Origin of the sequence: Celeribacter neptunius, assembly GCF_900113955.1 — a bacterium.
Lineage (GTDB): Bacteria > Pseudomonadota > Alphaproteobacteria > Rhodobacterales > Rhodobacteraceae > Celeribacter > Celeribacter neptunius.
Map to the genome: position 1 here is coordinate 113,585 of NZ_FORH01000001.1, position 54,826 is coordinate 168,410.

Annotated in this window: 60 protein-coding genes and 1 tRNA gene (2 of these 61 cut by a window edge); 31 read left to right on the forward strand and 30 right to left on the reverse strand. The window is 61.6% G+C overall.

Translation table 11 applies throughout. From position 1 onward, the window contains the following. From BM151_RS00580 to BM151_RS00595, 4 genes are all read left to right on the forward strand, one after another. Positions 1-249 carry the 3' portion of a helicase-related protein gene (locus BM151_RS00580; protein ID WP_090055607.1) on the forward strand. 2,643 nt of this gene lie to the left of the window's left edge, so the window shows 249 of its 2,892 coding nt (coding positions 2,644-2,892); its start codon lies beyond the left edge, outside the window; it ends in the stop codon at positions 247-249. Beyond that, positions 250-648, forward strand: a complete 399-nt coding sequence (locus BM151_RS00585) for an RNA-binding S4 domain-containing protein (RefSeq protein ID WP_245781057.1) — start codon at positions 250-252, stop codon at positions 646-648. Positions 649-701: 53 nt separating this feature from the next. Continuing rightward, positions 702-1,040 (forward strand): ferredoxin FdxA, encoded by a 339-nt coding sequence (fdxA, locus tag BM151_RS00590; RefSeq protein ID WP_090055610.1) that lies wholly within the window; start codon positions 702-704, stop codon positions 1,038-1,040. A 459-nt stretch (positions 1,041-1,499) separates the two neighbouring features. Next, positions 1,500-2,009, forward strand: a complete 510-nt coding sequence (locus BM151_RS00595; RefSeq protein ID WP_090055613.1) for a CarD family transcriptional regulator — start codon at positions 1,500-1,502, stop codon at positions 2,007-2,009. Positions 2,010-2,202: 193 nt separating this feature from the next. Here the strand turns inward: BM151_RS00595 and BM151_RS00600 are convergent, their stop codons facing one another. Further along, positions 2,203-5,331, reverse strand: a complete 3,129-nt coding sequence (locus tag BM151_RS00600; protein ID WP_090055616.1) for a valine--tRNA ligase — start codon at positions 5,329-5,331, stop codon at positions 2,203-2,205. Positions 5,332-5,560: 229 nt separating this feature from the next. Between BM151_RS00600 and BM151_RS00605 the strand changes: the two genes are divergently transcribed. Both BM151_RS00605 and BM151_RS00610 read left to right on the forward strand, forming a co-directional pair. Further along, the gene (locus BM151_RS00605) at positions 5,561-6,709 is read left to right on the forward strand and encodes a serine hydrolase domain-containing protein (RefSeq protein ID WP_090055619.1); all 1,149 of its coding nucleotides are present in this window, start codon (positions 5,561-5,563) and stop codon (positions 6,707-6,709) included. Between the two features lie 187 nt (positions 6,710-6,896). Further along, positions 6,897-8,105, forward strand: a complete 1,209-nt coding sequence (locus BM151_RS00610; RefSeq protein WP_090055638.1) for a serine hydrolase domain-containing protein — start codon at positions 6,897-6,899, stop codon at positions 8,103-8,105. Here BM151_RS00610 and BM151_RS00615 read toward each other — a convergent pair. Next, positions 8,079-8,510: an Lrp/AsnC family transcriptional regulator gene (locus BM151_RS00615; protein ID WP_090055642.1), complete on the reverse strand. Its 432-nt coding sequence runs from the start codon at positions 8,508-8,510 to the stop codon at positions 8,079-8,081. The genes BM151_RS00610 and BM151_RS00615 overlap by 27 nt on opposite strands. A gap of 288 nt (positions 8,511-8,798) precedes the next feature. On the opposite strand from BM151_RS00615, the gene BM151_RS00620 reads away from it, so the two are divergent. Together BM151_RS00620 and BM151_RS00625 are read left to right on the forward strand one after the other, a co-directional pair. Next, positions 8,799-9,977 (forward strand): type III PLP-dependent enzyme, encoded by a 1,179-nt coding sequence (locus BM151_RS00620; protein WP_090055645.1) that lies wholly within the window; start codon positions 8,799-8,801, stop codon positions 9,975-9,977. Positions 9,978-10,088: 111 nt separating this feature from the next. Beyond that, on the forward strand, positions 10,089-11,123 hold the full coding sequence (locus tag BM151_RS00625) for a DUF2235 domain-containing protein (protein WP_090055647.1): 1,035 nt from the start codon (positions 10,089-10,091) through the stop codon (positions 11,121-11,123). A gap of 64 nt (positions 11,124-11,187) precedes the next feature. Here the strand turns inward: BM151_RS00625 and metF are convergent, their stop codons facing one another. Further along, entirely contained in the window at positions 11,188-12,021 is an 834-nt protein-coding gene (gene metF / locus BM151_RS00630; protein ID WP_090055650.1) for a methylenetetrahydrofolate reductase [NAD(P)H], read from the reverse strand. Positions 12,022-12,114: 93 nt separating this feature from the next. Here metF and BM151_RS00635 point away from each other — a divergent pair, with 93 nt between their 5' ends. Next, positions 12,115-13,017 (forward strand): LysR family transcriptional regulator, encoded by a 903-nt coding sequence (locus BM151_RS00635; RefSeq protein WP_090055653.1) that lies wholly within the window; start codon positions 12,115-12,117, stop codon positions 13,015-13,017. A gap of 11 nt (positions 13,018-13,028) precedes the next feature. Here the strand turns inward: BM151_RS00635 and BM151_RS00640 are convergent, their stop codons facing one another. Continuing rightward, positions 13,029-13,379: a DUF1428 domain-containing protein gene (locus BM151_RS00640; protein WP_090055655.1), complete on the reverse strand. Its 351-nt coding sequence runs from the start codon at positions 13,377-13,379 to the stop codon at positions 13,029-13,031. 202 nt (positions 13,380-13,581) lie between these two features. Here BM151_RS00640 and BM151_RS00645 point away from each other — a divergent pair, with 202 nt between their 5' ends. Both BM151_RS00645 and BM151_RS00650 read left to right on the forward strand, forming a co-directional pair. Further along, on the forward strand, positions 13,582-14,370 hold the full coding sequence (locus tag BM151_RS00645; RefSeq protein ID WP_090055658.1) for an inositol monophosphatase family protein: 789 nt from the start codon (positions 13,582-13,584) through the stop codon (positions 14,368-14,370). 129 nt (positions 14,371-14,499) lie between these two features. After that, entirely contained in the window at positions 14,500-14,694 is a 195-nt protein-coding gene (locus tag BM151_RS00650; protein WP_090055661.1) for a hypothetical protein, read from the forward strand. 213 nt (positions 14,695-14,907) lie between these two features. Here BM151_RS00650 and BM151_RS00655 read toward each other — a convergent pair whose 3' ends face one another. Further along, positions 14,908-15,654, reverse strand: a complete 747-nt coding sequence (locus BM151_RS00655; protein WP_090055663.1) for a rhomboid family intramembrane serine protease — start codon at positions 15,652-15,654, stop codon at positions 14,908-14,910. Positions 15,655-15,746: 92 nt separating this feature from the next. On the opposite strand from BM151_RS00655, the gene BM151_RS00660 reads away from it, so the two are divergent. Then, positions 15,747-15,833, forward strand: a tRNA-Leu gene (locus BM151_RS00660). A gap of 222 nt (positions 15,834-16,055) precedes the next feature. Here BM151_RS00660 and metG read toward each other — a convergent pair. After that, positions 16,056-17,774, reverse strand: a complete 1,719-nt coding sequence (metG, locus tag BM151_RS00665; protein ID WP_090055665.1) for a methionine--tRNA ligase — start codon at positions 17,772-17,774, stop codon at positions 16,056-16,058. 377 nt (positions 17,775-18,151) lie between these two features. On the opposite strand from metG, the gene BM151_RS00670 reads away from it, so the two are divergent. The 4 genes from BM151_RS00670 (at position 18,152) to BM151_RS00680 (ending at position 21,538) form a co-directional block, all read left to right on the forward strand. Continuing rightward, positions 18,152-19,192, forward strand: a complete 1,041-nt coding sequence (locus tag BM151_RS00670) for an aldo/keto reductase (RefSeq protein WP_090055668.1) — start codon at positions 18,152-18,154, stop codon at positions 19,190-19,192. 37 nt (positions 19,193-19,229) lie between these two features. Further along, a complete protein-coding gene (locus BM151_RS21360) occupies positions 19,230-19,583 on the forward strand; it encodes a hypothetical protein (protein ID WP_143093008.1) in 354 nt (117 codons plus the stop codon). Between the two features lie 2 nt (positions 19,584-19,585). Continuing rightward, complete coding sequence (locus BM151_RS00675) at positions 19,586-20,086, forward strand: lipocalin family protein (protein ID WP_177212981.1); 501 nt, start codon at positions 19,586-19,588, stop codon at positions 20,084-20,086. Between the two features lie 87 nt (positions 20,087-20,173). Then, the gene (locus BM151_RS00680) at positions 20,174-21,538 is read left to right on the forward strand and encodes an MATE family efflux transporter (RefSeq protein ID WP_090055674.1); all 1,365 of its coding nucleotides are present in this window, start codon (positions 20,174-20,176) and stop codon (positions 21,536-21,538) included. Positions 21,539-21,593: 55 nt separating this feature from the next. On the opposite strand, the gene BM151_RS00685 is transcribed toward BM151_RS00680, so the two are convergent. Genes BM151_RS00685 through BM151_RS00695 form a run of 3 tightly spaced genes read right to left on the reverse strand, consistent with a single transcriptional unit; the run spans position 21,594 to position 23,571 of the window. Then, on the reverse strand, positions 21,594-22,001 hold the full coding sequence (locus tag BM151_RS00685) for a hypothetical protein (protein ID WP_090055678.1): 408 nt from the start codon (positions 21,999-22,001) through the stop codon (positions 21,594-21,596). Then, complete coding sequence (locus BM151_RS00690; protein ID WP_245781058.1) at positions 21,998-22,372, reverse strand: VOC family protein; 375 nt, start codon at positions 22,370-22,372, stop codon at positions 21,998-22,000. The genes BM151_RS00685 and BM151_RS00690 overlap by 4 nt, the downstream gene beginning before the upstream one ends. Continuing rightward, complete coding sequence (locus BM151_RS00695; RefSeq protein ID WP_090055682.1) at positions 22,369-23,571, reverse strand: pyridoxal phosphate-dependent aminotransferase; 1,203 nt, start codon at positions 23,569-23,571, stop codon at positions 22,369-22,371. Before BM151_RS00695 ends, BM151_RS00690 begins: the two co-directional genes overlap by 4 nt. A gap of 122 nt (positions 23,572-23,693) precedes the next feature. Here BM151_RS00695 and BM151_RS00700 point away from each other — a divergent pair, with 122 nt between their 5' ends. Further along, complete coding sequence (locus BM151_RS00700) at positions 23,694-23,984, forward strand: succinate dehydrogenase assembly factor 2 (protein ID WP_090055685.1); 291 nt, start codon at positions 23,694-23,696, stop codon at positions 23,982-23,984. Between the two features lie 147 nt (positions 23,985-24,131). Next, on the forward strand, positions 24,132-24,629 hold the full coding sequence (locus BM151_RS00705) for a MarR family winged helix-turn-helix transcriptional regulator (protein ID WP_177212982.1): 498 nt from the start codon (positions 24,132-24,134) through the stop codon (positions 24,627-24,629). Between the two features lie 71 nt (positions 24,630-24,700). Here BM151_RS00705 and BM151_RS00710 read toward each other — a convergent pair whose 3' ends face one another. Then, complete coding sequence (locus BM151_RS00710) at positions 24,701-25,453, reverse strand: DUF1194 domain-containing protein (RefSeq protein ID WP_245781059.1); 753 nt, start codon at positions 25,451-25,453, stop codon at positions 24,701-24,703. After that, entirely contained in the window at positions 25,447-25,869 is a 423-nt protein-coding gene (locus tag BM151_RS00715) for a VOC family protein (RefSeq protein ID WP_090055688.1), read from the reverse strand. Before BM151_RS00715 ends, BM151_RS00710 begins: the two co-directional genes overlap by 7 nt. A gap of 155 nt (positions 25,870-26,024) precedes the next feature. Between BM151_RS00715 and BM151_RS00720 the strand changes: the two genes are divergently transcribed. The 4 genes from BM151_RS00720 (at position 26,025) to BM151_RS00735 (ending at position 28,294) form a co-directional block, all read left to right on the forward strand. Then, positions 26,025-26,819 carry a thymidylate synthase gene (locus BM151_RS00720; RefSeq protein ID WP_090055691.1) on the forward strand — a complete coding sequence of 265 codons (795 nt, stop codon included), beginning with the start codon at positions 26,025-26,027 and terminating at the stop codon, positions 26,817-26,819. Positions 26,820-26,837: 18 nt separating this feature from the next. Further along, complete coding sequence (locus tag BM151_RS00725) at positions 26,838-27,317, forward strand: dihydrofolate reductase (RefSeq protein ID WP_090055694.1); 480 nt, start codon at positions 26,838-26,840, stop codon at positions 27,315-27,317. Between the two features lie 147 nt (positions 27,318-27,464). Then, positions 27,465-27,776, forward strand: coding sequence for a hypothetical protein (locus BM151_RS00730; protein WP_090055697.1), 312 nt, complete (start codon positions 27,465-27,467; stop codon positions 27,774-27,776). A gap of 194 nt (positions 27,777-27,970) precedes the next feature. Next, positions 27,971-28,294, forward strand: a complete 324-nt coding sequence (locus BM151_RS00735; protein ID WP_090055701.1) for a hypothetical protein — start codon at positions 27,971-27,973, stop codon at positions 28,292-28,294. Positions 28,295-28,316: 22 nt separating this feature from the next. Here the strand turns inward: BM151_RS00735 and BM151_RS00740 are convergent, their stop codons facing one another. After that, complete coding sequence (locus BM151_RS00740) at positions 28,317-28,955, reverse strand: GDSL-type esterase/lipase family protein (protein WP_090055704.1); 639 nt, start codon at positions 28,953-28,955, stop codon at positions 28,317-28,319. Positions 28,956-29,036: 81 nt separating this feature from the next. Then, positions 29,037-29,243: a cold-shock protein gene (locus tag BM151_RS00745; protein ID WP_090059032.1), complete on the reverse strand. Its 207-nt coding sequence runs from the start codon at positions 29,241-29,243 to the stop codon at positions 29,037-29,039. Positions 29,244-29,474: 231 nt separating this feature from the next. Here BM151_RS00745 and BM151_RS00750 point away from each other — a divergent pair, with 231 nt between their 5' ends. Then, on the forward strand, positions 29,475-29,786 hold the full coding sequence (locus tag BM151_RS00750; RefSeq protein ID WP_090055707.1) for an arsenate reductase family protein: 312 nt from the start codon (positions 29,475-29,477) through the stop codon (positions 29,784-29,786). A gap of 78 nt (positions 29,787-29,864) precedes the next feature. Further along, the gene (locus tag BM151_RS00755; protein ID WP_090055711.1) at positions 29,865-30,233 is read left to right on the forward strand and encodes a hypothetical protein; all 369 of its coding nucleotides are present in this window, start codon (positions 29,865-29,867) and stop codon (positions 30,231-30,233) included. Between the two features lie 12 nt (positions 30,234-30,245). On the opposite strand, the gene BM151_RS00760 is transcribed toward BM151_RS00755, so the two are convergent. From BM151_RS00760 to thrS, 5 genes are all read right to left on the reverse strand, one after another. Beyond that, positions 30,246-30,770, reverse strand: coding sequence for a DoxX family membrane protein (locus BM151_RS00760; RefSeq protein WP_090055714.1), 525 nt, complete (start codon positions 30,768-30,770; stop codon positions 30,246-30,248). A gap of 26 nt (positions 30,771-30,796) precedes the next feature. Further along, a complete protein-coding gene (locus BM151_RS00765) occupies positions 30,797-31,531 on the reverse strand; it encodes an HvfC/BufC N-terminal domain-containing protein (protein ID WP_177212984.1) in 735 nt (244 codons plus the stop codon). Positions 31,532-31,551: 20 nt separating this feature from the next. Further along, on the reverse strand, positions 31,552-32,427 hold the full coding sequence (gene bufB, locus BM151_RS00770; RefSeq protein ID WP_090059035.1) for an MNIO family bufferin maturase: 876 nt from the start codon (positions 32,425-32,427) through the stop codon (positions 31,552-31,554). 64 nt (positions 32,428-32,491) lie between these two features. Next, positions 32,492-32,797, reverse strand: coding sequence for a BufA1 family periplasmic bufferin-type metallophore (locus BM151_RS00775; protein WP_090055719.1), 306 nt, complete (start codon positions 32,795-32,797; stop codon positions 32,492-32,494). Between the two features lie 350 nt (positions 32,798-33,147). Continuing rightward, positions 33,148-35,097, reverse strand: a complete 1,950-nt coding sequence (thrS, locus tag BM151_RS00780) for a threonine--tRNA ligase (protein WP_090055722.1) — start codon at positions 35,095-35,097, stop codon at positions 33,148-33,150. Between the two features lie 181 nt (positions 35,098-35,278). Here thrS and BM151_RS00785 point away from each other — a divergent pair, with 181 nt between their 5' ends. From BM151_RS00785 to BM151_RS00795, 3 genes are all read left to right on the forward strand, one after another. Continuing rightward, entirely contained in the window at positions 35,279-35,950 is a 672-nt protein-coding gene (locus tag BM151_RS00785) for a DNA-3-methyladenine glycosylase I (protein ID WP_090055725.1), read from the forward strand. A gap of 174 nt (positions 35,951-36,124) precedes the next feature. Continuing rightward, positions 36,125-36,868, forward strand: coding sequence for an alpha/beta hydrolase (locus BM151_RS00790; RefSeq protein ID WP_090055727.1), 744 nt, complete (start codon positions 36,125-36,127; stop codon positions 36,866-36,868). Between the two features lie 160 nt (positions 36,869-37,028). Beyond that, entirely contained in the window at positions 37,029-37,742 is a 714-nt protein-coding gene (locus BM151_RS00795; RefSeq protein WP_090055730.1) for an alpha/beta fold hydrolase, read from the forward strand. A gap of 35 nt (positions 37,743-37,777) precedes the next feature. Here BM151_RS00795 and phaZ read toward each other — a convergent pair whose 3' ends face one another. Further along, entirely contained in the window at positions 37,778-39,067 is a 1,290-nt protein-coding gene (gene phaZ / locus BM151_RS00800) for a polyhydroxyalkanoate depolymerase (protein ID WP_090055732.1), read from the reverse strand. Positions 39,068-39,337: 270 nt separating this feature from the next. Between phaZ and BM151_RS00805 the strand changes: the two genes are divergently transcribed. The 4 genes from BM151_RS00805 (at position 39,338) to BM151_RS00820 (ending at position 43,742) form a co-directional block, all read left to right on the forward strand. Further along, entirely contained in the window at positions 39,338-41,143 is a 1,806-nt protein-coding gene (locus BM151_RS00805; RefSeq protein WP_090059038.1) for a PHA/PHB synthase family protein, read from the forward strand. 202 nt (positions 41,144-41,345) lie between these two features. Further along, positions 41,346-41,786, forward strand: coding sequence for a phasin family protein (locus BM151_RS00810; protein ID WP_090055735.1), 441 nt, complete (start codon positions 41,346-41,348; stop codon positions 41,784-41,786). A gap of 343 nt (positions 41,787-42,129) precedes the next feature. Continuing rightward, complete coding sequence (gene phaR / locus BM151_RS00815; protein ID WP_090055738.1) at positions 42,130-42,687, forward strand: polyhydroxyalkanoate synthesis repressor PhaR; 558 nt, start codon at positions 42,130-42,132, stop codon at positions 42,685-42,687. Between the two features lie 110 nt (positions 42,688-42,797). Then, complete coding sequence (locus BM151_RS00820; protein ID WP_090055741.1) at positions 42,798-43,742, forward strand: LysR family transcriptional regulator; 945 nt, start codon at positions 42,798-42,800, stop codon at positions 43,740-43,742. Positions 43,743-44,027: 285 nt separating this feature from the next. On the opposite strand, the gene BM151_RS00825 is transcribed toward BM151_RS00820, so the two are convergent. The 11 genes from BM151_RS00825 to ppk2 all read right to left on the reverse strand — a co-directional run. Then, a complete protein-coding gene (locus tag BM151_RS00825; protein WP_090055742.1) occupies positions 44,028-45,242 on the reverse strand; it encodes a DegT/DnrJ/EryC1/StrS family aminotransferase in 1,215 nt (404 codons plus the stop codon). A gap of 181 nt (positions 45,243-45,423) precedes the next feature. Next, entirely contained in the window at positions 45,424-46,779 is a 1,356-nt protein-coding gene (locus BM151_RS00830) for a glutamine synthetase family protein (protein ID WP_090055745.1), read from the reverse strand. Next, on the reverse strand, positions 46,776-47,483 hold the full coding sequence (locus tag BM151_RS00835; protein WP_090055747.1) for a type 1 glutamine amidotransferase: 708 nt from the start codon (positions 47,481-47,483) through the stop codon (positions 46,776-46,778). Before BM151_RS00835 ends, BM151_RS00830 begins: the two co-directional genes overlap by 4 nt. A 109-nt stretch (positions 47,484-47,592) precedes the next feature. Further along, a complete protein-coding gene (locus BM151_RS00840) occupies positions 47,593-48,939 on the reverse strand; it encodes a glutamine synthetase family protein (protein WP_090055750.1) in 1,347 nt (448 codons plus the stop codon). Between the two features lie 24 nt (positions 48,940-48,963). After that, on the reverse strand, positions 48,964-49,776 hold the full coding sequence (locus BM151_RS00845; RefSeq protein ID WP_090055753.1) for an ABC transporter permease: 813 nt from the start codon (positions 49,774-49,776) through the stop codon (positions 48,964-48,966). After that, on the reverse strand, positions 49,773-50,663 hold the full coding sequence (locus BM151_RS00850) for an ABC transporter permease (protein WP_090059040.1): 891 nt from the start codon (positions 50,661-50,663) through the stop codon (positions 49,773-49,775). The genes BM151_RS00845 and BM151_RS00850 overlap by 4 nt, the downstream gene beginning before the upstream one ends. A gap of 66 nt (positions 50,664-50,729) precedes the next feature. Continuing rightward, positions 50,730-51,443 carry a transporter substrate-binding domain-containing protein gene (locus BM151_RS00855; protein WP_090055755.1) on the reverse strand — a complete coding sequence of 238 codons (714 nt, stop codon included), beginning with the start codon at positions 51,441-51,443 and terminating at the stop codon, positions 50,730-50,732. Positions 51,444-51,475: 32 nt separating this feature from the next. Continuing rightward, complete coding sequence (locus BM151_RS00860) at positions 51,476-52,279, reverse strand: ABC transporter ATP-binding protein (RefSeq protein WP_090055758.1); 804 nt, start codon at positions 52,277-52,279, stop codon at positions 51,476-51,478. 154 nt (positions 52,280-52,433) lie between these two features. Next, positions 52,434-53,198: a phosphate/phosphite/phosphonate ABC transporter substrate-binding protein gene (locus tag BM151_RS00865; RefSeq protein ID WP_245781060.1), complete on the reverse strand. Its 765-nt coding sequence runs from the start codon at positions 53,196-53,198 to the stop codon at positions 52,434-52,436. Positions 53,199-53,226: 28 nt separating this feature from the next. Continuing rightward, entirely contained in the window at positions 53,227-53,670 is a 444-nt protein-coding gene (locus BM151_RS00870) for a tellurite resistance TerB family protein (protein WP_090055760.1), read from the reverse strand. Between the two features lie 360 nt (positions 53,671-54,030). Beyond that, positions 54,031-54,826, reverse strand: partial view of a polyphosphate kinase 2 gene (ppk2, locus tag BM151_RS00875; protein ID WP_090059045.1) — the 3' portion only. Its footprint extends 116 nt past the window's final position; 796 of the gene's 912 nt are visible here — the last part of the coding sequence; its start codon lies beyond the right edge, outside the window — the gene reads right to left on this strand; it ends in the stop codon at positions 54,031-54,033.

Genomic DNA, 54,826 nt, shown 5'->3' on the forward strand with positions numbered 1-54,826 from the left:
GGCAATCGGAATGCCGGTCGTGGCCCGCGTCGTGAGGGCGGGGATCGTCCGCAGGGCAAGAAAGGCGGCGGCAAACCGCAGGGCAAGAAAGGCGGCAAGCCGCGTCGTGACGGTGGCCGGGATGGCGGCAAGGGGCAGGGCGGCAACCAGCCCAAGACCTTCTCCGCCAAACCGCCGCGCAAGGAAAAGCCGATCGATCCGGACAACCCCTTCGCCGCCGCGCTCATGGGGCTGAAGGACAAGAAGTAAGTGGAAAAGCGGGAGACCATCCGTCTCGACAAGTGGCTGTGGTATGCCCGCTTTTTCAAAACCCGCGGGCTGGCGGCGAAAGTCGTCACCGGCGGCCATGTGCGGGTGAACTCGGCCAAGGTCGCGAAAGCCGCGACCTCGGTGGGGCCGGGTGATGTGCTCACCTTTCCGCAAGCGCGTGACATACGTGTGGTCAAAATTTCCGTCTGTGGCACGCGCCGCGGCCCGGCGCCCGAGGCGCAGGGGCTTTATGAGGATTTAAGCCCGCCCGTGTCACAAGCGGAGAAACAGGCCAGCGAGGACTATGTTCCTCCTGCGCCGAAGTATGAGGGAAAAGGTCGTCCGACCAAGAAAGATCGTCGCACCGGCCTCCTTTCCCGCCCAGACATGCTTGATTGATCTGTCACATGCCTTTAGCAAAGGCGCCAGAGTTTGGATTTGGATGAGCCGACATGACCTACGTCGTTATCGATAACTGCATCGCCTGCAAATACACCGACTGTGTGGAAGTCTGCCCCGTGGATTGTTTCTACGAGGGTGAGAACATGCTGGTGATCCACCCGGATGAATGTATCGACTGTGGCGTCTGCGAACCGGAATGCCCGGCCGATGCGATCCGCCCGGATACCGAGCCGGATATGGAGAAATGGGTCGAGCTCAACCGCAAATACGCGGAGCTTTGGCCGGTGATCCTCGAGAAAAAGGATCAGCTGCCCGAGGCCGAGGAGCGCGACGGCGAGAGCGACAAGCTGACGAAATACTTCTCCGAGACGCCGGGCGAAGGGTCCTGAGCCCACCGAGTCTCGCTGCAACTGCACAGGCCGGTGGCACTGATTCGCAGTTTGAAAAGGGCCCTTTCGGGGGCCTTTGTCATGTTTGCCGGCGGGCGGAGTGATGTTAAACCGTTGGAATCTCATTAAGCCCCTGAAAAACGGAGGCTTATCGCCTCCGGTAAGGCGCTGTGCTTTCTTTGGGGCGTTTTTTGTGCTATGATGGGGAAACCATGACAGGACATATCGACCTCAAGCCCCTTAAGCTGCGCTTTTCCGGGGATTGAGTTTTTCGCGCCAAATTTCCGGTCGTAAGCGCTTTTGAAAAGGTGTTTTGCGGCGTTTCTCGCAGGTTTTGTGTGTGCCTGAGAGAAGGTTGAGAAAGGCGGCGGAGGCTGAGAAAGAAGGCCGAGAAAGTCGGGATGCGACTGACTGTATCGCGTATAAACGGTTCGCCCCGTGTGAGGAAAAAAGCTGCAAATGAGCAAGACCAAGAAATCCGAATTCCGCCCCAATGATTTCGTTGTTTACCCGGCCCATGGGGTTGGCAAGATCATGTCGATCGAAGAACAGGAAATCGCGGGCATGTCCCTCGAACTTTTCGTCATCGCGTTCGAAAAGGACAAGATGACCCTGCGTGTGCCGACCAACAAGGCGGTGGAGTCCGGGCTGCGCTCGCTGTCGTCGCCCGATGTGGTGCAGGACGCGATGAAGACGCTCAAGGGCAAGGCCAAGGTGAAGCGCGCCATGTGGTCCCGCCGGGCTCAGGAATATGAGCAGAAGATCAACTCCGGCGATCTCATCGCCATTGCCGAAGTGGTGCGTGACCTGCATCGCAGCGACGATCAGCGCGAGCAGAGCTATTCCGAGCGTCAGCTCTACGAAGCCGCGCTCGACCGGCTGACCCGCGAAGTCGCCGCCGTTTCCGGCTCCGACGAGGCGGATGCCCAGAAGAAAGTCAGCGATGTTCTGGTGAGCCGCGCCGCCTGATTGCGCCGCAAACGCGTTTGATGAAACCGTCGTGGGGGAGACCTCGCGGCGGTTTTGCTTTGCCGCTCCGCGCGTCTTGCCGCGCGTTCTGCGGTTCGTCTTGCCGATCCGGCCGATCACAGGGAAACGCGGCTGTTTGCCATAAAAAAAGCCCGCCGATCTGGCGGGCCTTTTCATGTCTCTGGGAGCGATTTCAGCCGATCTCGGAGAGCCGCGCTACGGCGGCCTTGAGCTTGGCCTCTTCCTCTTCGCGGGCGCTCAGGTTTTCCTGCGCCTCGGCGACCACCTCTTCGGGGGCGCTTTCCACGAATTTCGGGTTGTTCAACCGGCCGCGCAGGCCCCCCAACTCCTTGGCCAGCTTGCCAAGCGCTTTTTCCAGACGGGCCTTTTCCTCGGCAATGTCGATCACCCCTTCGAGCGGCAGGGCGAAAGTGCCGCCCGCGACCGAAATGGTGATCGCGCCTTTCGGCATCGGGCCTTCGGAGAGGCTGTCGAGACGCGCGAGTTTCATGATCAGCGCCTCGTTATTGGCCCAGGCGGTCTTGCCGGCCGCGTCCAGCTCGACCTGTACCATCGGGATTTTCAACCCGGCGGGCACATGCACCTCGGCACGCGAGGAGCGGATGGTTTCGATCAGATCGATGACCCAGTTCATCTCGGTATCGGCCTCGGCATCGACGAGATCCATCGACAGCTCCGGCCAATCGGTCAGCGCCAGCATGCCACGGCCCGGTTTGATCGTGCCCCAAAGCTCTTCGGTGATGAAGGGCATGATCGGGTGCAGCATGATCAGCGCCTGGTCCAGCACCCAGCCCATGGTCTGACGGGTCTCGGCTTTGGTCGCCTCGTCGCCATCGTAGAACAGCGGTTTCGACAGCTCGACATACCAGTCGCAGAACTTGCCCCAGACAAAGGCGTAGAGCGCGTTTGCGGCGTCATTGAACCGGTAGTCTTCAAAGGCCTGATCGACCTCGGCCAGAACCTTGGCGGTCTCACCGACGATCCATTTGTTCACCGTGGCGGTGGGCGTCGGCAGGGTGCCCGGCTCATAGGCCTCGAACACCTCGTTCATCTCGGCAAAGCGCGCGGCGTTCCAGATCTTCGTGGTGAAGTTGCGATAGCCCTTGATCCGGTCGACCGAGAGTTTCAGCACGCCGCCGATCGAGGCCATGGAGGCATTGGTGAAGCGCAGCGCGTCGGCGCCGTATTCGTCGATGATTTCCAGCGGGTCGATGACATTGCCGGTGGTCTTCGACATTTTCTTGCCCTTCTCGTCGCGGACGAGCTGGTGCAGATAGACGGTGTGGAACGGCACTTCGCCGGTCACCGCGAGCTGCATCATCATCATCCGGGCGACCCAGAAGAACAGGATGTCGAAACCGGTCACAAGGACATCGGTCGGGAAATACTTCGACGTGCTCTCGTCCCAGTTGGGCCAGCCCAGTGTGCCGATCGGCCAGAGCCCCGAGGAGAACCAGGTGTCCAAGACATCGGCATCGCGCCAGACCGGGTAGACGAGCTTGGTCGGGTCCTGCGTGACATTGTACTCGGCCAGTGCGCTCGCGAAGGTCTCGTTGGCCTCCTGACGGTCCGCCACCTCGACGACGCGGCAATGGTTCAGCGGCGTCGGCAGGTCGGCCATGTCGCCGAAGAACTTGCCATGCACATCGTCGAAATTGGCGGCGCAGTGATGCACCGTGCCACGATGCAACATACCGCCCTCGGTCAGAAGCTTGATCAGTTCCACTTCATCGAGGGCGCCGTCGCCCTCGTCATCGGTGAAATCCGGGGCGGAGAGGTCGAGCCCGTACCAGACCGGGATCTGGTGGCCCCACCAGAGCTGACGCGAGATGCACCAGGGTTCGATATTCTCGAGCCAGTGGTAATAGGTCTTCTCACCGCTTTCCGGCATGATCCTGGTCTTACCAGAGCGCACGGCGTCCAAGGCCGGGCCGACGACCTTTTCGGCATCGACATACCATTGGTCGGTCAGCATCGGTTCGATCACCACCTTGGAGCGGTCGCCGAAAGGCTGCATGATCGGCTTGTCTTCGACATAGGGGACGGTCTCGGAGACTTCCGTCTCATTGCCGTCTTCGTCGGTCACTTTGCGGGTCACCGTGGTGGTGACGGCGAGGCCCTCGGCGTTGATCTCTTCGATCACCTTCTTGCGGGCCTCGAACCGGTCGAGGCCGCGCAGATGATCGGGCACGAGGTTGATCGTGTCGACTTCCTGCTCGGTGAAAGGACGGCCCGCGAGGATCTCGGCGGCGAGAATGGCGCTGTCCTCGTAGGACAGGCCGTTTTCACGCATCGCGCCCTTGGTGTCCATCAATCGGTACATCGGCAGGTTGCCGCGCTTGGCGACCTGGTAGTCGTTGAAATCATGCGCGCCGGTGATCTTCACGGCACCCGAGCCGAAAGTCATATCCGGGTATTCGTCGGTGATGATCGGGATCAGACGGCGGTGCTCTTTCGGGCCGACCGGGATTTCGCAGAGCTTGCCGACGATGGGCGCGTAGCGTTCGTCATCCGGGTGCACCGCGACCGCGCCGTCGCCGAGCATGGTCTCGGGCCGGGTCGTGGCGATGGAGATATAGTCGCGCTCTTCCGAGAAGGTGACATTGCCGTCCTCGTCCTTCTCGACATAGGTGTAGGTCTCGCCGCCGGCGAGCGGGTATTTGAAATGCCACATATGGCCGGCGACTTCGATATTCTCAACCTCGAGATCCGAGATCGCGGTTTCGAAATGCGGGTCCCAGTTCACAAGGCGTTTGCCGCGATAGATGAGACCTTTCTCATACATATCGACGAAGACCTTGATCACCGCATCGTGGAAATTGCCATCTTCGCCCGCGGGCGCATTCGGTGCGCCGGACATGGTGAAGGCGTTGCGCGACCAGTCACACGACGAACCGAGGCGTTTCAACTGGTTGATGATGGTGGAGCCGTATTGCTGTTTCCACTCCCAGACCTTCTCGAGGAAAGCCTCGCGGCCCAGTTCGGCGCGGGACGGTTGCTGGGTCTTGGCAAGCTCTTTCTCGACCATCAGCTGCGTGGCGATGCCGGCGTGGTCCTGACCCGGCTGCCACAGCGTGTCGAACCCGCGCATCCGGTGCCAGCGCACGAGGATGTCCTGGATGGTGTTGTTGAAGGCATGGCCGACATGCAGCGCGCCCGTGACGTTGGGCGGCGGGATCATGATGGTAAAGGTCTCATCGCGGCGCTTGTTGGCACCCGCCTTGAAGGCACCGGCCTCTTCCCAGGCCTTGTAGATGCGGGCTTCCGCTTCCTGCGCGTCGAACGTCTTTTCCAATGCCATCGTGTCTTTTCCCGTCTCGTCAGATCTCTGGTCCCGTGCTCTGCGCCATGCGGTGGCACAAGGGTCCCCGGCTATGTAGCCGTTGCGCGGGGCTAGGAAAAGGGCGAATGGCGGCTCACCGGGCTGCAAATTCCTGACAGTCCGCCATCAGTGCTGGGCGGGCGCTCACATATTGACCCTGTCTTAAACCTTCTCGTGCATCAAAAATCAGGAGCGCGAGGAGAGCGACATGCGCAAGGCAACGGCCCGGCTGCAAAGACTGGCGGACAAACTGACGGCGACGGATTGGCACAATGGTGTCGCCATATCGATTTTCGATCAGGCCACCGGTGCGGAGCTTCACATCGGCTCGGGCGAGCTCGATACTCGCACGCCGTTCTTCGCCACCCATATCACCAAGCTCTTCGTCTCCGCGATCATCCTGCAATTCGTCACCGAGAATCGGCTCTCGCTCGAGGACAAGATGATCGATCACATCGGCTATTGTTCGCATTGCAAGGAGCTGCATGTGATCGACGGGGTCGATTACACCGACCAGATCACCATTCGTCACCTGATGTCTCACACTTCCGGGCTGGGCGACTTCTTCCTGTTCAAGATGCAGGCGCGTTCGTTGCGCCACAGCATGATCGACGGCATCGACAGTTCCTGGAGTTTCGAAGAGGTGATGCAGCGCGCCCGCAGCCATGGCGGCATCGCGATCCCGGGCGAGAGCAAGAAGGCCACCTACACCGAATCCAATTATCAGCTGTTGGGCCGGATCATCGAAAATATTGAGGGCAAGAGCCTCGCCGAGGTGATCCGGGACCGGATCGCCGGGCCGCTGGGGCTCAGCTCGACCTATCTCTATTGCGACCCGTCGGATCATCGCCCGCTCAACCTGATGTCGCGCAATCGCGAGGTCTATATCCCGCGGGCCATGGCCTCGTTCCAGGCCGACGGCGGGGTGGTCACCACGGCGCGCGAAGGGCTGATTTTCATCCGGGCGTTTTTCGAAGGCTATCTCTTCGACAAGGCGGCGCTGCCGTTGCTCTATGACTGGCGCCCGCTGTTTTTCCCGGCGCGCTTCGGGGTTGGGCTGCTGGAGCTGCAAGTGCCCCGGTGGATGGCGCTGCGCCACCGGCTGCGGATGCATACCCGCCATATTTTCAAACGCCCGCCGCTGTGCCTCGGCACCGTCGGTCTGGGCAATGCCGTGTTCCTCTATGCGCCCGACGAAGGCGTCTATATTTCGGGGACGGCCAACCAGCTGGTCGATCCGGAACGCAGCGTTTCGCTGGCGCTCCGCGCCATCGAAGAGGTCGCGCGCTACGGGCGTCACGAAGTCTACGGTGAAAAAGGCATTTCCGCGCAGCCAGCGATTGGCCTGGCAGAATAGGCGCGACAAGTCGAAGAGGCGTGACTGAGAGGCGACCGTGATGCGAGAAAGAGGCGGCTGAGAAGTGGCCGGGATGTGATCATGACGCGTGCCCGACGGCGCGATGCATGGTCCGTGGCGTGCGGTTGTTGACCTCGTATTAAGTCTTTCCATGTCATGACGATTTCGAATTTCAGAGGAGCGTTTCATGAGCAGCGCCACGGCGTCGATACAGAAGCTGGCTGACAGGTTGCTCGCCAGCAAGTGGCACAATGGTGTCACGCTGTGCCTGTATGACTGTGAAACCGGCAAGGAAACCCATGTCGGGGCCGGGGCGCTCAGCACCCGCAGCCCCTATTTCGCGCCGGCCCTGTCGATCCTCGTCACCAGTGCCATCCTGCTGCAGTTGCGCGAAGAAGGAAAAATCGATCTCGATCACCCGTTTCAGCGCTATATGAGCTTTCCCGGCCAGGTTGCTGAGCTGCACGTCAAGGACGGCATCGATCGCACCGACCGGATCACGCTGCGTCATCTGATGTCGCACCGGTCGGGCTTCGGCGATTTCTTTCTGTTCAAGAACCTGGCCCGGACCGTGCATCACGATTTTGCCAATGGGGTGGACAGTGCCTGGGGTTTCGACGAGGTGCTTCAGCGCACCCGCTCGCATGGCGCCGTGGCCGCGCCGGGCGTCGGTCGCCGCGCGCGCTATGCGGATTCGAATTTCCATCTGCTCGGCCGAGTGATTGAGACCGTCGAAGGCAAAAGCTATGCCGATGTCGTGCGCGACAGGGTGATCGACCGGCTCGGGCTGTATTCCACCTATGTCTATTGCGACCCCTCCGATCATCGTCCGCTCGACCTGATGTCGCGCAGTCGCCAGATCCATGTGCCGCGCACCATGGCGTCGCTGCAGGCCGATGGCGGCATCGTCACCACCGCACGCGAGGCGGTGACCTTCTTGCGCGGGTTCTTCGAGGGTTATCTGTTTGACAAGCGGATCCTGCCGCATCTCTACACCTGGCGCCCGATCTTCTATCCGGTGGTCTTCGGAACCGGTCTCACACAGGTCCAGCCCCCTTGGTGGATGACCATCCCGCATCGGCTGGGCTACAAGCCGAAATTCTTGCTCAAACCGGTGCCACGGATGATCGGCAATGTCGGGATTGGCGGCAGCTTTGCCTATTATGCGCCGGATGTCCGGGCTTATGTCTCGGGCACGGTGAATCAGCTCAGCGATCCGGCGCGTGCCGTGGCGCTTGCCGTTCATGCCTTTGATACGCTGCGCTACGAGATCCGCCCGGAACAGTTCGGCGTGCTGGCACAAAGCCTGCCCGGGCAAAGCTTTGACATGCCGCCATCGAAACCGGCCTGTCCCGACCGGATGGCCGCCTCAGATCGAACGGTCGAATTTCGTTGACAGGTGGATCAGGCTCTCGATGTCCTGAACCCCGGTAATGGCGTTGATCTGATCCAGCGTGCCGTCGATTTCCTCGGTGCTGTCACAGGCGATCTGTGCGATCAGATCGACGCGTCCCGTCGATGTGGCGACCATTTCCACCTCCGGCAGGGATTTGAGCCGGGTCACCACCGAGGCCGATGTGCGCGGTTCCACCTGAATGAGCACGGTCGCCTTGATCCGCCGTGCCAGCGCGACATCGCCGAGTTTGATCGTGTAACCGGCGATCGTGCCATTGGTCTCCATCCGTTCGAGCCGGGCCTGCACCGTCGAGCGCGCCACCTTGAAGCGCCGCGCCAGACGCGACACCGAGGTCGATGAATCGGCGGCCAGTGCCGTCAGGATTTTTTGATCAAGTTCGTCCATTTCGGGGCCTCTGGGAGTGTCTCGGATTTGCAGCTTGGCTTGCGATGTCAGATTGACCGATATTTTCGTCAATTTGACCGGCTTGCCGCACGATTTTACCCTTTTCATCGGCAAATTCAACACGCATATAGCGCTTACGAAATGACAGGAACACAGGACGGCGAGAGGGCCGGATCAACCCCTCAAATCGCACCTGGCCTGGTTAGGATTAACCGCGTAAGCGCAATCCCAACCGGACAAAATCCCGGGCAAGATGTGGCTGCGCTCTGTTGGTAAAGGACGACACCAATGGGGCTCTCTAAAACCATCTGGGCAACGCCCAGCGAATACCTGCGCAATCATGCACCCGAGCATCCGGTGCTGTTCTTCTCTCCCGCCATCCTGCAGGCCACCGCACGCCGGTTCCTCAAAGGTTTTCCGGGGCTGGTGACCTATGCGGTCAAATCCAACCCGGATGAGGAAGTCCTGGCCAATCTGGTCGCTGCCGGGATCAAAGGCTTCGACGTGGCCTCGCCCGTCGAGATGGACACGATCGCCCGTATCGCGCCCGGCGCCGCCATGCATTACAACAACCCGGTGCGTTCGCGCACCGAGATCGCGCATGCCGTCGAGATGGGGGTGAAATCCTATTCGGTGGACAGCCATTCCGAGCTCGTCAAACTGGGCGAGTTGGTGCCGGCCGACGGGGTCGAGATCTCCGTGCGTTTCAAACTGCCGGTCGAAGGCGCGGCCTATAATTTTGGCGCGAAATTCGGCGCCAGGGTCGAGGACGCGGTCGAGCTTCTGACGCTCGCTTCGCAGCTCGGGTTCACCCCGTCGCTGACCTTCCACCCGGGCACGCAATGCACCGATCCGCACGCCTGGGACAAATACATCCGTGCCGCGGCCGAGATCGCGCAGCGCGCCGATGTGAAAATCGCCCGCCTCAATGTCGGCGGCGGTTTCCCGTCGCATCGCCTGAACGAGGTGAACCCGCAGCTCGAGACCACGTTCGAGCTGATCGGTCGCGTGGCGAAAGAGGCGTTCGGGGACGATCTGCCGGCGCTGGTGTGTGAGCCGGGCCGCGGGCTCGTGGCCGAGAGCTACTCGCTGGTGACCCGGGTGAAAGCGATCCGGGACGACGCGCATGTCTTCCTCAACGACGGCGTTTACGGCGCCCTCTCCGAGCTGCACCTCGTCGGTGTGATCGATCGCATCGCCGTGTTCGGCCCGGAAGGGGTGAAGCGCGAGGGCGAGACCGTCAACCGTACCGTCTTCGGCCCGACCTGCGACAGTCTCGACAAGCTGCCCTCCGAACTGGCCTTTCCGGAGACGATGGAAGAGGAGGATCACGTGATCTTCTACGGTCTCGGCGCCTATTCGGTGGCCACGGCGACGAAGTTCAACGGGTTCGGCCAGATCACGGTGGAAACCGTGGCGCGTCACCTTGAGGTGCAGGCGGAAGCCCGTCAATTGCAAGTCGCCTGAGCGCGCGCGCCGAACAGGCCCCGGAATACGCCTGAGAGTCGTTCCTCATGCGAAACCCCTCCTCGAAAACCGAGGAGGGGATTTTTCATGATTCTGTGCTAAATCTCTGGAATGGAACAGAGAAAGAGTATTCTGAGCCATCTTGGCCCCTTGTTCAAATTCCGCCGGCGCATCAAGACCTCGGGCGGGCATCACAGGCGTGGCCCGCTCACCCATGTGATCCTGATGGACGGCACTCTGTCCTCGTTGACGCCCGGGCTCGAGACCAACACCGGGCTGAGCTACAAGCTGCTCTCCGAAGTGGCGCAAGAGGCCAATATGCTGGTGCGGTACGAGGCGGGGATTCAATGGGATAGCTGGCGCGACACCATGGATGTGATCGAGGGGCGCGGCATCAACCGGCAGATCCAGCGCGTCTACGGTGCGCTCGCCTCGCGCTATCGGCCCGGCGACAGGATCTATCTCTTCGGTTATTCCCGCGGCGCCTATGCGGTGCGTTCGCTCTCGGGGCTGATCGACATGATCGGGCTGTTGCGTGACGAGGAGGCGACCGAGCGCAATATCCGCGATGCCTATCGCCACTATCAGACCGCGCCGCATTCCGAAGCGGCGAGGGCGTTTTCCAAGGCGCATTGCTATGACAAGACCGAGATCGAATTCCTCGGCGTCTGGGACACGGTCTCTGCCGTGGGGCTGCATATGCCGATCGTCTGGCGCTATTCCTCGGTGTTTCACATCTTTCACGACTATATGCCGGCGACCAATGTCAAACGGGTCTATCACGCGCTGGCCTATCACGAGGCGCGCAGCGCCTACGCCCCGGTGCTGTTCAGGACCAACCCCGATCTGCCGGGGCAGAAGCTGCAACAAATGTGGTTCCCGGGTAGCCATGGCGATATCGGTGGGCAGCTCTCTGGCTATAATCCGGAGCGGCGGATTTCCAACGCGACGCTGGTCTGGATGCTCGACAAGGCCGAGGGCGCCGGGCTGCAATTGCCCGAGGGCTGGCGCATGCGCTTTCTCGCCGATCCGCATGGGCCGTCGATCGGCATGAACAGGGGCTGGGGCAAGTTCTTCTGGCTGCGCAACAAGCGCAAGGTGGGGGCAGATCCGTCCGAGGTGCTGCACCCGTCGCTGAAATACTGAGAGGCCGCGCGGCGTTCGGCCCGAACTCCGCTCCAAGCTTTGGCCAGAGCGTCAGGCCAGCGTATCAGGCGGCGCCGAGATTGCTGCAGACCGCCTTGGTCAGGGTTGGCCGGTTCAGCGTGTAGAAATGCAGATCCTCGACACCGTTCTCGATCAGGGATTCGCACAGCCCGGTGCAGAGATCCACGGCCAGCGCGGCGTGATCGTCGCTGGCATCGAATTCCTCGCCATAGCGCGCCGGCACCGGCGTGCCACAGGCCGAGGCGAATTTCTGCACGCCTTTCCAGCTGGTGATCGGCAGGATGCCGGGAATAATCGTTCCGGTGATGCCCTCTTTCTCGCAGCGGTCGCGGAAACGGAAAAAGCTCTCCGGATCAAAAAAGAACTGGGTGATCGCCGAGTCGGCCCCGGCTTCGAATTTGCGCTTGAGCCAGGTGATGTCGGAATGCCCGTCTTGTGCCTCCGGATGCGGGTCCGGATAGGCGCCGACGCGGATCTTGAAATCCCCGGTGGCCTTCAGCGCTTCGATCAGCTCGACGGAATTGGCAAAGCCGCCCTCGGCCGGGGTGAACGTGCCCGCGCCCTTTGGCGGATCGCCCCGCAGCGCGACGATCTCGTTGACGCCAACCTCCTTGTAACTCTGGGCAATCGCGAGGGTTTCTTCGCGGGTCGCGTTGACACAGGTGAGATGCGCCGCGACGTTCCAGCCGTATTTGCGATGCAGGAGCGCCACCGCGTCATGGGTCAGCTCGCGGGTGGTGCCGCCGGCGCCATAGGTGACCGAGGCAAATTCCGGTGCCATGTCGCCCAGCACCTGCAGCGTCTCGAAGAGGCTGAAACAGGCTTCGATATTCTTCGGCGGGAAGAACTCGAAAGAGATTTTCGGTGCTGTGGTCATGGTCGTCTCCAGTCTGTCTGGCGGGCCTTGTCTCACGGGTGGCTCTGTGAGACAAATTCATAATTCTCAAGATCAACATGAGTATCGTTCAAGATGCATCTCGAATTCCGCCACCTGCGCACGATCAAGGCCATCCATGAGGAGGGCGGGCTGGCGCGCGCGGCCGACCGGCTCAACATCACCCAATCGGCGCTCAGCCATCAGGTCAAGGGGCTCGAGGATCAGGCCGGGGTGGAGTTGTTCGTGCGCCGTTCAAAACCGTTGAAGCTTTCGGCCGCCGGGATGCGGCTCCTGGCGCTGGCGGAGGATGTGCTGCCGAAGGTCGAGGCCTTGGAAGCCGAGTTTCGCGGAATCGAGGAGGGCACGACAGGGCGGCTCCACATCGCCATGGAATGTCATGCCTGTTTCGACTGGCTTTTCCCGGTGCTCAATCAGTTCCGCAAGGCCTGGCCCGAGGTGGATGTCGACATTCGTCAGCGCCTCGCCTTTGGTGCGCTTCCCGCGCTCGAGCGCGAAGAGGTGGATTTCGTCATTTCGTCGGACCCCGAAGAGATCCCGGGCATCACCTTCGTGCCGCTGTTCGACTATGCGCCGATGTGTGTCATGTCGTCGAAATCGCCGCTTTCGGAGAAATCATACGTCGTGGCCGAGGATTTCCGCGACCAGACCCTGATCACCTATCCGATGGACCGCACAAGGCTCGATGTGTTCAAAGATCTCTTGACGCCTGCGGGTGTCGAGCCCGCCGTGCAGCGCCAGGTCGAGCTCACCGATGTGATCCTGATGCTGGTCGCGGCGGGGCGGGGGATCGCGGTGCTGCCCGATTGGGTGATGCGCGACATTCGCAACCACCCCGACTATGCCGTGCGGCCGCTGACCGAGACGGGCGTCACGCGGCGCATGTATGCCGCGGTGCGCGACGATGACGTGACCAAACCCTATATGGCGCATGTGCTCAGGATTGCGAAAACCGAGGCGGTGAAACTGCAGCGCTGATCCCGGCGCGGCTACAGCTTCAACAAGGTTTCAAACCCGCCGAAGATCATTCGCTTGCCGTCAAAGGGCATATCGCCGGCTTCGGCGAAACGCGCATCCGACGCCATTGCCGCCATACAGGCCTCTGCGGTCGCCGCGTCGGGCCATTCTATGAAGGAGGTGCAGACCGTTTCGCCCTCTTCGAGCTTCACGGCCAGCGGCAGCGAGGTCAGGTCGCCCTCCGGCACCATGCTGCCCCAGCCTTCAAAGATTTGAAGGGCGCCATACTCCTTGAATAGCGGTGACATTTTCGTGGTGAAGCTTTGGTACGCGTCCCGATTGCCCGACGGCACCGGGAAAACGGCGATCTGAAAATAGGACATATGCGCTTCCTTCCTCGTGAAGGTCCTTTCGGACATGGGTGCCGAGAGGGGCCCGGCGCATGCAGTCTCGCACGGATTGCCGTGAAAATCATGGTGAACCGGGCATTTCTTTGCCTCGAAACCCTTGGCAGGGCGGGTTTGGCGGCGTATACGCCCGGTCTGAACATCTTACTCGACATTTTACCGCCCCGGAGTCCGGACCATGCAAGGCAGTGCCAATCTCAACGTTATGATCAAAGCTGCCCGCGCCGCTGGCCGCTCCCTCGTCAAGGATTTCCGCGAGGTCGAGAACCTTCAGGTCTCCTCGAAAGGCGCCGGTGATTTCGTCTCGAAAGCCGATATCCGGGCCGAAGAGATCATTCGCGAGACGCTGATGGAAGCCCGCCCGAACTACGGCTGGCTGGGCGAGGAAAGCAAACCGGTCGAGGGCAAGGACCCGACCCGGCGCTGGATCGTCGATCCCCTGGATGGCACCACCAATTTCCTGCACGGTCTGCCGCATTGGGCGGTTTCGATCGCGCTCGAGCACAAGGGCGAGATCGTCTCCGCCGTGGTGTTCGACCCGGCCAAGGGCGAGCTCTTTTGGGCCGAAAAAGGCAATGGCGCCTGGATGAACGACATGCGTATCCGGGTTTCGGGCCGCACCAAGATGATCGAGTCGATCTTTGCCACCGGGCTGCCCTTTGGCGGTCGGGGCGATCTGCCGGAGACGCTGCGCGATCTGGCGCGGCTTCTGCCCGCCACCGCCGGGGTGCGCCGCTGGGGCGCCGCCGCGCTCGACCTCGCCTATGTCGCAGCGGGCCGCTACGACGGTTTCTGGGAGCGCCGGCTCAACGCCTGGGACATGGCGGCGGGTGTGCTTCTGGTGAAAGAGGCCGGCGGCTTTGTCGAGGGGCTGCACCCCGAGGACAACCCGGTCGAAAGCGGTGAAGTCGTCTGTGGCAACGAGGCGCTGTTCGAACGCTTCGCCGGGATCATCCGCTCGGCCTGATCTGGCTGCCCTCTTTTGGGATCAGCCTTAATGCATCATTTACGTCTTGCATGAGATTTCCCTCTATCCGCCGCAAATATGTCTTTTTCCTCATGGAAATTGCGGAGGATCATCGGAGGGATAGGTGTGATGATGAATTTGAAGAAAACCGCACGTCGCTTTTGGACCCGGGACGAGGGCGCCGTGACCGTGGATTGGGTTGTGCTGGTGTCGGCGGTTGTCGGGCTTTCGATCCCGATTGTCGCGATGATCTACGATGGTATGGATGTGGCCGCAGGCAATATCAACGATACCATTGCGACGATGAGTGTCACCCGCTACTGAGTCCAGTTCGGCGCAGCGATGCAGTTTGGTGCTGCAGGGTGGAGACACCGTGCGGAAACATAGTGCGGTGACACAGTGCGATGTCACGATGCTCCGAGCGGGCCCGTCAGGCCAATCCGTCGAAAACATAAGACCCGCAGGAAGGCGACTTCCGGCGGGTTTTGTCTTGTCGCCTCAAGGTCCTGTGCCTTTCAGGAGGTCTTTTGGCGCGGTTTATCTGCGCCGCCGCACGGTGGGAACGGAGCTTTGGGCGAACCGATAGCGCGCTGCGGCATGGGCCGGGTGCCCCTGGGTGCGGGACCAGAACGCCGGGCCACCGCGCCGGCGCCACAGCGGATAGGTCAGCAGAACCCCGGCCACGAAGCCGCCGAGATGCGCCAGATGCGCCACGCCCCCCGTGCCGGCGGTGGAGCCCAGCTCGGCGACGAGCTGCAGCGCGAACCAGAGCCCGAGCATGACCCAGGCCGGCATCGGGAAGACCTTGAAGATGATGATGAAGATGAACAGCACATCGACCCGGGCCTTGGGGAACATCAGCAGATAGCCGCCCATGACACCGGCGATCGCGCCGGAGGCCCCGACCATCGGTACGCGGGATGTGGGGGCGGCAAGATATTGCGACATGCCGGCGGCGATCCCGCACAACAGGTAGAAGAGGAGATAGCGGACATGCCCCATCTCATCTTCGAGATTGTCGCCGAAAATCCACAGAAACAGCATGTTGCCAGCGATATGCATGAACCCGCCGTGCATGAACATCGAGGTGAAAAACGTGTCATAGCCGCTGCCGGCGCTGATCCGGGCCGGCAAGAGCGCCCAGTCCGAGTAGATCGACAGAAGCGCGCGTTCATCACCGTAGGCGGGCAGCATGGCGAGAAACACCGCCAGGTTGAGCGCGATCAGCGCATAGGTGACGAGCGCAGGGCGGCGGGACGGGTTATGATCGCGAATTGGGAACATGGGATCAATGTGGGGAGCGGGCGGCTAAGGTCAAGTGAAACCTGCCTTTACACCGCCCGCGCGATGGCTATGGTCGGCGCAGCAAATCGCGTGCCCGCGTGGTGGAATGGTAGACACAGAGGACTTAAAATCCTTAGGCCGTATAGGCCGTGCCGGTTCGAGTCCGGCCGCGGGTACCACCCTTCGTTTTCGGTGTGAAGCGAAGAAGGCGATGCCATCCCTTTGAGACGGTTCCCCCTCAGTTTTCGGAATTAGAACTGAGAAGGCATCTCCACCCCCTTGAGACGGTCGCGGAGTTTTGCATCTCCATCCTGGGGTGTTTTGGCACATTTCAAATGTGAAAACGCCCCGCGTGTGGGCGGGGCATTCCAGATCATTTCGAACATTCGGGCGGGTGTGCCTCAGCTCCGCGTGCCGGCGAATTTTTCCTGCCATTCCTCGCGCTGCTCGTCACTGATCTTGGCGAAGAGATTGTCCGGCACCGCAAAGCCATGGCCCGGGGCCAGAGCATTGAGCGCGGCTTCGACATCTTCCGGCCAGTCGAGATCCGGCAGCGCCAGTGCGGTCTGCAGCTTGCCACAGGTGTCGGGGATGAAGGGGCTGGAAAGACGCGCGTAAAGCCCGATCAGGTTGAGGCCGAGGCGTACCTGGGCTGCGGCCTTGTCCGGATCTTCCTTGAATGTGGCCCAAGGCGCTGCAGATTGCAGGTATTCATTGCCGGCGACCCAGATGGCGCGCAGCGCGTTGGCGCCTTTGCGGACATCGATTGCATCCATATGCGACTGATATTCAGCGACTTTCTCGGTCAGATCCTTGATCAGCGCCGCTTCCTGTTCGCCGTAACTGCCGCCTTCCGGCACGGCCTCGGAGAACTTGGAACGGCAGAATTTGGTGATGCGGGACACGAAGTTGCCGAGAACATCGGCGAGATCCTTGTTCACCGAGGCTTGGAAATTTTCCCAGGTGAACTCGCTGTCCGAGCTTTCCGGAGCGTGCGAGAGCAGCCACCAGCGCCAGTAATCCGCCGGCAGGATGGAGAGCGCCTGATCCATGAACACGCCGCGCCCGCGCGAGGTGGAGAATTGCCCGCCATCATAGTTCAGATAGTTGAACGATTTGATGTAATCGACCATCTTCCACGGTTCATTGGAGCCGAGCATGGTGACCGGGAAGGACAGGGTGTGGAAGGGCACGTTGTCCTTGCCCATGAATTGCACATACCGCACATCATCGGCGCCCTTGTCGGTGCGCCACCAGCGTTCCCAGGCGGCGTCATCCAGACCGTGTTTCTCGGCCCATTCGCCACCGCAGGCGATATATTCAATCGGTGCGTCGAACCAGACGTAGAAGACCTTGCCCTCCATGCCTTCCCAAGGCGCGTCGCCCTTTTGCACCGGCACACCCCAGGACAGGTCGCGGGTGATGCCGCGGTCCTGCAGCCCGTCACCATCGTTGAGCCATTTCTTGGCGATCGAGGTGGTGAGGATCGGCCAGTCAGCTTTGCTGTCGATCCAGTCATTCAATGCATCGCGCATCTTCGACTGTTTCAGATAGAGATGCTTGGTCTTGCGCTCTTCGAGATCGGTGGCACCCGAGATGGTCGAATGCGGATTGATCAGGTCGGTCGGGTCGAGCTGTTTGGTGCAATTGTCGCATTGATCGCCGCGCGCGCTGTCATAACCGCAGTTCGGGCAGGTGCCCTCGATATAGCGGTCCGGCAGGAAGCGCCCGTCGGTTTCAGAGTACACCTGGGTCTCTTCCACCTCTTCGATCAGCCCCTCTTCGAACAGGCGTTTGGCGAGATGCTGGGTCAGCTTGCGGTTCTGCTCCGACGAGGACCGCCCGAAATGATCGAACGACAGGCGGAAGCCTTTGGCGATTTCGGCCTGAACGTCATGCAGCTCGGCGCAATATTCCGCCACCGGCTTGCCGGCTTTCTGCGCCGCGATCTCGGCGGGTGTGCCATGTTCGTCGGTGGCGCAGAGGAACAGAACCTCGTCGCCCCGGGCGCGGCGGTAGCGGGCATAGAGATCGGCGGGCAATTGCGAGCCGACGAGATTGCCGAGATGCTTGATGCCGTTGATATAGGGCAGGGCGGAGGTGATGAGCGTGCGTGCCATAGGGTCGTCCGGTCGTCGGTTTCGAGAAATCTTTTGCCTCTCTATCGCGCCTCTTGCCAAAGAACCAGTGGGCAAAGCACCGGTAAGCCGTGGCCGCCGCGAAAAAAGGCGCGCAATCGGGGAGAATGCGCGCCAAGTCCAACAGGGAGAGGGTCAGCAAGCGATCAGGATCGTTTGTGACCACATCTGTCAGGTAGGGGCCCAGGCGGAGAATTTCGAGGGGCATTTGTGCACCTTTGCCTTGCAGGAATGAAAGCGGCACGTTTTTGTGAACACCTTGCCACGCCGCGATGCGGCGTTACTGTATGCGCCGACATGAAAATGCCCGGTCGGGCAGGCCACGCGCCCCAGGTGGGACAGACGAAGGATAATTCAGGATGAAAATGCGCAAAATCGGTCGTAGCGAGCTTTTGGTTTCCGAGATCTGCCTCGGCACAATGACCTGGGGGTCGCAAAACACCGAGAGCGAGGGCCACGCCCAGATCGACCGGGCCAAAGAGGTCGGGATCAATTTTATCGACACGGCGGAGGTCTACCCGGTCAACCCGATGCGCAAAGAAACTGCGGGCAAGACCGAGGACATCATTGGCAGCTACCTTGCCGCGCGCGGTGGGCGCGAGGATTGGGTGATTGCCTCAAAGATCGCCGGTCAGGGCGAAATCAACGAAGAGGGTATCCTGGCCTCGAATTTCGAGGCCCGTCTCGATGCCTCGCTGAAGCGGTTGAACACCGATTATCTCGATCTCTACCAGCTGCACTGGCCCAATCGCGGCTCCTACTGTTTCCGGCAGAACTGGAATTACGACCCGATGAAACAGCCGTCGAAAGCCGAGATCGAGGACAATATGCGCGGTGTGCTCGAGGTCATGAGCGCGTTGCAGAAAAAGGGCAAGGTGCGTGAATTCGGCACCTCGAACGAGAGCGCATGGGGCATGGCGCAATGGCTGCGCCTGGCCGACGAGATGGGCGCGCCGCGGATGCAGTCGATCCAGAACGAATATTCTCTGATGTACCGGCTCTATGACACCGATTTGGCGGAGCTCGCCGTGCATGAGGATATCACGCTTCTGGCCTATTCGCCTCTGGCCGCCGGTCTGCTGACCGACAAGTACAAGGGCGGGTCCGTGGTGCCGAAAGGCTCGCGCATGGATATCAACGGCAATCTGGGCGGTCGCGTGACGGAGCGTGCCTGGCCTGCGGTGGCGGCCTATGTCGAGTTGGCAAAGAAGCACGGGATCGATCCCACGACGATGTCGGTGGCCTGGACCCTGACGCGACCCTTCGACACCATGCCGATCATCGGGGCGACCTCGCTCGAGCAGCTTGAAAAATCGCTCGACGCGCGCGATGTTGCGCTCAGCGAGGAGCTCATCAAGGACCTCGATACAGTGAACAAGGCCCACCCGCTGCCGTTCTGAGGACGGCGGGTGCGGGAGCACCCCAAAGGAGAGCCCGATGCGTATCCCCCTGTTGATCCTTCTCTCTGCGCTGGGCTTGTCGGCCTGCCAGCAGGAACAGCCCCGGGACGTGTCGGGCTATGGCGTCTCGACCATAGATCCCAACACCACGCAGACCGAGAAAACCGCCTGCGAGGCGCGCGGCGGCACCTTCCGTCCCGCCGGTCTGGCCGGGTTGATGACCTGTTTCGAAACGCCCAAGGATGCGGGCAAGAGCTGTGGTAAATCAGGCGATTGCAGCACCGGGCAATGTCTGGCCCGCTCGCGCAGTTGTTCGCCGATCACGCCGCTCTTTGGCTGCAACGAGGTGTTGGACGCCGAAGGGCGGGTGGTGAGCCTGTGCGTGGATTGAGTTTGCGGCACATCCTCGCCGGGCTGTCTCTGGCGCTTCTGGCGGGCTGCATGGCCCCAACTCAGAGCGCCAGGGGGCTGCGCGATCCGGAGGTGCCGATGTCCTCGATCGCCGCACTCGATGCGGCGCAATTTGCCGGGCGCTGGTACGAGGTCGCCGCATTCGTGCCCGAAGGGGCCAGCTGTGTCATCGGGGCGATGACCGTCGCCCTGCAGAAAAGCGGCGATCTGATGATCACCGAAGGGCCCTGTGCCGACGGCGCCCCGCGTCGCGGTCTGGCGCGGCGCATCGGGCCCGGGCGTTATGCCTTTGCCGGCGATGAGTTTTGGGTCCTCTGGGTCGATGCCACCTATCATACGGCGGTGATCGGCTCTCCCTCGGGGCAGGCGCATGTGCTGTCGCGCGATCTGAGCCTGCCGCCGGATCGCAGACAGGCGGTCGAGGGCATTCTTGACTGGAATGGCTATGACATCAGCCGGTTGCGTCCGGCGCGCCGGAAATAAGCGAAATTTCTCCGCTTCACATCCTGTGATGGGCCTGCAAAAATTTTTTGACTAGGCGGTCCGGATATTGCCGCGTATAGGCCGGGGATGATCATGGAACGGACATATCTTGAGCACGCGAAAAAGATCCTCGTGCTGGGCCTGCCTCTGGCGGGCAGTCAGATTGCGCAATTTTCCGTGCATATGACCGATGTCATCATGATGGGCTGGTACGGGCTCGACGAGCTCGCCGCCCTCGTGCTGGCCTCCGGTTTCTGGTTCGTGCTGTTCATTCTGATGGCCGGGTTTGCCTTTGCCGTGGTGCCGCTGGTGGCGACCGCCGCGGGCAAGGGCGACAGCACCACCATTCGCCGTGCCACCCGCATGGCGATCTGGCTGTCGCTTCTGGCCGCGGTGCTGATCTATCCGATCTTCGGCTATTCAGATGACATCCTGATGGCGCTCGGACAACAGCCGCATATCGCCGCCCAGGCCCGGCCCTATCTGGCGGTCGCGGGGTTCGAAATGGCGCCGGCGCTGATCGTCGCGGTGTTCCGCAGCTATTTCTCGGCCTTGGAGCGCACCCGGGTGGTGCTCTTCGTGGTGATCGGTGCGGTGATGCTCAATGCCGGGCTGAATTACATGTTCATCTTCGGCAATCTCGGCGCCCCGGAGCTTGGCGTGCTGGGCTCGGCCATTGCCTCGCTCATCGTGCATACGGTGATGATGATCGTGCTGGCGCTCTATGCCGCCAAGGCAACGCCGGAGAACGACCTGTTCCGCAACCCTCTGAAACCCGATTGGGCGATGTTCGCCACGGTGTTTCGCATGGGCGTGCCGATCGGCATCACCTCTCTGGCGGAAGTCGGCCTGTTCAACGCCGCAGCCCTGATGATGGGTTGGATCGGCACCGCCACGCTCGCCGCCCACGGCATCGTCCTGCAGCTCACCGCCATCGCTTTCATGACCCAGATCGGCCTGTCGCAGGCCGGCACCATCCGGGTGGGCAACGCCATGGGGCGCGAGGATGAGGCGGATCTGCGCAAGGGTGCGCTGGTCGTCGTCGTCCTCTCGGCGGTGATGGCGGCGATTTCCTCGGCGCTGTTCCTGTTGTTCCCGGATTTCCTCATCGGCCTGTTCATCGCCCCGGATGAGCCGGCGCGCGACCAGGTGCTGGCCATCGGCGGCATGCTGATCGTGATCGCGGCGGCGCTGCAATTCTCCGATGGCGGTCAGGTGGTGGCGCTCTCACTGCTCCGCGGCCTGCATGACACGGCGGTGCCGATGTGGCTCGCGGCCCTGAGCTATTGGGGGCTCGGCATGCCGGCGGCCTATATCTTCGGCTTTGTGCTGGACTGGGGCGCGACGGGGGTCTGGATGGGATTTGTCTTCGGACTGACCACCGCCTGGTGGACGATGAGCTATCGCTTCTGGCGCAATAAATCGCACATCTCGGGCGGGCGGCGGGGCTGAGCGGGCCGTCAGCGCGGCCCTGACAGATCAGTCCCGACAGGTCAGTTTCGACAGGTCAGTCCTGGCCTTTGAGCAGCCGATCGGCTTTCTTGCGCACCAGCACCGTGCGCAGGTCATGCATGGCCAGCAAAAGCGCATCGGTGACATTTTCGAGCTGATCGTCGGTCGCCCGGGTCTGCGCCCAATGCGCGGTGAGATTGAGATAATCCACCGCCCGGTGAATGTCGTCGATATCGCGCTGGGCCAGAAGCGCCAGACGGTCTGCCATCCAGTCTTCGATGACCTTCATATCCCCGGACGAGAGCTCGCGCCCGCCATGGGGTTTGATCTCACCGTTCTTGATGTTGATCACCGCGATCTGATCCATCTCGATCCGGCGCTGGCGGTTTTCCGTGTCCACGCGGAACACGAAAGCGCCATTCTCGCGCACGCGGAAATAATATTCGGGCAGATCGACGCTCATATCATCAGGTCCGTTTCATCGAGCACCCGCCACAGCGATCCGTCCTCATCCACCAGGGCGAACATGCGCGGCGCATTCTCCAGTTTGAAAATCCCGGTCAGGCGCGGGATGGCATCATTCTCGGTTGATAGCCCTGCCTGCGCAAACCGCGCATGCAGGGTCTCGATGTCATCGCTGCGCAGGCAGGCGGAAAACCAGCTTTCCTTGGCCTCGATCTCCGGGTGTGGAAAGAACTTCACCTGTGTCCCGCCAAAGCCCTGGATCATCCAATGCGCGGATTTGAACCGGGTCTCAAACCCAAGCGCATGATAAAACGCTTCGGTTCGGTCGAAATCCGATGAGGGCAGGTTGGCGGTGATGGTCTCGGTCACGAGAGCCCCGCGCAGAAACTCTGGATGCGGGTGCAGGCTTCCTTGAGCGCCTCGTCCGATGTGGCATAGGACACGCGGAAGTTGGGCGAGAGGCCGAAGGCCGCGCCAAACACCACGGCCACGCCGGTCTCTTCCAGAAGGGCGGTGGCGAACTCTTCGTCATTGGTGATCCTGGCGCCACCCGCCGAGGTCTTGCCCAAACAGCCCGCAATATCCGGATAGACGTAAAACGCGCCCTCGGGCGTGGGGCAGGTGATGCCCTCTGCGGCGTTGAGCATCTCGACCACCATGTTGCGGCGGCGCACGAAGGCCTCGTTGTTCGTGGCGATGAAGTCCTGCGGCCCGTTCAAGGCCTCGACCGCGGCATATTGCGAGATCGAACAGGGGTTCGAGGTGGACTGGGATTGGACTTTGCGCATGGCGGCAATCAACTCCACCGGGCCCGCGGCATAGCCGATGCGCCAGCCGGTCATGGCATAGGCTTTCGAGACGCCATTGACCGTCAGCGTGCGCTCATAGAGGCCGGGTTCGATCTCGGCCGGGGTGCAGAATTCGAACCCGTCAAAAGCCAGATGTTCGTACATGTCGTCGGTCATCACCCAGACATGCGGGTGTTTCATCAAGACATCGGTGAGCGCCTTGAGTTCCGCCTTCGAATAGCCGGCACCCGTCGGGTTCGACGGCGAGTTGAAGATCAGCCATTTGGTCTTGGGCGTGATCGCGGCGTCGAGCTGTGCGGCGGTGATCTTGAAACTGTTCTCGAGCTTGCCTTCGATCGCCACCGGCGTGCCGCCCGCCAGCATGACCATATCCGGATAGGAGACCCAATAGGGCGCCGGGATGATCACCTCGTCGCCCGGGTTCAAGGTCGCCACCAGCGCGTTGAACAGCACCTGTTTGCCGCCGCCCGAGACGGAGACCTGCGCCGGGGTGTAATCGAGCCCGTTGTCGCGTTTGAACTTGGCACAGATCGCCTCTTTCAACTCGGGAATGCCATCGACAGCGGTGTATTTCGTCTTGCCTTCCTCGATGGCGCGGATGCCCGCCGCCTTGATGTTTTCCGGCGTGTCGAAATCCGGCTCGCCGGCACCGAGCCCGATCACATCCTTGCCCGCGGCTTTCAGCTCACGCGCCTTGTTGGTGACGGCGATGGTCGGCGAAGGTTTCACGCGGGAGAGTGTGTCGGACAGAAAGGGCATGGGAAGGATCCGTGTTAATCATGTTCGTGCCAGTGATAGCGCCAAATCTCCCCGCTCGCCAAGACGTCCCTTGCGATAATCCGGCGTTGGGTGCAAAAAGCTCGCGATCAGGGAGATATGCCATGAGCGAGACCGCAAACGAAACGATCGAAATCCGTCGCAAACGTCTGAAAATCCGGGCCTGGCGCCGCGGCATCAAGGAGATGGACTTGCTGATCGGCGGCTATGCCGATGCCCATCTCGCGCACATGGATCAGGTCCAGCTCGACGAGTTCGAACAGCTGATGGACGAGCACGATCAGGACCTTCTGTCCTATGCCACCGGGTTGAAACCGGTGCCGACCCATCTCAAGCCGATGCTCGAGAAACTGATTGCTGATGCCGATCAGGCGTCCTGGGGGCTCAAGGGCTGAGCGCGGCCTGGGGGCCTCCTTTATGGTTTGCGAAGCCCTGTGAATTTCCCTTCAATTTGCATCGATTGCAAAAATTTCCGCTGTTTAACTGAATTTTGGGAAATTCCCGGCAATCTGCCCCTCGATGAGCCTTTGGCGGAGTGACAGATGAGCATGCATTCAAGCTTTATTAAAACGACGGATTCGTCCTTCATGTCTCAATATCTTGAGGCGCTATCTCTGGTGGAGCGGCTGCACCGGCTGCTTCTCGATGTGATCAAGGATGAATTCGAACGGGTCGGAATTCTCGAAATCAACGCGGTTCAGGCGCTGTTGCTGTTCAACGTTGGCGAAAACGAAGTGACCGCCGGCGAATTGAAATCGCGCGGCTATTATCAGGGCTCGAACGTGTCCTATAATCTCAAGAAACTGGTGGACATGGGCTATATGCACCATCAGCGCTGCGAGATCGATCGCCGCTCGGTGCGGGTGAAACTCACCGACAAGGGCGACCGGGTGCGCATCATCGTGTCCGAGTTGTTTGCCCGTCATGCCGAAGGGCTGCAGGGCAAGGGCGTGATTTCCTCGGAAGGGATCGAGGATATCAACACGTCTCTGCGCCGCGTCGAACGCTACTGGGCTGACCAGATCCGCTATATTTATTGAGTTTTTCGCTTTTTCAGAGCTTTTGAAGGCAGAGGGGCACACTCCGGTCCCTCTGCCTTTTTCTATGCGATTTAGTGCGGCGTGTTCCATGTTGCCTGATCGGGCATGTCCAGCCATCCCACCGTCACCGTCTGCAATTCCTTGAGCAATTTCCGGGTCATGGCGCGTTCGTAATCGCTGTAATTCCGGGCCCGCTCGACGAAGGCACCAAAGCCCTTGATCACCGCGCCGTGGAAATAGCGCTCGAGCATGTCGAGCTCGCGGGCCACCGCCGCCGGATCGGCCATGTCGGAACCCGTCGAGACGATCAACCCGTTGATCGTCACATCCGCCAGTGCGGCATCGAACCGGACGCGTTCCGGGCGTGGTCCCATGTTGGATTTTCCGTCGGCGGAAATATCGAGCGTATAGCGCCAGCACTCGGGCTTCTGGGCCAAAAGCGCCCCACCGTAGCGCATCGCCTCACCCATGGCGGTGCCGGGACCATGCGGGACACGGATCTGCGTCCTCAGTTGTGCCTGCACATCGGCGAGATCGTCGCGGCTGCGGATCGCGGTCCAGCCGATGAGTGTGCGCGGCGAGGCATCCCCGGCCCATTCATAGACGGCGAGCGAGACTGGCGCGCCCTCCATGGCCAGGAATGCCTGTTGCACCTCTGGGGCATTGAGCGCGCGGGCCAGTCCCTCGACCTGCAGCTGCCATTCCTGGGCATCGACCGAGCCCGAGACATCGAGGCCCAAGGCCAGCGCCTGACGGCAGGTCTCGGCCTGGACCGCGGCGGCCGAGAACAGCGTTGCTGCGAGTATCGCGGCGGCTTTTACCAATGACCCGTGTTCTCCATCGAGGCCCAGGGTTCGGCGGGTGCCAGGCTTGCGCCCTTTTGCAGCAACTCGATCGAGATATTGTCGGGCGAGCGCACAAAGGCCATATGACCGTCGCGCGGCGGCCGGTTGATCGTCACGCCATTGTCCATCAGATGCTGGCACAGCGCGTAGATATCCTCGACCTCATAGGCGAGATGGCCGAAATGCCGTCCGTCCGAGGGCAGACCCTCGTCGCCGTCCCAGTTATAGGTCAGTTCCACGGGGCAATCCTCATTGCCCGGGGCGGCCATGAAGATCAGGCTAAACCGCCCGCCTTCGCTCTCATGCCGCCGGGTCTCTTTCAGCCCCAGAAGCTCGAAAAACGCCATGCTCTTTTCCAGATCCTTGACCCGGACCATCGTGTGCAGATATTTCATGCGATCCCTCCTGTTATGCCGGCCCGACGGGGCCGCTTGCCGGGACTCTAGCCTTTTGTGCGGTGAATGCCACCGTTTCGCATATGTGTCTTTGCGAATCCCCCTGTGACCTCTGTATAGAGGGGTGGATACCACCATATCTTGGGGAGGCGCCCGTGCAGCAATACCATGATCAGTTGAAGACCATTCTCGCCCATGGGGTCGACACGACCGACCGCACCGGCACCGGAACGCGCTCCTATTTCGGTCTGCAGGCGCGCTATGATCTCGCCGATGGTTTCCCGATGGTCACCACGAAAAAACTGCACCTGCGCTCGATCATCCACGAGTTGCTGTGGTTCCTCGCCGGCGACACCAATATCCGTTACCTGAAGGACAACGGTGTCTCGATCTGGGACGAATGGGCCGATGAGAATGGCGATCTCGGGCCGGTTTACGGCGCGCAATGGCGCAAGTGGCCCGGCTCGGACCGTGGCGCCATCGATCAGATCCAGAACCTGCTGAACGCGATCGAAAAGAGCCCGGATTCGCGCCGTCTGATCGTCTCCGCCTGGAACCCGGCCGAGGTGGACCATATGGCGCTGCCGCCGTGCCACACGCTCTGGCAGGTGAAAATCCTCGGCGGCAAGATGCATCTCCAGCTCTATCAACGCTCCGCCGACATGTTTTTGGGCGTGCCGTTCAACATCGCCTCCTATGCGCTCCTGCTCGCCATGCTGGCGCAGGTCACGGGCTATGAGCCGGGCACATTCGTCCATTCGATCGGCGATGCGCATATCTATTCCAACCACATGGAACAGGTGGAGCTGCAGCTCTCGCGGACACCGAAAGCCCTGCCGAAGCTGCGGCTCAATCCGGATGTGAAAAGCCTGTTCGATTTCAAATTCGAGGATATCGAGATCGTTGACTATGCCCCGGATGGCGCGATCAAGGCGCCGGTGGCGGTCTGACGGGCAGGGGGACAAGGCATGATCACGCTCATCGCAGCCCGCGATCGGAATGGCGCCATCGGCAAGGACAACACCATCCCCTGGGATGCGCCCGAGGATATGAAGTTCTTCATGCGCGAAACCATGGGCGGCGCGGTGATCATGGGGCGGCACACCTGGGACAGCCTGCCGGGCTTTGCCAAACCGTTGAAAAACCGTCTCAACCTCGTGGTCTCCTCGCAAGGCGTCGATCACGAGCATGTCTTTGCGACGGTGGAAGAGGCCGTGGCTTTCGCCCGCGCCGCGGGCCGGGCGCGGATCTATGCCATGGGCGGGTATGGCATCTACAAGGCGATGCTGCCGCTGGCCGACCGGCTGTTGATCACCGAGATCGACACAGAGGTCGAGGGGGCCGACACCTGGTTCCCGGACTTCGATCCCAAGGACTGGCGAGAGACCTCCCGCATCCCGCTCCGCGACGCGGCACCGCGCTGCGAGGCGGTGGAATGGGTGCGGTGACGAACTTTCATCAATCCTGTAAATTCGCATAGATTGTCGCAGAGTAGGCAGCAATATTTACCCAAAATCAACCAAACCTTGCCGCAGGGCGGGTGCTCGGTTACCCTTGGGGAAAGGACAATCGGTCCGCCATCCGGGAGTTTTGTGATGATGAAAGCTGCTTTTTCTGCCGTGGTTCTGATGCTCGGCGCCGCCCCCGTTCTCGCGGCGGAGACCCAGCCCTATGATCCGTCGGTCAAGCTTTTCGCCTATGAGAAGACTGTCGACAATTTCTGCCCGGCCGGGACCCAGCCGATCCGCTACAACGGCATCGTCTGCTGCGGCACGCCCAATGCCACCGGCTATGGCGATGCCCCGGCGGTGCGCAAACGCGCCTACACCGCAGCCGCGGCCCGGAACACCACCGATCCGAAATCGCCGAACTATGTACCGGAAACGATTTCCATGTCGGGCAATTGACGACAGGTAATTAACGCCGGGAAACTGACGCCCGTGCATATGCCGCCCGTTTCGAGCTGTTCGCAATGCCGATGAAAGCCTCGCTCTGCGGGGCTTTTTCTTTGGCATGTCCCAAAGCAGGGAAGGTCGGGCTCGTCGCGCATCTGTGCAGAGCGGCGTAGATTGGATGTCATGTTTGTGTTACATTGAACCCCATGAGCATTTCGACACAGGTGCTCCTGAGCGCGATGCTGATCGCGCTCGGATCGGGCACACAGGCACAAAATCTGATCGGTGAGGTCCTCTGTGGCACAGAGGAGGAGATCCATGCCAAGCTGACCCGCCAATTCGGCGCGGTGAAGGCGGGCGAGGGGCTGCGCGACCCTGATGCCATGCTGGAAATCTGGACCAACCCGAAATCCGGCGACTGGACCCTGGTGCAAAGCTATGCCGGGGGACGCACCTGTATCCTGGCCATGGGCGAGTATTGGGAGATGATCACCCCCGCGCCGGATGAGAGCGCGGGGACCGCGGGCTGAGGCTGCCTCGCTTTCGCTCCGATCACGCTTCGACGATTTCCGCGACGATGAACTCGGCCACGGCCCGGCCCAATGTCTCATGGGACGACGTGTCGAGATGCACCCCGTCGATGTCGGAGACGGACACCACGGAATTTGCATCGAAAACGGCGACATCCCGGGCGTCGGCCTGCGCCCTGATCGCATCCTGAACCGCCTGGGCTTTTTCCGCAGCGCCCTCGTAAATCTCGGCGAGACAGCCGGCGGCAAAGGGTTTCGGCGGCAGGATCAGGAAGGGCTCGAACCCGCCGTGACGGTCCTGCATCTCGTCGGAGAGCGCGACGTCGAGGTGGAACCCGGCGGCCTGCGCGATCTCCCCGGGCGAAGCGCCGAATTGCGCTTTCAGATCATTGGTGCCGAGCATGAGGGTCAGCGCGTCGATCGGCCCGTGGCTTTCGAGTGCGATGAACAATCCGATCCGGCCGTCCATATGCGGCCCCATTTCCGCGTCGGGAAAGGCGAAGGTTCGGCCCGGCAGCCCCTCTTCGACGACATCCCAGCCCAGTTCCTCGCCGAGGATCACCGGCCAGCGCCGCGCATGGCGCGGCAGATCCGAAGACCGGCTCCGCATCGGCTGTGTGCCGTGGGTGTTGCTGTCGCCAAAGGTCAGGATGGTCGGCATGGGCGGCTCCGCGTGGGGTGAGAACAAGAAAAGCGGCCCCGGAATGCCCCCGGAGCCGCTGAAAATCAAGCCGTAAAGGTCTTAAAGAGCTTGCAGATCGGAAGCGGAAGAGCGTCCGTCGCGGCCTTCGCGCAGCTCGTAGCCGATTTTCATGTTGTCGGCGAGGCCGGTCATGCCAGCACGCTCGACTGCAGAAATGTGAACGAAAACGTCTTTGCCGCCATCATCAGGGGCGATAAAGCCGTAGCCTTTGGTGGTGTTGAACCATTTTACGGTCCCGGTGGGCATCTCAAGTCTCTCCTTCAGTTTCACCCAGCGCAACATGCGGCGGGCGGTGCAGCCAGGTCTTCCAAGTCATTCAGCTGCCCCGTATGAAGGAGCGGTCATTCCAGAAAGTCAGCAGTCACACCTTCGAGTGTGCCGCAAGTCGGAATAAAGGCAAGCGACAAAATCGTAACATTTGAGCTTGGAGCGAAATTTGGGCGCGTTGCCCCCAAAACCACCACTGAGGAGGTCAAAATGACGGTAATTTACGGGATCAAGAGCTGCGATACCTGCCGAAAAGCGGTGAAAACGCTGGGTATTGCCTTGACCGATATCCGCGAAAATCCGCTTTCCCGGGCGGATTTCGAGCGATTCCATGGCGCATTCGGCGATGCGCTGTTGAACACGCGCTCGACCACATGGCGCGGGCTCGATGCGGCGGAACGTGACCGTCCGGCGCTGGATCTGCTGATGGATCACCCGACTTTGATGAAGCGTCCGGTGATCGAAAAGGACGGCGCGCTCTATCTCGGTTGGGGCAAGGATGTGCAGGCCGCTCTGTTGTGAGACCCGCCTTTAATCGCCGCGCCCGCTGTCCTATGTAACGGGAGCTGTTGCCGGAACAGGGGCTTAAAGGAGACGGATATGCGCAATGCGGCTTTGGTGCTGGGCATTCTCGGGGGCGTGATCGCCATGGCGATCGGCTTTTTCAGCTACGGCTATACCGAGGCGATCGACCGTCTGGGCGAGGTCGAGGGTCTGTTCGAACAGGTCGGCAATGTCGACCTGATCCGTCTCACCAGCTTTCTGGCGCCGATCCTGGCGATTGCCGGTGGCGCCATGGCCCGCGCCCGCGCCCTTTGGGGCGGGGTGCTGATGCTTCTGGCCGCCGGTCTGATGTACAATGGCTTCGGCTTCAACGTCTTTACCATGTTCCCGCTGGGGCTTTGCCTTCTGGGCGGGATACTCGCCGTGGCAGCGGGCAAACCCGACGAGCCGAAAGCACATTTCTGAGCCGGGTCCCGGTCAGGCCGCGCCTGCCTGTCTGGCCTCGAAGCGGTTTCTGATCACCTGATCGAAGGACAGGGCGCCGCCGCCCAGGCCGATCAGGATCAGGAACAACAGGGCCCAGAGCGCGCGTTGATCGAGGATCAGCGCATCCGAGGCCGGGTCGAACCAGCGCCCGAGCGTCGCCCCCATCGCCCCGTGACCGATCACATCCGTCAGCGACTGCACGAGGACAAATCCGGTCATGCCAAGGGCCGCGAGCCTTGTGGCAAGGCCCAGCACGATGAGCAGCGGCAGGAGGAGCTCTGCCAGCCCGCCGGCCATCACCACGGCCCAGTGAAACGGGCCGAGGCTCGAAACGTCATAGCCGAGGGCCTCCATCTGGCGCGGAAAGATCTGGGCATACCCATTCAGGCTCGGCATCAGGGGACCGTCGAATTTGGTCAGGGCCGAGCTCCAGAAATAGCGCAGTAGAACGGCGGCAAAGATGAACCGTGCCAGGAGCGGCAGGAGCAGGGGCGGAATGCGGTCAATCGGGCGCATGGGTGGGGTCTCCTCGTCAGATCGAGTCAAATCTCGTTGATGGCGACGATGGCGCCGCCGCTCAGAAGCGTGGTCAGAAAGCGGGTCAGGTCGAGCCGCGGCGGCGCCAGTTCGGCAGCATCGCCAAGCGCCTCTCCGCTGGCCAGCGCGTCGAGCACGGCCCCGGTGCCGGCGGGAAAGGCGGTCGCGATCGGATCATAGGCCGGACGGGTGATCACCACGTCTTCGGCGCCGCCTTGCACGGTTTTGCCATCGCGGCAGGTGCCGGTCGCCAGACGGTGGATCGCGGTGACCGGATAGGCGCTCGGGAGCCATGCGAAGGCAGGCGCCAGCCGCACCGCACGGGTGAACAAGAGCGGATCGGAGAGCGCCGATTGCGTCACGGGCTGGCTGTCCGCCGCGTGATAGCTCTGACGCAGCGCATATTCGAGCCGGGCAATGTCGGCGAGATAGGGGATCGCGCGGGCCGGAGCGAAATTGTCGATAAATTCCGCAAAATCAGCCCCATAGAGGGCGATGACCGGATGTTTCGGCGGGTGGGCGCGGAGGTATTCGCCGGCCATCGCCGCGAAAAACACCGGACCGACCAGCGATTGCACCGCCGGGAACCCCTGTTCCAACGCCTCTTTCAGACTCACCACGACATTGTTGCGATAGACATCGAAACGCTTGCTCGCGGGCCTGCCATCGGGAGTGATGAGCCCATCCGGGACCGGCTGCTCCGGGGTGAGCGCCGCGGTGATGAAAGTCTGTTGTGTCATGGCTTGTCTCACGGTCTGTCTCATGATCTGACCTCCGCAAAAAGGCTTTCGAGCATGGCGGCGGCACGCCCGGCCTCGGCGGCGAGCACGGGCCAGTCGGGCACATCCGTGTCCCATTCGATCAGGGTCGGTTTCGTCCCGCCTTTGGTGAGCGTATGGGCATAGAGCGCCCAGACCGGATCTGCGGTCTCGCGCCCGTGGCTGTCGATCAGGAGCGGTGCGCCCATCTCGTCCTCATCCTCGTCATGGCCGCCGAGATGGATCTCGCCCACGGCCTCATGGGGATAGCGGTCGATATAGTCATAGGCGTCGAGCCGCAGGTTGTTGGCGGAGACAAAGACATTGTTCACATCGAGCAACAGGCCGCAGCCGGTGCGTTTGACCACCGCGCGCAGGAACTCGACCTCATCCATCGTGCTCTCTTCGAAGGCCAGATAGGAGGAGGGGTTTTCCAGGAGCATCCGGCGGCCCAGCACGTCTTGCACTTCGTCGATATGGTCGCAGACGCGGCTGAGCGTGGCCTCGGTATAGGGCAAGGGCAACAGGTCGTTGAAATAGTCGCTCCCGTGTGTGGACCAGGCCAGATGTTCGGAGAAGGAGGCCGGGTTCAGCCAGGTGACGAGATGTTTCAGCCGTGCCAGATGATCGGGATCGAGCCGGGTCTCGCCGCCGATCGACAGGCCGACGCCATGCACCGAGATCGGAAAGCGCTCGGCCAGCGCACGCAGCTGGGCCAGCGGCCGGCCTCCCTCGACCATGTAGTTTTCGGCATGGATTTCGAGCCATTTCACCGGGTGATCGCCGGTGGAAATCTCTGAAAAATGCTGGGGTTTGAAGCCGACGCCGGCGGCGTGAGGCAGGGTTGTGCCGGGGTCGTTCGGACTGGTGTCGAGCATCGAAACATCCTCCTGATGAGACATGACCCGGCGCATGTTCTGCGCCGGGTCTGCGGGATGGCGCTTAGCTGTCCATCGGCAAGTCGCGGTCGAGGGCCTCGAGAGAGCCCATGCGCGCGGTGCCGTCCATCATCGCCGGCAGTTCGATGTCCGCGCAGGTGCCGGCGGGCACCAGCGTCCAGGCGTTGCCTTGATAATCGACCTTCGAGGTGCCAGCGCAGGTCGTGCCCGGACCCGCCGCACAGCCGTTTTCACCGGCCAGTGCGACGCCGAAGCATTTTTCCTGTTCCTCGGCATGTGCGGCGCCCGCGATGGAAAGGGCAGCGGTCATGGCGCCGAGAAGGGCGAGGGTCTTCGATTGAGTGCTCATTGGGTGTGTCTCCCGTTTGTGTCATGCGTTCCCGCCGTCATTGGCGGTGAGGTGAATGTGGGCCACAGGGGCTTCACAGGCCATTCACGGGGGCGTCAGCTGACGCGCCTGTCAGGCGATGAAACAAACGGATTTGTGAGTTGAAACCGAAAGCGAGACGGGGGAATGCGCGCGAAAACGTGAAGAGTGACGCAATCCGATGGGCCGGTTTTGGCGCAAATCCCAGCGGGAATAGGCAAAAATCCGCCTGTAACATTCCTCACGCATTTGCCGGTCACGCGTGTGCCGCAACGCAAAAGGCCCCCGGGATGGGGGCCTTTTCATATTGTATTCTTTGAATTATTTCAGGATCACTTGAGATCCGGTGCCAAAGCGGCGTCTTTCAACTCGGTGGTAATCTCGGAAAGTGACATGACCGAGGTCTGCTTTTCGCCCAGACGGCGCACCGAGACGGTCTTTTCCTCGACCTCGCGGGCGCCCACGGCGAGGATCACCGGTACTTTTGCGAGGCTGTGTTCGCGGACCTTGTAGTTGATCTTCTCGTTGCGGATGTCGGCCTCGGCGCGCACGCCGGCGGCTTTCAGTGCCGCGACGACCTCTTGCGCATAATCATCGGCCTCGGACACGATGGTGGTGACCACGACCTGACGCGGGGCGAGCCAGAACGGCAGCTTGCCGGCGTGCTCTTCGATCAGAATGCCGATGAAGCGCTCGAACGAGCCGACGACCGCCCGGTGCAGCATGATCGGCCGGTGTTTCGCACCGTCCTGACCGATGTAGCTGGCATCCAGACGCTCCGGCAGGTTCGGGTCGACTTGCAGCGTGCCGCATTGCCATTCGCGACCGATGGCGTCGGTCAGCACAAACTCGAGTTTCGGACCGTAGAAGGCGCCTTCGCCCTCCTGAATCTCATAGTCGTAACCGGCGGCCTTACAGGCGTTGCCGAGAGATTCCTCGGAGTGATCCCAGCTTTCTTCCGAGCCGATGCGCTTTTCCGGCCGGGTCGAGAGTTTGATCGACCAGTCGTGGAAGCCGAGATCGGCGTAGATCCCCGCGAGGAATTCGATGAATTTCTTGGTCTCCGCCTCGATATGCTTCTCTTCGCAGAAGATATGCGCATCGTCCTGGGTAAAGCCGCGCACCCGCATGATCCCGTGCAGCGCGCCCGAGGGTTCGTAGCGGTTACACGAGCCGAACTCGGCCATCCGCAGCGGCAGGTCGCGATAGGACTTGAGACCCTGATTGAACACCTGGACGTGGCAGGGGCAGTTCATCGGCTTCAGCGCGTTGACGGTCTTTTCGCGGGCATGTTCCTCGTCCACTTCGACGATGAACATGTTTTCCTGATAATTGTCCCAGTGACCGGAAGCTTCCCAGAGCTTGCGGTTCACCACCTGCGGCGTGTTCACCTCGACATAGCCGTCGCGGTCCTGCTGACGACGCATGTAATCCTGTAGCGTGGTGTAGATTTTCCAGCCGTTCGGATGCCAGAAGATCTGGCCCGGCGCCTCTTCCTGCATGTGGAACAGGTCCATCTCGCGGCCCAGCTTGCGGTGGTCGCGTTTGGCGGCCTCCTCGAGCATGGTCAGATGCGCCTTCAGAGCCTTCGGGTCCTTGAAGCCGACGCCGTAGATCCGCTGCAACATGGCGTTGTCGCTGTTGCCACGCCAATAGGCGCCGGCGACCGACATCAGTTTGAAGCCGTTGCCGGGCACCTGACCGGTGTTCTGCAAATGCGGGCCGCGGCAGAGATCCTGCCAATGGCCGTGCCAATACATGCGGATCGGCTGACCGTCATCGGGGATCGCGTTCACGAGCTCGACCTTATAGGGCTCGTTATTGGCCTCGTAATAGGCAATGGCGCGGTCGCGCTCCCAGACCTCGGTGGTCACCGGATCGCGGCGATTGATGATCTCTTTCATCTTCGCTTCGATCTCGCCGAGATCCTCGGGCGTAAACGGCTCTTCGCGGTCGAAATCGTAATACCAGCCGTCCTTGATCACCGGGCCGATGGTGACTTTGACATCGGGCCAGAGCTCCTGCACCGCGCGGGCCATGATATGGGCCAGATCGTGACGAATGAGCTCGAGCGCCTGTGCGTCGTCCTGCATGGTGTGAATGGCGATGGCGGCATCGGCCTCGATCGGCCATTGCAGGTCCCAATGCGCGCCGTTCACGGTGGCAGAGATGGCCTTTTTGCCAAGCGAGGTGGAAATCGACGCGGCAACTTCGGCGGCGGTTATGCCCTTGTCGAAATTGCGCGAATTGCCATCGGGAAAGGTAAGGGAGACTTGGGCCATCTTGGCACTCCTCGTCAGTTTGGCGCCCACGGAACGCCCGGTTGCGGGTATGGTTTCACGGGGTGTTTTGCCCCCGGGGGGCGGGCTTGTCAACGCAACATCTGTGGGGGGATGGATCAGCGTGCTTGATCGGTTGTGGTGGCTCGGGCAGTCTGCGGCCAAAGACAGCGCGGAGGACAAAATGCGCAGCTATCAGGAGATTCTCGACATTGCCGCCGCGCGCAAGGGCGGGGTGGCGGCGGTGCTGGACCATGTGCGGGTGCCGAAAACGCCCGAGGCGCTGGCGGCCATTCCCGGAGATCGCTGGCTCGCCGAAATGGCGCGGCATATCTTTCAGACCGGCATGTCCTGGAAAGTCGTCGAGGCGAAATGGCCCGGGATCGAGGCGGCGTTCGAGGGCTTTGACGTGACCCGGATCGCGCATATGTCCGAGGACTGGTTTGATGCGCTGTTGAAAGACACGCGGATCATCCGCTCCGGGGCCAAGCTGCGGGCGATTCAGGAGAATGCCGAATTCATCGCCCGTGTCGATGCCGAGGAGGGCGGTTTCGCCCGTAAGATCGCCCAATGGCCGGCGGAGGACTATTTCGGTCTTCTGGATTGGCTGAAGGACAATGGCGCGCGTCTGGGCGGCAATACCGGCGCCTATACGCTGCGGATGATGGGGCGCGATGGCTTCATGCTGAGCAAGGATGTGGTGGCGCGGTTGATTGCCGAAGGGATCATCGACAAAGCGCCGACATCCAAGCCCGCAAAACGTGCCGTGCAGGAGGCGTTCAACAGCTGGCGCGCCGAGAGCGGCGAGACGTTCAACACGATTTCGAGCGTGTTGGCGCAGAGTATCGACGGGTGAGGCGGGGCAGAAGGTGTTCGCGCCGCGCGGCGGCGATCTGCGGTTTGCGCCTGGAGCCCGATTGTCTGCCCCGCTCATCAGCTCTCTGACCGCCCGACACACATTGCTTCTCCAACCCCGCGCCGCTACGTCTCGAAGACACCCAATATGTGACCAAACCGACAGGAGCCCCCCATGACCGATTTTCTCGACACGCCCTCCGGGCGCCGCATCGCCTACAACCGTCTCGAGGGCGAGGGCACCGGTGTGGTGTTCCTGGGCGGGTTCATGTCGGATATGGAAGGTTCGAAAGCCACGGCACTCGAGGCCTGGGCGAAGATGCAGGGGCGGCCTTTCCTGCGCTTCGATTATTCCGGTCATGGGGTGAGTTCGGGGGAATTCAGGGACGGTTGCATTGGGGATTGGGCCGAGGATGCCCAGGCTGCGATCGAAAGCCTCACGGAGGGGCCACAGATCCTCGTCGGCTCGTCGATGGGCGGCTGGATCTCGCTTCTGATGTGCAAGCGCCTCCATACCCGGGTCGCCGGGCTCGTCACCATCGCTGCGGCGCCGGATTTCACCGAGGACGGGTTCTGGGCCGGGTTTGATGACGGCGAGCGCCAGACATTGATGCAAGAGGGCGTCGTCATGGTGCCCTCGGACTACGCGGCGCCCTATCCGATCACCCGCCGCCTGATCGAGGACGGGCGGGATCACTTGATTATGCGCAGCCCGCTGGCGTTGCCCTTCCCGGTGCGTTTCCTGCAAGGCACGGCGGACACATCGGTTTCGGTCGAGACCGCGAATGCCCTTCTGGCGCATGCCCAGGGCGGGGATATCCGGCTGACGCTGGTCAAGGGCGCGGATCATTCCTTCTCGACGCCGGATTGTCTCAAGACCGTTGAAGCGGCGATTTTCGAGGTGCTGGCGCGGATTTGACACCCGGACAAAGCGAACCTTTCGAGGGGTGAGCGCCTGTCTTGGCGGCAAGAAATTGCATATTTCGCACCTCTCCCGAAAGGTGCTCTCATCCCGCCTTGACGCCTCGCCGTCGGCGCGCCATGTCAGGAGGGTTCGATTTTTAACAGGGTGCGCAGTCATGACCGAGAGCCTGGTGCTTCTCCCCGGTTTTCTGGCCGATGGCCGGGTCTTTGCCGATCAGATCACGGATCTGAGCCGGGAGAGTGCGGTGATGGTGGCGCCGCTTCTGGGCGAGAGCCTGGTGGAGATGGCCGACCGGGTTCTGGCGCAGGCGCCGCCGAAATTTGCGCTTGCCGGCCATGATCTCGGGGCCTCGGTGGCCACCGAGATGCTGCGCCGGGCGCCGGGGCGGGTCACCCGGATTGCGCTAATTTCCGGCTCGGCTCAGGCCGAGCCGCCCAATCTGGCCGCCGCCCGCGAACCACGGATGATCAAGGCCAAGACCGGGCGCTATGGCGAGGTGTTGCTCGAAGAACTGCCCTCGACCACGCTTTATGACGGGCCGCATCGCGGCGCCATTCGCGACCATTGGATCGATATGGCGATGGAGGCGGGGCTCGAGACCTATCTGGCGCAATCGCGCATCCTGCAACGCCGCCCGGACCATCAGAACGTGCTGCGCCGGGCCCGCATCCCGGGGTTGGTGATCGGCGGCAAGGCCGACACGATCGCGCCGCCCCGGCGGCAGGATTTCATCGCCCAGCTGATGCCGCGCGCCGAGCTCGTGCTGATCGAAAAGGCCGGGCACCTGCCGATGCTGGAAGCGCCCGCCACCGTGTCGCGGGCGCTCCAGGCCTGGCTCAGGGCCGAGGCGCCCTTCGTGCTGCGCTAAGTCAGGATCGGGCAGGCGGGCGGGCGCGGGCCGGATTACCCGGCCTTGGCCTCGCTTTCCGGTGCCACGACATCCTTGCCTCCGACGACTCGCGGACCGGAATTCTGGTCGATGAACTCGAGCACCAGCGGACGGATGTTGTTGCGCCAGCTCTTGCCGGCGAAAATCCCGTAGTGCCCGGCGCCGGGTTCGAGATGCGAGGCTTTCTTGCTGTCGGGCAGGCCGGTGCAGAGGTCCAGCGCGGCGACGCATTGGCCGGGGGCGGAAATATCATCCTCTTCGCCTTCGACGGTTTTCACCGCGACATCGGTGATCTTGCCGATATCGACCTGTTTGCCGTTGATGGTGAAGCGGTTCTGCGCCACCTCGAGGCCTTTGAAAATGCGTTCGACGGTGGAGAGGTAGAATTCGCCGGTCATGTCCATGACGGCAAGATATTCGTCGTAGAACTTGTTGTGGCGGTCGTGATCCGAGGCCTCGCCCTTGGCGACGCGGCTGATCTGATCGCTGAATGCCTTGGCATGGTTCTCGGCATTCATGGTGATAAACGAGGTGAGCTGCAACAGGCCCGGGTAGACCTTGCGGCCGACGCCCTTGTATTTGTAGCCGACACGCTGGATCATCGATTGCTCGAGCTGCCCCATGGTGACGCGATTGCCGAAATCGGTGACCTCCGTCGGGGTGGCATCCGGGTCGATCGGCCCGCCGATGAGGGTCAGCGAGCGCGGCTGGGCCTTGGGGTCTTCCTCGGCGAGATAGGCGGTGGCGGCGAGCGTCAGCGGGGCCGGCTGGCAGACCGCGATGACATGGGTGTTGGGGCCCAGATATTTCATGAAGTCGACGAGGTAGAGCGTGTAATCCTCGACGTCGAACTTGCCTTCGGAGACCGGGATGTCGCGGGCATTGTGCCAATCGGTGATATAGACCTCGCAATCGGGCAGCAGAGAAATCACCGTCGAGCGCAACAGCGTCGCGTAATGGCCCGACATCGGCGCGACCAGCAGCACGCGGCGCTTCATCTCTTCACGGCCCTGCACCTTGAAATGGATGAGATCGCCAAAGGCTTTGTTCACCTCGACCTTGACCTCGACCAGATGGTCGCGCCCGTCTTCGCCGACGACGGAGCCGATGCCCCAGTCGGGTTTCGCGACCATGCGGGAAAAGGCGCGTTCGGTGACCTGACCCCAGGCGGCCAGCCAGCCGAAAGCCGGGTTGGGCATCATGGCGACCGCAGGATAGGAGCCAAGAGCCTGCGCCGAGGCGCCCAGCCATTGGTTGGTGTTGCGGATCGTTTCCATCATGTCATAGGTGGCCATGAATCGCATGTGCGCCTCCTTGGGCTGTGCCCCTTGTACCTTTTGCGAAAGTGCCGTGCTTTGCCTGCGCGAAGCACCTTCCCACGGGGCAGGTCTACCGTTATCGTAACTCAAGCGTCTCGAAAAAACTGAACGCAGATTTTTGAGAACGCCGTGCAACGGGTTGATGTTTCGGGCGTTCCGCAGTCAACTCATAGCGCAAGATTGTTGCGAAACGCTTTAGCATATTCTTACAGCATTTTGCGATGCTGCAAGTGCAAAAAAATGGGAGGCGGCGAGATGACTGGGGACGGAGAGGTCAAAACGCGCGAAAAACAACAGGATCTGGAGAAGCTCAACACGAATATCGTGAAGATCGAGGAGCTTTCCAGCCGCCTGGCCGCCGCGCTTGCGCAGAAAAAACCGATTCCGCAATCCTTGCAGGGGCCCGGTCAGGAATTGTTCATGAAGGCGGCGAGCGCCTATATGGCCGAGATGATGAACAACCCGGCGCGGATCATCGAACATCAGATCGGCCATTGGGGCAAGACGCTCAAACATTATGTCGAGGCGCAGCACCGGCTCGGGCAGGGCGATCTGACCCCGCCGCCGGATGACCGACCGAAGGATCGGCGGTTCTCGAATGAATTGTGGGACACCAACCCCTATTTCAACTTTCTCAAACAGCAATACATGATGAATGCCGAGGCGATCGAGAGTTCCGTCTCCGGGCTCGAGGGGCTCGAGGAGCGGGATCGCAAGCGGGTCGGGTATTTCACCCGGCAGATCATCGACATGATGGCGCCGACCAATTTTCTCGCCACCAATCCGGATGCGCTTCAGCGCGCGCTCGAAACCGACGGTGAGAGCCTCGTTCAGGGGCTTGAGAATCTGGTGCGCGATCTCGAGGATCACCATGGCGAGCCGGTGGTGAATCTGGTCGACAAGAGCGCGTTCAAGGTGGGGGAGAATCTCGGTGCTTCCGAGGGCTCCGTGGTCTACCGCAACCGCATGTTCGAGCTGATTCAATATGCGCCGCGCACCGAAGAGGTGCACAAGACGCCGCTTTTGCTGTTCCCGCCCTGGATCAACAAATTCTACATCCTCGACCTGCGCGAGCATAATTCCCTGATCAAATGGATCGTGGAACAGGGCTATACGGTCTTCGTCGTGTCCTGGGTCAACCCGAACGCGGCCTATGCCGATGTCGGCATGGACGAGTATGTCGAAGAAGGCTTCCTGACTGCGATCGATCAGGTGAAACAGATCACCGGTGAGCCGAAGATCAATGTCATCGGCTATTGCATCGCCGGCACCACCCTGTCGATCACGCTCGCCTTGATGAAACAGCGGGGCGATGCTTCGGTGAAATCCGCGACGTTTTTCACCACCCTCACCGATTTCTCGGATCAGGGCGAGGTCGGGGTCTTTCTCGATGATGATTTCGTCGACGGGATCGAGGCAGAGGCCAAACGCACCGGCATCATGAGTTCGCTCTACATGAGCCGGACATTCTCCTATCTGCGCTCGAACGATCTGATCTATCAGCCGGCGATCCGCAGCTACATGCTGGGCCAGACCCCGCCGGCCTTCGATCTTCTGTACTGGAATGGCGATGCCACCGATCTGCCGGGCAAGATGGCGGTGGAATATCTGCGCGGCTTGTGCCAGCGCGACGAGCTGGCCACCACCGGTTTCCCGATCTGCGGCACCAAGGTGCAGCTCGCGGATGTCGATGTGCCGCTCTGCGCCATCGGGTGCGAGACCGATCACATCGCCGCCTGGGATGCCTCCTACAACGGTATTCGCAAGATGGGGTCGCAAAACAAGACTTTCATCCTGTCGCAATCCGGTCATATCGCCGGGATCGTCAACCCGCCGTCGAAGAAGAAATACGGGCATTATACCAACAAGGATCTGACGCTTTCGCCGCAGGAATGGCGCGCGGGGGCGACCTTCCATGAGGGCTCCTGGTGGCCGCGTTGGGAAAAATGGCTGTCACAAAAGTCGGGCAAAATGATTCCGGCGCGGACCCCGGGCGATTCGGGGCGGGAGATTCTCGCGCCGGCCCCGGGCACTTACGTGGCGTCACGGGCAACTCTCTGAATTTCCGTAGTTTTGGGTATATTTCTGCGGTGCAGCATAAATCTCTTGATTTTCTGCGCCGCAGCATGCATATTCATTGTGCAGAGGCAGAAAACCCGGGCAATCTCCCACCCGGTCCGCCCTGCAGTAATGAGCGAAACCCCGCAGCCGTTGTTTTGGTAGGGGCCGACTTCGCACTGTGATACCAAAAGGACTATGTGACATGGCCAAGACCGACGATTTCACCAAGATGATGAAAGACATGATGGGCAACTTCCCGCTCGACATGTCGGCGATGCAGGAAAGCTTCAAAACCCAGGCGTCCTTCGCCGAGAAAATGTCCAAAGTGGCGATCGAAGCCGCTGAGAAATCCACCGAGATTTCTTCCAAATGGACCAAGGACACGCTTTCCAAAGTGACCGAGATCACCGCGGTGAAAGAAGAGCCGACCGATTACTCCAAGGCGCTGACCGAGTTTGCCTCGTCGCAGGCTGAAATGGCCGCCGAGAACATGGCCGCTTTCGCCGAGGTCGCCAAAAAGGTTCAGATGGAAACCGTCGAGCTGATGCTCGCCGCCGGCAAGGACATGGGTGAGGATCTCACCGCCGCCGCGAAAAAAGCCACCGACGAAGTGACCAAAGCCGCGAAAAAAGCCACCGCCTGATCCGGCGCTGCATCGATATTTCGAACCTCTCCCCGCTTTTCCTCCTCCCTGAAAGCGTGGATCTTGAGACGGGCTCCCGAGAGGGGGCCCGTTTTTCGTGTCGCTTGTCGGGCGGTTTATGCCGCAACAGCATTGCCCTGATATGCTGCGCAGCAAGCCCCCGGATTTCTTTTGCTTTTGTCCGGGGCCTCGCTTAGGCTTGCTGCATTGCCAATAAGGTTTCGTGGGAAACGCACCATCCGGGATGACCGTGAAGCGCTGCAGCGCAACTGTAGATTGCGCGGCGTGGGTCTGGCCTCGGTGTACGGTCGCACGAAACGCGCCTAAGGGAGGGGAGCCCAACATGGCCGCTGACAAGAAAACGACTGACAAGAACGCTCCGTTGCTGATCAAGCGCTACGCCTCGCGTCGTCTCTACAACACCGAGACTTCGGATTATGTGACGCTGGAAGATATTTCCGGTTTCATCCGCGAGGGCCGCGATGTGCAGATCGTCGATCTCAAATCCGGCGACGACCTGACGCGGCAATATCTGCTGCAGATCATCGCCGAACATGAAAGCCGCGGTGAAAGCGTGTTGCCGCTGGACGTGCTGACCGATCTGGTGCGCAGCTACACCACCGATATTCAATCCGTCGTGCCGCAATTCCTGGCCCAGAGCTTCGAAATGCTGCGTCAGGGACAGGAGCAGATGATGCAGAATATCGGCACGCAACTGCCGGGCTTCGAAGCCCTGCAAGCGCAACAGGAAGCCTTTTTGAAAGCCATGACCGGCGGCATGGGTGGTATGGGTGCGGGCTGGTCCGCGCCGACGAAGGAGCCGGCCGAGGGAAAGGAAGACCTTGGCGAGATCAAGAAACAGCTGGCCGAGCTGCAGGACAAACTGTCGAAGATGCAGTGAGGCGTCCCTGACGACGAAGATCAGAAACCCCGGCTGTCGCGTCGGGGTTTTCTTTTTTCTGACAAGCTTTTCCCCTATTCAGGGACCAAACGAAACCTCGGGGGCTGCGGATGAGTGACAAGGTCGGGAAATTGACTCTTTGGGGGGTGGAAGTGTTTCTCGCCGTGGCCGAAGAGGGATCGGTTTCCGCCGCGGCGAAACGCCTGGGGGCCTCGCCCTCGGCGGTGTCGCAACAGATTTCCAATCTGGAAACCGCGCTGGGCTCCGAGCTGATGAACCGGCGCGAACGCCCGATGACCCTGACCCAGGCGGGGCGGGTGCTCAGAAGGCGGGCTCAGACTATCCTCTTGGAGGCGGCGCGGGCACGCTCCGAAATTGCCGGGCTGGATCTCAATCATCTCGGACATTTGCGGCTTGGCATGGTCGAGGATTTCGAATCTTCGGTGACACCGCTGTTGATCGCGCAGATGGCGGATCGGCTGACCGGGACCCGGTTCGAGTTGGAAACCGGCCCGTCGCACCGGCTGCTGGATCGTCTGGAACATCGTGCCCTCGATGTCATTGTTGCCGCCGAGATCAAGGATGGGCTCGATTGGTCGGAAAGCCATCCGCTGTTGCAGGACCCGTTTGTCGCCGTGGTGCCGAAAGGCCGGCATGAGGCGATCACGGCCCTGCCGCTCATTCAGTATACCCGGCGCCATGCCATGGGGCGGATGCTGGCGGAGCATTTGTCGGAGCAGGGGATGCCGCTCACCCATCGCTTTGAACTCGACAGTTACCGGGCGATGATCGCCATGGTGGCGGGGGGCTCCGGCTGGACCATCCTGTCGTCGCTGGGGGTGTTGAACGCGGGGCGCTATGCCACGGAGATCGAGGTCATCCCGCTGCCCACCGCGCCGCTGTCGCGACGGATCTCGCTCACCGTGCGGCAAGACGGCATGTCGGAGATCGCCCAGGAGATCGAGGATCAGCTCAGGCCGCTTCTGAACACCCATGTGGTCGAGGCGGTGGTGGCGCGCTACCCGTGGCTTGGGGGCTATCTCAAACTGTTGTAGGGGCGCCGCGGGCAGATTGGTGCACCGGGAGAGGTGTGCGTTTAGCCCATGTCTGACATTGGCGTTCTGGGCGCGGAACGAGGCCGAAGGCCGCCGCACCTGCGCCTGCCCGTTCCGGAGGGCTGGCTTGTCATGGCTCAGCTCGGCAAGCGCGGATGTCCGCTCCGCCCCGTACAGCCGACAACTGACATGGTTGCCCTCTCACGAGGGGCCTGCTTGCGACAACACCTCCGGCAAGGGCTTGCCAGAGGTGCTGCACACAGGTTCCTCACATGTGATCCGGGATCACTCGGCGGCGATACGTACGCCCTTGGCCTCTTCGGCGGCCGAGATCAGCGCCTCGGCGATGAAGTCGCAATCTTCTTCGGTGAGGCGCGCCGGCAGCCGGGTGTCGCAGGCTTTCGACAGCATTTCGCGGGTTTTCGGCAGCTCAGGCGTCTCGCCCAGGAACTGCCAGTTCCAGAACGCCCGGGCATTGTCGGTCGAAAGGCCAAAGACCTGCACCGAGACGCCGCGGGCTTTCGCCGCCGCCTGGAAGGCGATTGCTTCCTCGCGGGTGAAATCCACCAGGTTGAATTGCAGGCTGTCGGGGGCGCGGACTTCCTTGTCGAGTTTGGCCGGCACGGTCAGATAGGGCGAGGCCTCGAGGCGCGCGGCAGTATAATCGTGGTTGCGGCGGCCATCGGCGACACGGCGCGGCACTTCCTTGATCTGCGGGCGGACCAGAGTGGCGGACATGTTCGACAGGCGGGTGTTGTAGAGCGGCAGCTGATTCTGCCATCTGCCAAAGGCCTCGGCCAGCGCATTGTCGCGCTGCGGATTGTGCTTGCCCCAATTGTGCTCATAGGCGCCGGACATGATCACCGCACGGGCCATGATCTCCGGATCGTCGGTGATCATGATGCCGCCTTCACCGGCGTTCAGCAGCTTGTAGGACTGGAAGGAGAAACAGCCGATCTTGCCGATCGTGCCGATGTTCTGCCCGTCCCAGACGGTGCCGAGGCTGTGCGCGGCGTCCTCGATCAGCGGAATGCCCTTGGCGTCACAGGCGGCCTTGATCGCGTCCATGTCGGAGGTGTGACCGCGCATATGCGAGATCATCACCGCGTCGGCATCCTCGATCTTGGCGTGGAAATCCTCGAGATCGATGCGGTAATTGTCGCCGCATTCGACCAGAACCGGTTTGCAATCGGCGTGCACGATCGACGAGGGCACGGCGGCAAAGGTGAAGGCCGGGATCAGAACGCGCGCGTCGCGCGGCAGGTTCAGCGCTTTCAACGACAGGAAGAGGGCGGCGGAGCAGGAGGCCACCGCGAGCGCGTATTTGGCGCCGAGCATCTGGGCGAATTCCTGTTCCAGAAGCGTCACAGGGGCCTCGGAAGGCGCGGTGTAGCGGAACAGATCGCCGCTTTTCAGCAGACGTTCGACAATCTCACGCGCCTCTTCCGGGATCGGTTCGGCGTCATAGACATTGGGGGCCGTTGCGCTTGCCTGAGACATGATGTTCGCCTTTTTTAAATTCTGTTTTCGGAATTACTGTAAGTGTTGGTCGGCATAAAATCTACTCTCGCGTTTTGCGATCAGCGGTTTTTTGCAAAAAATTCACATTGTGGATCGGGATGCGAAAAGGGCTCCCCGAGATCGAGAAGCCCTTTCGAAATGACCTTTGAAATGTGACGCCTCAGACGTTCAACAGCAGATGCTCGCGCTCCCAAGGTGTGATCACTTGCAGATAAGCGTCATTCTCGGCGCGTTTGACCTGTTGATAGACCCGTACGAATTCGGGGCCCAGCACATCGTGGATCTGGGGTGCGGCCTCGAGCAGATCCAGCGCCGCCCCCAAGGTTTCGGGAATGCCATCGGCCGAGGCATAGGCGTCGCCAATATATTCCGCGCGCGGTTCACGACGTTCGATGAGGCCGAGATAGCCACAGGCCAGCGAGGCGGCAATCGACAGGTAGGGGTTCACATCCATGCCCGGCAGACGGTTCTCGATCCGTCGTGCCTCGGGGCCGGAGACCGGCACGCGCAGCCCGGTGGTGCGGTTGTCGCGGCCCCATTCGAGATTGATCGGGGCGGCGAAATCGCGGACGTAACGGCGATAGCTGTTCACATAGGGCGCATGAATCGCAATCGTTGATGCCAGATGGTTCTGCAGCCCGGCGATGAAATGCAGGAAGGCTTCGGATTCCGAACCATCCGGGTTGGAGAAGATATTCTCTCCGGTCGAGATATCGACCACCGAATGGTGGATATGCATGGCCGAGCCCGGCTCGTCCTGGATCGGTTTCGCCATGAAGGTGGCAAAGCAATCGTGACGCAGGGCGGCCTCGCGGATCAGCCGTTTGAAAAAGAACATCTCATCGGCCAGTTTCACCGGATCGCCATGGCGCAGGTTCATTTCGATCTGACCGGCGCCGCCTTCCTGCAGGATGCCGTCGATCTCGAGGCCTTGCGCTTCGGCAAAGTCGTAGATGTCGTCAATGATCGGTCCGTATTCGTCCACCGCCGACATGGAATAGGCCTGCCGCTGCGCCGCGCGGCGCCCGGTGCGGCCGATCGGCGGCTCCACCGGCTGGTTCGGATCGATGTTGCGGGCGACGAGAAAGAATTCCATCTCGGGGGCGACGATCGGCTCCCAACCCTGTTTGCGATAAAGTTCGACCACGCGTTTCAACACATTGCGCGGCGCCACCGGCACCATGTCGCCATTCTGATCCAGCACGTCATGGATCACCTGTAGTGTCCAGTCGCCGGTCCAGGGCGCCGCCGTGGCGGTCTCGAAGTCCGGCACCAGCACCATGTCGGGTTCGGTGAAAGGCGCATCCGCATCATCGACCCAATCGCCGTTGATGGTTTGCAGAAAGATCGAGTTCGGCAGGTAGAAATGCTTCTGCTTGGCGAATTTTGCCGCCGGCATGGCCTTGCCACGGGCGATGCCCGAGAGATCGGCGACGATACATTCGACCTCGTCGAGCCGCCGGCCTTCGAGATAATCGGCCGCTGCTTCCGGGATCTGGTCCATGAAATCCGTCATCTGAGCGCCTCCCGCCCGTGCTGTAGAAATGCCGCCATCACCCCCGCGAAACGCGTGTCATCGGTCGGCTTGTCATTCTCGTCTTTGGCGCGCGCGATCAGCGCCTCCGGATAGGCCGGATCGCCCGCGCGGGCGGCGAGGTAATCGCCAATGATATTCGGGCGCAGTTCAGGATGCGGCTGAATGGTCAGGATCGAGTCATCATAGACCAGCGCCGCGTTCTGGCAAAAATCATTGCCGCCCAGGACCTCGGCCCCTGCCGGCAGGGTTGTGACCTGATCCTGATGCCAGGCGTTGAGATGGATCGGTCCCAGGGGCGCGATCTCATAAGCCTGACGTCCGAGCGCCCAGCCGCCCTTGAATTTTTCCACCGTGCCGCCAAGCGCCTTGGCGATGATCTGATGGCCGAAACAGATGCCGAGCATGCGCCGGCCTGAGCCATGGATGGCGCGGATCAGATCCTCGAGCGGCGGGATGAAGGGGTGATCCTCATAGGCGCCGTGTTTCGAGCCGGTGAGAAGCCAGGCATCGGCCTCTTCGGGCCCGGCGGGGAAGTCCAGATCGACCACGTTCCAAACCCGATAGTCGAAATCGGGGCTCTCATCCGTGGCGGCGAAGAGCCGCGCAAACATCTGATCGAAATCCCCGTGTTTTGCCGCCACCGGGTCAGGCGCGTGTCCGCATTGCAGAATGCCGAGTTTCATAAGTCACCAAATAGGGTTGGATTGGCGTGACGGTAGCCGGTCCCGGATGGCCCGGCAAGGGGCCACGCGGTGGATGTGCCAAAATTTGATCAAAAATTTTCGCGCGTGCCTAAACCGTGTCGAGATAGAGCTCGACCTGCTCTTCCGGGGTCAGTTCGGTCCAATCCCTGAGCTCCTGACGTTTGGTCAGCGTCAGGTTGCGGATCATCTCATCGGGGAAGATGCGTTTCATCAGCGGGGAGGCGGCAAAGGTGTCGATCGCCGTGCCCCAGTCGCCGGGCATTTCCGGCAGGGTCTGGGCATAGGCATTGCCGGTGATCGGCGGCGGCGCTGTCATCTCGTCCTCCATGCCGATCAAGGCCGCGCCGAGGATGGCGGCGATCATCAGGTGTGGGTTCACATCGCCGCCAGAGACCCGGTGCTCAATGCGCCGCGCCTTGTGCGAGCCGCCGGGCACGCGCACCGCCGCCGTGCGGTTGTCATAGCCCCAGCAGATCCGTGTGGGCGCATGCGCGCCGGGCACCAGCCGGTCATAGGAATTGCCATGCGGTGCAAACAGGATGGTGGAGTCGGGGATGGCATGAAGACAGCCGGCGATGGCGTGACGCATCATGTCGGTGCCGGCGGTGGAGCCATCGTCAAAGATATTGTCGCCGCTCTCGTCGAGCATGGAGAAATGCGTGTGCATGCCGTTGCCGGCATAGTCGTCATAGGGTTTCGCCATGAAAGAGGCGGCAAACCCGTGTTTGCGCGCCAGCCCCTTGACCAGAAGCTTGAACAGCCAGGCATCATCGGCGGCTTTCAACGCGTCGGGCGAGTAGACGAGGTTGATCTCGAACTGGCCGAGACCCGCCTCGGAAATCGCCGTATCCGCCGGGATGTCCATGGCTTCGCAGGCCTCGTAGAGCTCCGAGAAGAAGATGTCGAAAGCGTCGAGTGCGCGGAGCGCCAGGGTCTCGGCACCGGGGCGGCGCTTGCCGGAGCGTGGCGAGCGGGGCACGCGAAGCTGACGCGAGCTGTCATCGATCAGGTAGAATTCGAGCTCGGTCGCCACCACCGGGGTCAGCCCCTTGGCCTTGTAACGATCGAGCACGCGCGCGAGCGCCTGACGCGGGTCGCCGTCGAACGGCCGGCCATCCTCGTGGAACATCCACATCGGCAAAAGCGCAGTGGGTGCCCCCTGCAGCCAGGGCATCGGGACAAAACCGCGTTCGGTGGGCAGGAGCACGCCGTCCTGATCGCCGCTCTCGAAGACCAGCGGGCTGTCCTCGATATCCTCGCCCCAGATGTCGAGGTTCAGAACCGAGAGCGGAAACCGGGTGCCTTCATGTTCCACCTTGTCGGCATAGCGCGCCGACATGCGTTTGCCGCGCGCCTGTCCGTTCAAATCCGCCGCCGCGACGCGGATGGTTTTGACATGAGGGTTTTGAGCGAGCCAGCTGTGGGGGGTGATCATGAGGGTACCGTTGTCTGAAAGCTGTTATCTGAACATCTGGGCCATCAGCCGCGGCCGTTTGCTGCGGCGCTTGGCCTGTGGCAAGTGGCGGTTCAGCCGTTTGCCGATCAGGCCGAAGACGGTGATGATGCAGAGCGTCACCAGCACGAAATAGCCCGCCAGGATCGGGTAGGGGATGAACGGGTTGAAGGTCTTGTCGGCAAAATAGGAGGCGTAATAGAGCGCGTCGCCCTTTTGCTGCAGCGCCGGGAAACCTGAGAAGAACACCAGCGTGGTGGAGTGGAAGATGAAGATCGCCTCATTGGTATAGGCGGGCCAGGCCAGCCGCAGCATGGTCGGCCAGACGATGCGGCGAAAGCGCGGGAAACCGGAAAACCCATAGGCATCGGCGCTTTCCAGATCGCCCTTGGGCACGGCCATCAGCGCACCAAAGAAGATCTCGGCGGAATAGGCGGTGGTGTTGAGCCACAACACGATCGCGGCGCCGAGCCAGGCATCGGTGAAACTGTCGAACACCGGAAAGGCGCGTTTCAGGCTCAGGAACAGGAAGTAGCCGAAGAAGAACTGGATGAAGAGCGGCGAGCCGCGGAACAGGAAGATGAACCATTCGGCGGGTTTGCGGACCGCCTTGTTGGGCGAGGCCTTGGCCAGCGCCACCGCCTGCGCTGCGAAAAAACCGAAGATGATCGCCAGGATGCCGAAATAGATGTTCCAGAGCATGCCCGAGCCGATCAGGGTGACCTGATCGCAGACGGTGATATCCGTGGTCGGCAGGCGCCGTTCGCCCAGACCGATGGAGCGGAAAGCATAGGACGAGATTGTGTCGGTACAGCTCATGCGCCTGCTCCCGCCTTGCGCAGCGCCTCACCGGCGGCGGTGGCCTGACCGTGCGAGAGGCGGCGGGTGATCCGCGACAGCACCACTTCGGACAGTTTGGTGAACAGCAGATAGAAGATCAGAAGGCCTGCAAAATACCACATGCGCCAGTCGCCATGCGGGTAATCGGTGAAACGCGCGGTCTTGGTGCCGCCCAGCTCCTTGGCCCAATAGACCACGTCCTCGACGCCCAGAAGGAACAGCAGCGGCGTGGCCTTGATCAGCACCATCCACAGGTTCGACAGACCCGGCAGGGCATAGGTCCACATCTGCGGCACCATGATCCGCCAGAAGGCCTGACGATGGGTCATGCCATAGGCCTCGGCGGTCTCGATCTGGCCATGCGGCACGGCCTTGAAGGCGCCGGCCAGGACATTGCCGGCAAAGGCGCCGAAGACGATGGCAAAGGTCAGCACCGCAAGGCCGAAGCCGTAGATCTGATGCACCAGTTCCGGGGCGGAATTCTGCGGCAGCTTGGCGGCCTGACAGACGATGAAATCATTGCCCTGGCGGATCGGCTGATCCCAGTCGGGACAGAGCACCTGATGGCGCATCCATTCAAACCCCTGGTCGAGGGCAATGACGAAAAACAGGAAAAAGGCGATGTCGGGCACGCCGCGCACCACCGCCATGTAGAGATTGGCCAGCCAGCGGACGGGCGGCAGATGGGCGCGCGATCCCATGGCGGCGAAAAAACCGAAAGATAGCGCCAGAGGGGCGGTGATGGCCAGAAGCAAGAGCACCGTCCCGAAGGAGGTGTAGAAAGCCAGATGCTTTCCCGTGGTCATGTAGCAGGAGAGCCAGGTCAGGCCCTCGAGCGTGTCAGGATCGGCGCAATAGGAAAAGATGGGACACCTGTCGGCAAGCAGCAAGGCGGCGGGGCGCCCGCGTGAGCGCCCCGCCAGATGATCGGATCAGAAGGTCGGGCTGTCTTCGAGCCATTCCTTGATCAGCGCATTGAGCGAGCCATCGTCTTTCATCGACTGGATCGCCGCGTCGAACTTGCCGCGCAGTTCCGGATCGGATTTGCGGAAGGCCATGCCGATGCCACCGCCGAGCGGAACATCGTCGCCGACGAACATCATTTCGCCTTCGGCCACGACCGGCACCAGCGTGTCCTTGTCGGCCAGAACCGCATCGGCCTCGCCAGAGGTCACGGCGGCGATAGTGTCTTCGAAGTTCGGGAACTCGAGCAGCGTCGCGCCGGTTTCCACCACATGGGCGGACTGGATGGTCGAGGCCTGAGCCGCGATCACGCCGCCCTCAAGGTCGACACCTTCGGACAGGGCCGCATAGGCGGAGGCCGACGGCGGGGTGTAGTTTTGCGAGAAGTCGACCTTCTCCTTGCGCTCGTCGGTGATCGACATGCCGGCGATGATGGTGTCGTAGTTGCCGGACAGCAGGTTCGGGATGATCGAATCCCAATCGTTGGTGACCCATTCGCAGGTCAGCTCGGCGCGTTTGCAAAGCTCATCGCCCAGCACGCGCTCGAAACCGGCCACTTCGCCGTCATCGTCGATGTAGTTGTACGGAGGGTAGGCGCCCTCGGTGCCCAGACGCACGGTCTCGGCCGTTGCGGCACCCGCCATCAGGGCGAGGGCGGCTGCGGAAAGAATGAGTTTGTTCATGTGATACTCCCCAGAGTCAGCGCTTCATATGGTTAGGCCGGAACAGTCGCGCTCAGGAACTGTTTCAGGCGTTCGGATTTGGGCTTGCCGAAAAGCTCGGACGGATGTCCTTCCTCTTCGATCAGCCCCTTGTGGAGGAACACGACATGGTCGGAAATATCCGAGGCCATGCGCATGTCATGGGTGACGATGATCATCGTCCGGCCCTCTTCGGCCAGCGCCTTGATCACCTTGATCACCTCTTGTTCGAGCTCGGGATCGAGCGCCGAGGTCGGTTCGTCGAACAAAAGCGCCTGCGGCTCCATGCAGAGCGCGCGGGCGATGGCGGCGCGCTGTTGCTGGCCGCCGGACATCTGTGCCGGGTAGACGTCGCACTTGTCGCCGATGCCGACCTTGTCGAGATAGATCCGGGCTTTCTCTTCGACCTCCTTGCGGTCGCGGCCGAGGACCGTCACCGGCGCCTCCATGACATTCTCGAGAATGGTCATATGGGCCCAGAGGTTGAATTGCTGGAACACCATCGACAGGTTGGTGCGGATACGCGTCACCTGTTTGCGGTCGGCCGGGCGGCGGTGCGGCCCGTCGCCCTTCCACAGGATCGGCTCGCCATTGAACAGGATCTCGCCGCGCTGGCTGTCCTCGAGCAAGTTGGCACAGCGCAACAGCGTCGATTTGCCGGAGCCGGAGGACCCAATGAGCGAGGTGACATGGCCACGCGGGGCGGTCATCGAGACGCCTTTGAGCACCTCGAGATCGCCGTAGGATTTGTGCAAATCACGGATCTCGATCACGGGCTGGTCGGCGGATATCTCGGATTTTGAGTCTTTGGTCAACATCCCCCAGAGTAAGGGCGAAAATTTAAGCGGATGCAACGCCGATCAGCACGCTTCCGCAACGTCGCGCCTTATTTTTGATCAAATGCCCGCGCTGCGCTCAGGGCTTGGGCGGGAAACAGGCAGGGGACAGGCATGAGGCGCCGGAACTGACGTCTCATCCCCGGGCGTAAGTGCCAGGCTCGGGGGGCAGGGGCAGATCATAGCTTGCGTCCGGCAAGGCAACGATTCCCCTGAGCCCGAGCCGATCGCGATACCGCCGGGGCAGGGTCTCGATGGCCGCGTCGATGGCCGCGAAATAGGGCGCCGGATCAACGCCCGCGCGGGTGCAGAAGGTCTGGCCCGGCGAACAGTCGGTCATGCCGATCACCTTGAGCCGGATGATGTTGGGATCTTCACGCAACAGAACGCGAAAACTCTGGGCGTCGATGGTGGCAAACTCCACCCGGCCTTCCGCGACGGCGGCGATCGAGGCGACATGGGCGCCGCTGCGCAACACCGGGCGAAAGCGCAATCCGCGGTTTTCGGCCCAGAGCCAGGGCGCGCCCCAGCCGGAATGCGACAGCGCGTCATTATAGGCCATGGTGGCGTCCTGCAGATCTTCGGCCTTCTGCGCCGGGTGATCCTCATGGACGACGAACAGGCTGTTGTAATAGCCCGGCGCGCAGCCGGGTAGGCCAAAGTCGCAGGCGCCGATCCGGGTCACCTTGTCCTTGAGCGGCCCTCTGAGCGGCAGGTTGCAGATTTGCGACAGGCAAAGCTCCGGGTGTTCCCAGGCCGCGTCATAGGCCAGCATGTCATCGAGATGTTCCGGCGCCTCGATACCCCGCAGGCGCAGCCCCGCGCGGATCAGCTCCCAAAGGGCCAGATGGGCATCGCGATTGCCCGGGCGGAGATACATCGGCAGCTGGGCGATCATCATGTCAGTTCGTGGGGCTCAGGTCATCGGCTCAGGCGAGGCCCTTTTCGACCCGTCGGCGGGCCAGGGCGCTGTCCTGATCGCGGACGCCCAGCAGATTGGCGACCAGACGCAACAGCGCATCCTCGTCCTGATCGCGCACCCCGTCGGCCAGAACCACCGACCAGAGACCTTCGATCACATGGATGCGTTCCTCATAAGGCACGGCATCCTTGAGCGCGCGGGTGAAACGCACCGTGTCGGGGGCTTCGGCCTCGAGCTGCTCGGCCTCGGCGCGCAGACTGGCGGCCTCGAACGGTCCGAGCTGATAGCGCGTCATCAGCAGGCTTTCGATCCGCCGCGCCTCTTCCGGGGCGTACGTGCCGTCGGAACGCGCCACGCGCACCAGAAGCGCCGCCATGGCCCGGCGGGCATCCGTGTCTTGCAGAGGCTGCGGCTCGGGCTGCAGCAGGGTTTTGAGAAAATCACCGAACATGGGGTCGATATAGGCGAGAGCGGCGGCGAGGGGAAGGCTCTGCGGTCTTCACATTCGTGTAGGCATGCGAAATCTCGGGGGCAGGAGGGGCGTTTTGCGGAGCTTGCTGCCGCTCGAGCGAAGTGCACGCGCCCGGAGCCAAGCCGAAGGCGCCCGGCGCGCGCCCTCAGGACCCAATGTCCCCTCTGGGCTCATCCGAACCCCAAAACACCCAGCGGCCCTCTTGCTCCCATGAGCATCGCGCCGTTGCTCTGTTGGCAAGATCCGGGTGGCCATGCGGCGCGGGGAGGCTCAGCGCGGTCTGCTCAGAGGTCAGATGAGCGGCCAGAGCGGCGGCTCTGGCGCGCGAGAATTTTCGCCTCAGTATTTCCGCGGCACGTAAAGCTCCGGCGGCAGCACGGCGCGTTCGTAATCCTTCTTGTAGATCCGCTCGGGCAGGTAGACCTCATCATGGTCCATCTCTTCGTAATCGAAGAGCGACAGCAGGTGATCCATGCAATTGAGACGCGCGCGTTTCTTGTCATTGCCCTCGACGATATACCACGGTGCTTCCGGGATATTGGTGCGGAAGAACGTGTCTTCCTTGGCCTTGGTGTAATCCTCCCAGCGGATCCGCGACTGCAGGTCCATCGGCGAGAGTTTCCATTGTTTCATCGGGTCGTGAATGCGCATCAGGAAGCGCATCTGTTGTTCCTCGTCGGTGATCGAGAACCAGTATTTCACCACCTTGATGCCGGAGCGCACCAGCATGCGTTCGAATTCCGGAACGTCCTGGAAAAACTGTTCGACCTGATCCTCATCGGCAAAGCCCATGACGCGTTCGACGCCGGACCGGTTGTACCAGCTGCGATCAAACAGCACCATTTCGCCGGCTGCCGGCAGGTGCGGCACGTAGCGCTGGAAATACCATTGCGATTTCTCGCGATCCGACGGCGCGGGGAGGGCGACGACGCGCACCACACGCGGGTTGAGCCGCTGGGTGATGCGCTTGATCACGCCCCCCTTGCCGGCCGAGTCGCGCCCCTCGAAGAGCACGACGATCTTCTGGCCGGTCTGTTCCACCCAGTCGTGCAGCTTGATCAGCTCCGCCTGCAATCGCAACAGCTCGCGGAAATAGATCGAGCGTTCGAGCATGTCGGGATGCTCTTTCTGATAG

Excerpts from the sequence above, each read along its gene's own strand:
- BM151_RS00595 (WP_090055613.1), top strand. The coding sequence starts at position 1,500 with ATGAGCAAGACCAAGAAATCCGAATTCCGCCCCAATGATTTCGTTGTT.
- BM151_RS00810 (WP_090055735.1), top strand. The coding sequence starts at position 41,346 with ATGGCCAAGACCGACGATTTCACCAAGATGATGAAAGACATGATGGGC.
- BM151_RS00700 (WP_090055685.1), top strand. The coding sequence starts at position 23,694 with ATGAGCGAGACCGCAAACGAAACGATCGAAATCCGTCGCAAACGTCTG.
- BM151_RS00645 (WP_090055658.1), top strand. The coding sequence starts at position 13,582 with ATGCAAGGCAGTGCCAATCTCAACGTTATGATCAAAGCTGCCCGCGCC.
- BM151_RS00795 (WP_090055730.1), top strand. The coding sequence starts at position 37,029 with ATGACCGAGAGCCTGGTGCTTCTCCCCGGTTTTCTGGCCGATGGCCGG.
- BM151_RS00625 (WP_090055647.1), top strand. The coding sequence starts at position 10,089 with ATGGAACAGAGAAAGAGTATTCTGAGCCATCTTGGCCCCTTGTTCAAA.
- BM151_RS00790 (WP_090055727.1), top strand. The coding sequence starts at position 36,125 with ATGACCGATTTTCTCGACACGCCCTCCGGGCGCCGCATCGCCTACAAC.
- BM151_RS00620 (WP_090055645.1), top strand. The coding sequence starts at position 8,799 with ATGGGGCTCTCTAAAACCATCTGGGCAACGCCCAGCGAATACCTGCGC.
- BM151_RS00725 (WP_090055694.1), top strand. The coding sequence starts at position 26,838 with ATGATCACGCTCATCGCAGCCCGCGATCGGAATGGCGCCATCGGCAAG.
- BM151_RS00820 (WP_090055741.1), top strand. The coding sequence starts at position 42,798 with ATGAGTGACAAGGTCGGGAAATTGACTCTTTGGGGGGTGGAAGTGTTT.
- bufB (WP_090059035.1), bottom strand. The coding sequence starts at position 32,427 with ATGCTCGACACCAGTCCGAACGACCCCGGCACAACCCTGCCTCACGCC.
- BM151_RS00715 (WP_090055688.1), bottom strand. The coding sequence starts at position 25,869 with ATGAAATATCTGCACACGATGGTCCGGGTCAAGGATCTGGAAAAGAGC.
- BM151_RS00760 (WP_090055714.1), bottom strand. The coding sequence starts at position 30,770 with ATGCGCCCGATTGACCGCATTCCGCCCCTGCTCCTGCCGCTCCTGGCA.
- BM151_RS00685 (WP_090055678.1), bottom strand. The coding sequence starts at position 22,001 with ATGAGCGTCGATCTGCCCGAATATTATTTCCGCGTGCGCGAGAATGGC.
- BM151_RS00605 (WP_090055619.1), top strand. The coding sequence starts at position 5,561 with ATGCGCAAGGCAACGGCCCGGCTGCAAAGACTGGCGGACAAACTGACG.
- BM151_RS00740 (WP_090055704.1), bottom strand. The coding sequence starts at position 28,955 with ATGCCGACCATCCTGACCTTTGGCGACAGCAACACCCACGGCACACAG.
- thrS (WP_090055722.1), bottom strand. The coding sequence starts at position 35,097 with ATGGCCCAAGTCTCCCTTACCTTTCCCGATGGCAATTCGCGCAATTTC.
- BM151_RS00735 (WP_090055701.1), top strand. The coding sequence starts at position 27,971 with ATGAGCATTTCGACACAGGTGCTCCTGAGCGCGATGCTGATCGCGCTC.
- BM151_RS00600 (WP_090055616.1), bottom strand. The coding sequence starts at position 5,331 with ATGGCATTGGAAAAGACGTTCGACGCGCAGGAAGCGGAAGCCCGCATC.
- BM151_RS00870 (WP_090055760.1), bottom strand. The coding sequence starts at position 53,670 with ATGTTCGGTGATTTTCTCAAAACCCTGCTGCAGCCCGAGCCGCAGCCT.
- BM151_RS00650 (WP_090055661.1), top strand. The coding sequence starts at position 14,500 with ATGATGAATTTGAAGAAAACCGCACGTCGCTTTTGGACCCGGGACGAG.
- phaZ (WP_090055732.1), bottom strand. The coding sequence starts at position 39,067 with ATGCGATTCATGGCCACCTATGACATGATGGAAACGATCCGCAACACC.
- BM151_RS00745 (WP_090059032.1), bottom strand. The coding sequence starts at position 29,243 with ATGCCCACCGGGACCGTAAAATGGTTCAACACCACCAAAGGCTACGGC.
- BM151_RS00640 (WP_090055655.1), bottom strand. The coding sequence starts at position 13,379 with ATGTCCTATTTTCAGATCGCCGTTTTCCCGGTGCCGTCGGGCAATCGG.
- BM151_RS00845 (WP_090055753.1), bottom strand. The coding sequence starts at position 49,776 with ATGAGCTGTACCGACACAATCTCGTCCTATGCTTTCCGCTCCATCGGT.
- BM151_RS00785 (WP_090055725.1), top strand. The coding sequence starts at position 35,279 with ATGCGCAGCTATCAGGAGATTCTCGACATTGCCGCCGCGCGCAAGGGC.
- BM151_RS00615 (WP_090055642.1), bottom strand. The coding sequence starts at position 8,510 with ATGGACGAACTTGATCAAAAAATCCTGACGGCACTGGCCGCCGATTCA.
- BM151_RS00865 (WP_245781060.1), bottom strand. The coding sequence starts at position 53,198 with ATGATGATCGCCCAGCTGCCGATGTATCTCCGCCCGGGCAATCGCGAT.
- BM151_RS00825 (WP_090055742.1), bottom strand. The coding sequence starts at position 45,242 with ATGTCTCAGGCAAGCGCAACGGCCCCCAATGTCTATGACGCCGAACCG.
- BM151_RS00860 (WP_090055758.1), bottom strand. The coding sequence starts at position 52,279 with ATGTTGACCAAAGACTCAAAATCCGAGATATCCGCCGACCAGCCCGTG.
- BM151_RS00765 (WP_177212984.1), bottom strand. The coding sequence starts at position 31,531 with ATGACACAACAGACTTTCATCACCGCGGCGCTCACCCCGGAGCAGCCG.
- BM151_RS21360 (WP_143093008.1), top strand. The coding sequence starts at position 19,230 with ATGCGTATCCCCCTGTTGATCCTTCTCTCTGCGCTGGGCTTGTCGGCC.
- BM151_RS00670 (WP_090055668.1), top strand. The coding sequence starts at position 18,152 with ATGAAAATGCGCAAAATCGGTCGTAGCGAGCTTTTGGTTTCCGAGATC.
- BM151_RS00695 (WP_090055682.1), bottom strand. The coding sequence starts at position 23,571 with ATGCCCTTTCTGTCCGACACACTCTCCCGCGTGAAACCTTCGCCGACC.
- BM151_RS00730 (WP_090055697.1), top strand. The coding sequence starts at position 27,465 with ATGATGAAAGCTGCTTTTTCTGCCGTGGTTCTGATGCTCGGCGCCGCC.
- BM151_RS00830 (WP_090055745.1), bottom strand. The coding sequence starts at position 46,779 with ATGACGGATTTCATGGACCAGATCCCGGAAGCAGCGGCCGATTATCTC.
- BM151_RS00805 (WP_090059038.1), top strand. The coding sequence starts at position 39,338 with ATGACTGGGGACGGAGAGGTCAAAACGCGCGAAAAACAACAGGATCTG.
- BM151_RS00680 (WP_090055674.1), top strand. The coding sequence starts at position 20,174 with ATGATCATGGAACGGACATATCTTGAGCACGCGAAAAAGATCCTCGTG.
- BM151_RS00840 (WP_090055750.1), bottom strand. The coding sequence starts at position 48,939 with ATGATCACCCCCCACAGCTGGCTCGCTCAAAACCCTCATGTCAAAACC.
- BM151_RS00705 (WP_177212982.1), top strand. The coding sequence starts at position 24,132 with ATGAGCATGCATTCAAGCTTTATTAAAACGACGGATTCGTCCTTCATG.
- phaR (WP_090055738.1), top strand. The coding sequence starts at position 42,130 with ATGGCCGCTGACAAGAAAACGACTGACAAGAACGCTCCGTTGCTGATC.
- BM151_RS00775 (WP_090055719.1), bottom strand. The coding sequence starts at position 32,797 with ATGAGCACTCAATCGAAGACCCTCGCCCTTCTCGGCGCCATGACCGCT.
- BM151_RS00610 (WP_090055638.1), top strand. The coding sequence starts at position 6,897 with ATGAGCAGCGCCACGGCGTCGATACAGAAGCTGGCTGACAGGTTGCTC.
- BM151_RS00750 (WP_090055707.1), top strand. The coding sequence starts at position 29,475 with ATGACGGTAATTTACGGGATCAAGAGCTGCGATACCTGCCGAAAAGCG.
- BM151_RS00635 (WP_090055653.1), top strand. The coding sequence starts at position 12,115 with ATGCATCTCGAATTCCGCCACCTGCGCACGATCAAGGCCATCCATGAG.
- metG (WP_090055665.1), bottom strand. The coding sequence starts at position 17,774 with ATGGCACGCACGCTCATCACCTCCGCCCTGCCCTATATCAACGGCATC.
- BM151_RS00835 (WP_090055747.1), bottom strand. The coding sequence starts at position 47,483 with ATGAAACTCGGCATTCTGCAATGCGGACACGCGCCTGACCCGGTGGCG.
- BM151_RS00755 (WP_090055711.1), top strand. The coding sequence starts at position 29,865 with ATGCGCAATGCGGCTTTGGTGCTGGGCATTCTCGGGGGCGTGATCGCC.
- fdxA (WP_090055610.1), top strand. The coding sequence starts at position 702 with ATGACCTACGTCGTTATCGATAACTGCATCGCCTGCAAATACACCGAC.
- BM151_RS00855 (WP_090055755.1), bottom strand. The coding sequence starts at position 51,443 with ATGAACAAACTCATTCTTTCCGCAGCCGCCCTCGCCCTGATGGCGGGT.
- metF (WP_090055650.1), bottom strand. The coding sequence starts at position 12,021 with ATGACCACAGCACCGAAAATCTCTTTCGAGTTCTTCCCGCCGAAGAAT.
- BM151_RS00655 (WP_090055663.1), bottom strand. The coding sequence starts at position 15,654 with ATGTTCCCAATTCGCGATCATAACCCGTCCCGCCGCCCTGCGCTCGTC.